The organism is Halomonas campaniensis, assembly GCF_014193375.1.
In the GTDB taxonomy this organism is placed as follows: domain Bacteria; phylum Pseudomonadota; class Gammaproteobacteria; order Pseudomonadales; family Halomonadaceae; genus Halomonas; species Halomonas campaniensis.
The window spans coordinates 109,626-164,198 of the sequence record NZ_JACHZF010000008.1; the positions used below are offsets into that span (position 1 = coordinate 109,626).

General features: G+C 69.4%; 56 protein-coding genes (2 of these 56 running past the window's edge). 20 read left to right on the forward strand and 36 right to left on the reverse strand.

From position 1 onward, the window contains the following. The 5 genes from BDK63_RS06920 to BDK63_RS06940 all read right to left on the reverse strand — a co-directional run. Positions 1-511, reverse strand: partial view of a peptide chain release factor 3 gene (locus BDK63_RS06920; RefSeq protein ID WP_183330635.1) — the 5' portion only. 1,079 nt of this gene lie to the left of the window's left edge; 511 of the gene's 1,590 nt are visible here — the first part of the coding sequence; it begins with the start codon at positions 509-511; its stop codon lies off the left edge, out of view. A 105-nt stretch (positions 512-616) separates the two neighbouring features. Further along, positions 617-1,258 (reverse strand): condensin complex protein MksE, encoded by a 642-nt coding sequence (locus tag BDK63_RS06925; protein WP_183330636.1) that lies wholly within the window; start codon positions 1,256-1,258, stop codon positions 617-619. After that, positions 1,255-2,655, reverse strand: a complete 1,401-nt coding sequence (locus tag BDK63_RS06930) for a hypothetical protein (protein WP_183330637.1) — start codon at positions 2,653-2,655, stop codon at positions 1,255-1,257. The genes BDK63_RS06925 and BDK63_RS06930 overlap by 4 nt, the downstream gene beginning before the upstream one ends. Further along, the gene (locus BDK63_RS06935) at positions 2,648-5,575 is read right to left on the reverse strand and encodes a coiled-coil domain-containing protein (RefSeq protein ID WP_183330638.1); all 2,928 of its coding nucleotides are present in this window, start codon (positions 5,573-5,575) and stop codon (positions 2,648-2,650) included. Before BDK63_RS06935 ends, BDK63_RS06930 begins: the two co-directional genes overlap by 8 nt. After that, positions 5,568-6,365, reverse strand: coding sequence for a hypothetical protein (locus BDK63_RS06940; RefSeq protein ID WP_183330639.1), 798 nt, complete (start codon positions 6,363-6,365; stop codon positions 5,568-5,570). The genes BDK63_RS06935 and BDK63_RS06940 overlap by 8 nt, the downstream gene beginning before the upstream one ends. 126 nt (positions 6,366-6,491) lie before the next feature. Between BDK63_RS06940 and BDK63_RS06945 the strand changes: the two genes are divergently transcribed. Next, positions 6,492-7,766, forward strand: a complete 1,275-nt coding sequence (locus BDK63_RS06945; RefSeq protein WP_183330640.1) for an ATP-binding protein — start codon at positions 6,492-6,494, stop codon at positions 7,764-7,766. 37 nt (positions 7,767-7,803) lie between these two features. Then, positions 7,804-8,349 (forward strand): response regulator transcription factor, encoded by a 546-nt coding sequence (locus BDK63_RS06950; protein ID WP_183330641.1) that lies wholly within the window; start codon positions 7,804-7,806, stop codon positions 8,347-8,349. Between the two features lie 134 nt (positions 8,350-8,483). On the opposite strand, the gene BDK63_RS06955 is transcribed toward BDK63_RS06950, so the two are convergent. Further along, a complete protein-coding gene (locus BDK63_RS06955; RefSeq protein ID WP_183330642.1) occupies positions 8,484-9,257 on the reverse strand; it encodes a 3-hydroxybutyrate dehydrogenase in 774 nt (257 codons plus the stop codon). A gap of 95 nt (positions 9,258-9,352) precedes the next feature. After that, positions 9,353-9,793 carry a [NiFe]-hydrogenase assembly chaperone HybE gene (gene hybE, locus BDK63_RS06960; protein WP_183330643.1) on the reverse strand — a complete coding sequence of 147 codons (441 nt, stop codon included), beginning with the start codon at positions 9,791-9,793 and terminating at the stop codon, positions 9,353-9,355. Positions 9,794-9,906: 113 nt separating this feature from the next. Here hybE and BDK63_RS06965 point away from each other — a divergent pair, with 113 nt between their 5' ends. The 5 genes from BDK63_RS06965 to BDK63_RS06985 all read left to right on the forward strand — a co-directional run bounded on the left by BDK63_RS06965 (position 9,907) and on the right by BDK63_RS06985 (position 14,342). Next, positions 9,907-10,740 carry an inositol monophosphatase family protein gene (locus BDK63_RS06965; RefSeq protein ID WP_183330644.1) on the forward strand — a complete coding sequence of 278 codons (834 nt, stop codon included), beginning with the start codon at positions 9,907-9,909 and terminating at the stop codon, positions 10,738-10,740. Positions 10,741-10,992: 252 nt separating this feature from the next. Further along, positions 10,993-11,268: a GrxA family glutaredoxin gene (locus BDK63_RS06970; protein ID WP_183330645.1), complete on the forward strand. Its 276-nt coding sequence runs from the start codon at positions 10,993-10,995 to the stop codon at positions 11,266-11,268. Between the two features lie 110 nt (positions 11,269-11,378). Continuing rightward, positions 11,379-12,353 (forward strand): bifunctional enoyl-CoA hydratase/phosphate acetyltransferase, encoded by a 975-nt coding sequence (locus BDK63_RS06975; protein WP_246385900.1) that lies wholly within the window; start codon positions 11,379-11,381, stop codon positions 12,351-12,353. After that, positions 12,350-13,513, forward strand: coding sequence for an acetate/propionate family kinase (locus BDK63_RS06980; protein ID WP_183330647.1), 1,164 nt, complete (start codon positions 12,350-12,352; stop codon positions 13,511-13,513). Before BDK63_RS06975 ends, BDK63_RS06980 begins: the two co-directional genes overlap by 4 nt. A 61-nt stretch (positions 13,514-13,574) precedes the next feature. Then, positions 13,575-14,342, forward strand: coding sequence for a VOC family protein (locus BDK63_RS06985; RefSeq protein ID WP_183330648.1), 768 nt, complete (start codon positions 13,575-13,577; stop codon positions 14,340-14,342). 204 nt (positions 14,343-14,546) lie between these two features. Here the strand turns inward: BDK63_RS06985 and BDK63_RS06990 are convergent, their stop codons facing one another. After that, on the reverse strand, positions 14,547-15,209 hold the full coding sequence (locus BDK63_RS06990; protein WP_183330649.1) for a CoA transferase subunit B: 663 nt from the start codon (positions 15,207-15,209) through the stop codon (positions 14,547-14,549). Between the two features lie 57 nt (positions 15,210-15,266). Beyond that, positions 15,267-15,968, reverse strand: coding sequence for a CoA transferase subunit A (locus tag BDK63_RS06995; protein ID WP_183330650.1), 702 nt, complete (start codon positions 15,966-15,968; stop codon positions 15,267-15,269). A gap of 165 nt (positions 15,969-16,133) precedes the next feature. Between BDK63_RS06995 and BDK63_RS07000 the strand changes: the two genes are divergently transcribed. The 6 genes from BDK63_RS07000 to BDK63_RS07025 all read left to right on the forward strand — a co-directional run bounded on the left by BDK63_RS07000 (position 16,134) and on the right by BDK63_RS07025 (position 21,332). Next, positions 16,134-17,033, forward strand: a complete 900-nt coding sequence (locus BDK63_RS07000; protein WP_183330695.1) for a LysR family transcriptional regulator — start codon at positions 16,134-16,136, stop codon at positions 17,031-17,033. Between the two features lie 92 nt (positions 17,034-17,125). Then, positions 17,126-17,995, forward strand: a complete 870-nt coding sequence (locus BDK63_RS07005) for an acyltransferase (RefSeq protein WP_183330651.1) — start codon at positions 17,126-17,128, stop codon at positions 17,993-17,995. After that, a complete protein-coding gene (locus tag BDK63_RS07010) occupies positions 17,941-18,882 on the forward strand; it encodes a LysM peptidoglycan-binding domain-containing protein (protein ID WP_183330652.1) in 942 nt (313 codons plus the stop codon). The genes BDK63_RS07005 and BDK63_RS07010 overlap by 55 nt, the downstream gene beginning before the upstream one ends. A 116-nt stretch (positions 18,883-18,998) precedes the next feature. Then, on the forward strand, positions 18,999-20,159 hold the full coding sequence (locus BDK63_RS07015) for a glycosyltransferase family 4 protein (RefSeq protein ID WP_183330653.1): 1,161 nt from the start codon (positions 18,999-19,001) through the stop codon (positions 20,157-20,159). Further along, entirely contained in the window at positions 20,131-20,673 is a 543-nt protein-coding gene (locus tag BDK63_RS07020) for a phosphatase PAP2 family protein (protein WP_183330654.1), read from the forward strand. The genes BDK63_RS07015 and BDK63_RS07020 overlap by 29 nt, the downstream gene beginning before the upstream one ends. 38 nt (positions 20,674-20,711) lie before the next feature. Continuing rightward, on the forward strand, positions 20,712-21,332 hold the full coding sequence (locus BDK63_RS07025) for an alpha-ketoglutarate-dependent dioxygenase AlkB family protein (RefSeq protein ID WP_183330655.1): 621 nt from the start codon (positions 20,712-20,714) through the stop codon (positions 21,330-21,332). Positions 21,333-21,468: 136 nt separating this feature from the next. Here the strand turns inward: BDK63_RS07025 and gcvT are convergent, their stop codons facing one another. Further along, positions 21,469-22,581 (reverse strand): glycine cleavage system aminomethyltransferase GcvT, encoded by a 1,113-nt coding sequence (gene gcvT / locus BDK63_RS07030; RefSeq protein ID WP_183330656.1) that lies wholly within the window; start codon positions 22,579-22,581, stop codon positions 21,469-21,471. 87 nt (positions 22,582-22,668) lie between these two features. Beyond that, positions 22,669-24,075, reverse strand: coding sequence for an amino acid carrier protein (locus tag BDK63_RS07035; protein WP_183330657.1), 1,407 nt, complete (start codon positions 24,073-24,075; stop codon positions 22,669-22,671). 519 nt (positions 24,076-24,594) lie between these two features. Here BDK63_RS07035 and gcvH point away from each other — a divergent pair. Both gcvH and gcvP read left to right on the forward strand, forming a co-directional pair. Continuing rightward, on the forward strand, positions 24,595-24,987 hold the full coding sequence (gene gcvH, locus BDK63_RS07040; RefSeq protein ID WP_183330658.1) for a glycine cleavage system protein GcvH: 393 nt from the start codon (positions 24,595-24,597) through the stop codon (positions 24,985-24,987). A 101-nt stretch (positions 24,988-25,088) separates the two neighbouring features. Next, positions 25,089-27,983 (forward strand): aminomethyl-transferring glycine dehydrogenase, encoded by a 2,895-nt coding sequence (gene gcvP, locus BDK63_RS07045; protein ID WP_183330659.1) that lies wholly within the window; start codon positions 25,089-25,091, stop codon positions 27,981-27,983. A 113-nt stretch (positions 27,984-28,096) separates the two neighbouring features. Here gcvP and BDK63_RS07050 read toward each other — a convergent pair whose 3' ends face one another. Beyond that, positions 28,097-29,011 carry a LysR family transcriptional regulator gene (locus BDK63_RS07050; protein ID WP_183330660.1) on the reverse strand — a complete coding sequence of 305 codons (915 nt, stop codon included), beginning with the start codon at positions 29,009-29,011 and terminating at the stop codon, positions 28,097-28,099. 98 nt (positions 29,012-29,109) lie between these two features. On the opposite strand from BDK63_RS07050, the gene ppnN reads away from it, so the two are divergent. Next, positions 29,110-30,471 (forward strand): nucleotide 5'-monophosphate nucleosidase PpnN, encoded by a 1,362-nt coding sequence (ppnN, locus tag BDK63_RS07055; RefSeq protein ID WP_221202542.1) that lies wholly within the window; start codon positions 29,110-29,112, stop codon positions 30,469-30,471. A gap of 184 nt (positions 30,472-30,655) precedes the next feature. Here the strand turns inward: ppnN and BDK63_RS07060 are convergent, their stop codons facing one another. Next, the gene (locus BDK63_RS07060) at positions 30,656-31,024 is read right to left on the reverse strand and encodes a hypothetical protein (RefSeq protein WP_183330661.1); all 369 of its coding nucleotides are present in this window, start codon (positions 31,022-31,024) and stop codon (positions 30,656-30,658) included. 1 nt (position 31,025) lies between these two features. Further along, the gene (locus tag BDK63_RS07065) at positions 31,026-31,490 is read right to left on the reverse strand and encodes a flavodoxin (RefSeq protein WP_183330662.1); all 465 of its coding nucleotides are present in this window, start codon (positions 31,488-31,490) and stop codon (positions 31,026-31,028) included. 167 nt (positions 31,491-31,657) lie between these two features. Between BDK63_RS07065 and BDK63_RS07070 the strand changes: the two genes are divergently transcribed. After that, complete coding sequence (locus tag BDK63_RS07070; protein WP_183330663.1) at positions 31,658-31,867, forward strand: DUF2788 domain-containing protein; 210 nt, start codon at positions 31,658-31,660, stop codon at positions 31,865-31,867. 86 nt (positions 31,868-31,953) lie between these two features. Here the strand turns inward: BDK63_RS07070 and ihfA are convergent, their stop codons facing one another. From ihfA to cysQ, 10 genes are all read right to left on the reverse strand, one after another. Next, positions 31,954-32,256 carry an integration host factor subunit alpha gene (gene ihfA, locus BDK63_RS07075; protein WP_183330664.1) on the reverse strand — a complete coding sequence of 101 codons (303 nt, stop codon included), beginning with the start codon at positions 32,254-32,256 and terminating at the stop codon, positions 31,954-31,956. A gap of 72 nt (positions 32,257-32,328) precedes the next feature. After that, entirely contained in the window at positions 32,329-34,710 is a 2,382-nt protein-coding gene (gene pheT, locus BDK63_RS07080; RefSeq protein ID WP_183330665.1) for a phenylalanine--tRNA ligase subunit beta, read from the reverse strand. A gap of 34 nt (positions 34,711-34,744) precedes the next feature. Then, positions 34,745-35,764 carry a phenylalanine--tRNA ligase subunit alpha gene (gene pheS / locus BDK63_RS07085; RefSeq protein ID WP_183330666.1) on the reverse strand — a complete coding sequence of 340 codons (1,020 nt, stop codon included), beginning with the start codon at positions 35,762-35,764 and terminating at the stop codon, positions 34,745-34,747. Positions 35,765-35,886: 122 nt separating this feature from the next. Further along, on the reverse strand, positions 35,887-36,240 hold the full coding sequence (gene rplT / locus BDK63_RS07090; RefSeq protein WP_183330667.1) for a 50S ribosomal protein L20: 354 nt from the start codon (positions 36,238-36,240) through the stop codon (positions 35,887-35,889). 35 nt (positions 36,241-36,275) lie between these two features. Beyond that, positions 36,276-36,470: a 50S ribosomal protein L35 gene (rpmI, locus tag BDK63_RS07095; protein WP_023006837.1), complete on the reverse strand. Its 195-nt coding sequence runs from the start codon at positions 36,468-36,470 to the stop codon at positions 36,276-36,278. Positions 36,471-36,557: 87 nt separating this feature from the next. After that, positions 36,558-37,097 carry a translation initiation factor IF-3 gene (infC, locus tag BDK63_RS07100; protein WP_343065287.1) on the reverse strand — a complete coding sequence of 180 codons (540 nt, stop codon included), beginning with the start codon at positions 37,095-37,097 and terminating at the stop codon, positions 36,558-36,560. A gap of 33 nt (positions 37,098-37,130) precedes the next feature. Beyond that, complete coding sequence (thrS, locus tag BDK63_RS07105) at positions 37,131-39,029, reverse strand: threonine--tRNA ligase (RefSeq protein WP_183330669.1); 1,899 nt, start codon at positions 39,027-39,029, stop codon at positions 37,131-37,133. Positions 39,030-39,297: 268 nt separating this feature from the next. Then, entirely contained in the window at positions 39,298-39,954 is a 657-nt protein-coding gene (locus BDK63_RS07110; RefSeq protein WP_183330670.1) for an OmpA family protein, read from the reverse strand. 252 nt (positions 39,955-40,206) lie between these two features. After that, complete coding sequence (locus BDK63_RS07115) at positions 40,207-40,674, reverse strand: DUF2489 domain-containing protein (RefSeq protein ID WP_183330671.1); 468 nt, start codon at positions 40,672-40,674, stop codon at positions 40,207-40,209. A gap of 79 nt (positions 40,675-40,753) precedes the next feature. Next, positions 40,754-41,542 carry a 3'(2'),5'-bisphosphate nucleotidase CysQ gene (cysQ, locus tag BDK63_RS07120; RefSeq protein WP_183330672.1) on the reverse strand — a complete coding sequence of 263 codons (789 nt, stop codon included), beginning with the start codon at positions 41,540-41,542 and terminating at the stop codon, positions 40,754-40,756. A gap of 213 nt (positions 41,543-41,755) precedes the next feature. Between cysQ and BDK63_RS07125 the strand changes: the two genes are divergently transcribed. Next, the gene (locus BDK63_RS07125) at positions 41,756-43,213 is read left to right on the forward strand and encodes an SLC13 family permease (RefSeq protein ID WP_183330673.1); all 1,458 of its coding nucleotides are present in this window, start codon (positions 41,756-41,758) and stop codon (positions 43,211-43,213) included. A 75-nt stretch (positions 43,214-43,288) separates the two neighbouring features. On the opposite strand, the gene cyoE is transcribed toward BDK63_RS07125, so the two are convergent. From cyoE to BDK63_RS07145, 4 genes are read right to left on the reverse strand one after another with little or no spacing between them, the layout of a single operon-like run. Continuing rightward, the gene (gene cyoE / locus BDK63_RS07130) at positions 43,289-44,221 is read right to left on the reverse strand and encodes a heme o synthase (RefSeq protein WP_183330674.1); all 933 of its coding nucleotides are present in this window, start codon (positions 44,219-44,221) and stop codon (positions 43,289-43,291) included. Next, a complete protein-coding gene (locus tag BDK63_RS07135) occupies positions 44,214-45,272 on the reverse strand; it encodes a COX15/CtaA family protein (protein ID WP_183330697.1) in 1,059 nt (352 codons plus the stop codon). Before BDK63_RS07135 ends, cyoE begins: the two co-directional genes overlap by 8 nt. A gap of 25 nt (positions 45,273-45,297) precedes the next feature. Next, a complete protein-coding gene (locus BDK63_RS07140) occupies positions 45,298-45,846 on the reverse strand; it encodes a hypothetical protein (protein ID WP_183330675.1) in 549 nt (182 codons plus the stop codon). Continuing rightward, positions 45,843-46,580, reverse strand: coding sequence for an SURF1 family protein (locus BDK63_RS07145; protein ID WP_246385904.1), 738 nt, complete (start codon positions 46,578-46,580; stop codon positions 45,843-45,845). Before BDK63_RS07145 ends, BDK63_RS07140 begins: the two co-directional genes overlap by 4 nt. 10 nt (positions 46,581-46,590) lie before the next feature. On the opposite strand from BDK63_RS07145, the gene BDK63_RS07150 reads away from it, so the two are divergent. Beyond that, a complete protein-coding gene (locus BDK63_RS07150; RefSeq protein WP_183330677.1) occupies positions 46,591-46,785 on the forward strand; it encodes a DUF2909 family protein in 195 nt (64 codons plus the stop codon). A 28-nt stretch (positions 46,786-46,813) separates the two neighbouring features. On the opposite strand, the gene BDK63_RS07155 is transcribed toward BDK63_RS07150, so the two are convergent. From BDK63_RS07155 to BDK63_RS07175, 5 genes are all read right to left on the reverse strand, one after another. Next, a complete protein-coding gene (locus BDK63_RS07155) occupies positions 46,814-47,674 on the reverse strand; it encodes a cytochrome c oxidase subunit 3 (RefSeq protein WP_183330678.1) in 861 nt (286 codons plus the stop codon). Then, a complete protein-coding gene (locus BDK63_RS07160) occupies positions 47,671-48,270 on the reverse strand; it encodes a cytochrome c oxidase assembly protein (protein WP_183330679.1) in 600 nt (199 codons plus the stop codon). The genes BDK63_RS07155 and BDK63_RS07160 overlap by 4 nt, the downstream gene beginning before the upstream one ends. Positions 48,271-48,301: 31 nt before the next feature. Then, the gene (gene ctaD, locus BDK63_RS07165; protein ID WP_183330680.1) at positions 48,302-49,936 is read right to left on the reverse strand and encodes a cytochrome c oxidase subunit I; all 1,635 of its coding nucleotides are present in this window, start codon (positions 49,934-49,936) and stop codon (positions 48,302-48,304) included. Between the two features lie 69 nt (positions 49,937-50,005). Beyond that, the gene (coxB, locus tag BDK63_RS07170) at positions 50,006-51,124 is read right to left on the reverse strand and encodes a cytochrome c oxidase subunit II (protein WP_183330681.1); all 1,119 of its coding nucleotides are present in this window, start codon (positions 51,122-51,124) and stop codon (positions 50,006-50,008) included. A gap of 192 nt (positions 51,125-51,316) precedes the next feature. Beyond that, positions 51,317-51,490: a DUF2970 domain-containing protein gene (locus BDK63_RS07175; protein WP_183330682.1), complete on the reverse strand. Its 174-nt coding sequence runs from the start codon at positions 51,488-51,490 to the stop codon at positions 51,317-51,319. Positions 51,491-51,655: 165 nt separating this feature from the next. Here BDK63_RS07175 and BDK63_RS07180 point away from each other — a divergent pair, with 165 nt between their 5' ends. Next, complete coding sequence (locus BDK63_RS07180; RefSeq protein ID WP_183330683.1) at positions 51,656-52,009, forward strand: hypothetical protein; 354 nt, start codon at positions 51,656-51,658, stop codon at positions 52,007-52,009. A 64-nt stretch (positions 52,010-52,073) separates the two neighbouring features. On the opposite strand, the gene BDK63_RS07185 is transcribed toward BDK63_RS07180, so the two are convergent. The 3 genes from BDK63_RS07185 to BDK63_RS07195 form a co-directional block, all read right to left on the reverse strand. Continuing rightward, positions 52,074-52,805: an LrgB family protein gene (locus tag BDK63_RS07185; RefSeq protein ID WP_183330684.1), complete on the reverse strand. Its 732-nt coding sequence runs from the start codon at positions 52,803-52,805 to the stop codon at positions 52,074-52,076. Further along, on the reverse strand, positions 52,802-53,161 hold the full coding sequence (locus BDK63_RS07190; RefSeq protein ID WP_183330685.1) for a CidA/LrgA family protein: 360 nt from the start codon (positions 53,159-53,161) through the stop codon (positions 52,802-52,804). The genes BDK63_RS07185 and BDK63_RS07190 overlap by 4 nt, the downstream gene beginning before the upstream one ends. Positions 53,162-53,229: 68 nt before the next feature. Next, positions 53,230-54,573, reverse strand: the 3' portion of a protein-coding gene (locus tag BDK63_RS07195) for a BCCT family transporter (protein ID WP_183330686.1). It continues 285 nt past the right edge of the window; the window shows 1,344 of its 1,629 coding nt (coding positions 286-1,629); the start codon falls outside the window, past its right edge; its stop codon occupies positions 53,230-53,232.

Sequence of the window (54,573 nt, forward strand, 5' to 3'; positions counted from 1 at the left end):
AGGTCATCGGCGCGCACTGGATGTTAAGCACCGTCTCCACCTCGTCCATCACCTCGATGGGATCGCGGATGTCGCGGTCCATCTTGTTGACGAAGGTGAGGATCGGCGTGGTACGCAGGCGACACACCTCCATCAGCTTGATGGTACGCGCCTCGACGCCCTTGGCGCCGTCGATCACCATCAGCGCCGAGTCCACCGCGGTGAGGGTGCGGTAGGTGTCCTCGGAGAAGTCCTCGTGGCCCGGGGTGTCGAGCAGGTTGACGATGCGTCCGCCGTAGGGGAACTGCATCACCGAGGTGGTCACCGAGATGCCCCGCTCCTGCTCCATCTTCATCCAGTCGGAGGTGGCGTGGCGGTCGGCGCGCTTGCTCTTCACGGAACCGGCCATCTGGATGGCGTTCCCGAACAGCAGCATCTTCTCGGTGATGGTGGTCTTGCCCGCGTCGGGGTGAGAGATGATCGCGAAGGTCCTGCGCAGCCCGACTTCCCGGGCCAGAGTGGCATCTGACATCGATTTCGAATTCGTCTCGAGGCACCGGGGGCCGGTGCGTGGATTGGCATGGCCGGCATTCTACGCCCTCGAGCCAATGAAATGTAGGGCGGCGCCGGCGCCCGCTCAGCCCGCCTCGTCGTCCTCACCTTGCGCCGCCTCGCGCCAGCCCTGTTCGCTGGCCTGGTATTCGCGCACCAGCTGGTGCAGGAAGGCCATCCCGGCGGAGCTCAGGAAGTAGCGCTCGGCGCCACTGCGGAACAGGAAGTGGCGCCGGGCCAGGTACTCCATGGCCTCGGGCCAGCCCTTGTCGATACGCGCCGTGCGCAGGATATCCAGGTACTCCTCCTCGGCGCCCATGGCCTCGAGGTCGGCCTCGCGCAGCCCGGCATCGGGACGACCGAGGAACTCCAGGTCGCGGCCGCTGCGGGCGAAGTAGCGGCCGATCAGCAGCAGGATCACCTGCACCCGGAGGGCGTGCTCGTCGTGCTCGTCATCCTCCTCGTCGACCTGCTCGCGCAGGTAGAAGAAGCCGCCCGACTCGTGGAAGGCGAGTTCATAGCCCAGGTGCTCGTAGAGCCGCCGGAAGTGCCCCAGGTGGTTGTAGACCACGTTGTAGAGCGGATTGTCGACCAGCTCGGCGCGGTTCAGGTCCCACACCTGGCGCAGCAGCACCCGCCCCTGGGAGAACTCGCGGTAGATGGCCGCGCTGTGGGCCGGCAGCACCTCGTCGAAGCTGTCGGCGGTGCGAGCGATGGCATCGGTCATGGGGAAGGCTCCTCTTCCAGCCGGCGACGGCGGTAGACGTAGACGTCGCCGTCCTCGCCCTCGAGCAGGCGAAAGCGGTTGGTGGTGCGGATGGCCAGTCCCTCGGGGCCGGCGTGGGCCAGGCGGTTGAGCACCGCCAGCAGGTCCGGGAAGCGATAGCCGTCGATGAAGGCATCCAGGCGACCATGGAGCTCGCGCACCAGATCCTCGGTGGGCCGCAGCTCCAGGCCGTCGATCCAGCGGAACAGCGTCTCGATACGCCGGGCGTCGGTGCGGGCCTCCCCCAGCGAGGCCGTCAGGTCGGGCAGCGCCGGCGCCTCGGCGCGGCGGCGCAGGTCGGCCAGGCGCAGCTCGATCTCCGAGAAGAGCAGCCGATGGTAGCTGGCGGACCCTCCGAAGGCATAGGCGCGCGGCCGCAGGAAGCCCTTGAGCCCGGGGACGAAGGCGTTGCCGCGCACGAAGTCCCGGCCGCTGAGCCGGGTGACCCGCAGGTCGCGGCCGCGGGTGCGCTCGTGGAGCGCCTGCAGCCGCGCGAAGTGGTGCTCCATGGCGTTGTACTGGAGCATGCCGCGGCGGGTCTTGCGCAGGAAGTTGTCGACCTCCCGGGCCACGACCTGGATCGGCTTGTGCATGGCGTTGAGGCTCAGCGCCACGCGGAACACCTGGTCGGCCCGGGACTGCTTGCCGTGGCGCTCGAAGAGTCGGGTGAGCCCCTCCAGGGTGGCGAAGAGGTTGGCCCCGTCGGCCAGACGGGTATCCGGGTTGAGGAACGCCAGGGTCGGCTTGATATGGCGCTCGTAGAGGTGCGCGATGCGCTCGAGCATCGAGCGACGATAGGCGGCGAAGCGCTCCGGCGCCCGGCTCGCCTCGCCGGAGATGTCGGCAAGGTCGCTGCTGACCCCCTGCATGCGCACCACGTTCTGGCGCAGCAGGCCGATCAGCTGGCTGAGCTGGGCATTGAGCTCGTCGGCGAGCTCCGTGAAGTCCGGGTCGGCCTCGCTGAAGCTCGCCCCCTCGAGGCGCCCGTGCAGGTCGCGCAGGGAGACCAGGCGAGTGCGCAGCCGGGCATCGGTGAGCTCGCGGTAGAGCGACAGGTCGCAGAGGCGCAGCAGCTCCAGCAGCGACTCGTCGAAGACCAGCCGCTTCTCCCCCTCGACCTTGTCGATGTCGCTGACCAGGTTGGCATGGAAGAGATTGTCGCTGCTGAAGGCGCGCTGCAGGCGACGCCGCTCCTGGGCGCTGAGGTGGCGGCCGTGGTCCATCACCGCCTGCTGCAGGTCCAGCTCGCGCACGTGGCGCACCCCCTCGCAGTCCATGCGCTGGACCAGCCCCAGCAGGATGCCGGCATGCTCCAGCAGGATCCGGGTGGTCTCGAGGGTATTGAACCGCTTACTCATCGTCCACCTCGAGCAGCGAGGCCTGCTCCTGCCCCAGCCAGGCGGTCACCTCCCCCTCCCCGGCGAAGCCCTCCGGCCCGCCCCAGTAGACCAGGCTCCGGCGCGGCGAATAGGGCCGGGCGGTGCGCATCTGGCCCACCTCCAGGTGGCGGCCGACCTGGTAGATCAGCTCGGGGCTGGCGCTGTGGGTGGCCGCGGCGAACAGGTTGAACCCCTGCCGGCCGAGGCGCTCGAGCAGCGACGGCACCTGGCTGACATCCACGCTGGCCAGCTCGTCCAGCACCATCGGGAAGGCCAGGCCCACGCCGGGATAGAGGATGCGCCGCAGCAGGCGCTGGACAAGCTCCAGGTTGATCAGCGCGGTGGTCGAGGTGGACTGCCCCTTGGCATCGAGGCGGGTCTCGCTCTGCTTGCGGGTGCGGTAGCTGATGCCGGTGATCACCCGGTCCATGGTCAGCCGGTGGCCGCCCTGCCCCGGCGTCTCGCCGAAGAACTCGGCCACGAAGCCCTGCAGCCGCTCGTAGAAGGCGTCGGAAAGCAGCTGCCCCGAATAGGGATCGATCGCCTCGGACTCCTCGACCAGGTTGCGGAACTTGGGGTGGCAGTGGATCTCCACCCGGATCTCGGCCAGGTCATTGATGGTGACGCCCTCGAGTTCGTCGTTGAGCCGCCGCTCGAAGCGCTGGATATGCTCGGCGTTGGCGCGCAGCGCCTGGCGGTAGCTGGCCACCGTCTCGTTGTGGCTGGCGACCTGCTCCTGGAGCAGTTCGCGATGGCGGGGCAGCTCCCGGTAGAGCAGCCCGAGCTGCTCGCAGGCGCCGCGGATCACCGCGGCACCGGGACTCTCGTGCTGCAGCTGGCCCTCGTCGTCGGGCAGCACCCCGGCGCGCACGAAGTCCTTGAGCAGGTCGAGCACCTTGAGGCGCTGCAGGTCCAGCTCGTGGAGCGCCGCCTCGATGGTCTGCCAGCGCGCCTCGGTCAGCGACTCGGCGGCGAGGGCCTCGGCCGCCTCGATGCCGGCCAGCTGGGGACTGCGCGCCTGCAGGGCGCTGACCGACGCGCGCAGCCGCTGCAGCTCGGCCTGGCGTTCATCGATCCTGGCCAGGGCGTCGCGGGCCCGCGCCAGCGAGCCCTGCAGCGCATCGGCATCGCGACCGGTCTCGGCCAGCGCCTCGCGGTGCCCCTCCAGCAGGCCCTCCTGCTCGGCGATCTCCCGGTCGGCATCCTCGAGCCGCGTCTCCGCCCCGGCGAAACGCTTGAGGGCCCGGGCCTCCTCGCGGGCGGCCTCGAGCTCGCGCCGGGCCTCCTCGATGCGCCGCGGCCGGTCGATCCCGGCATCGTCATCGGCCAGCTCGGCCAGCTGGCGTTCACAGCGGCGGCGCTCCTCCTGCAGGTGACGGCGACTCTCCAGCAGGTCCTCGGGGCTCGAGTGGCGGGCGGAAAAGCGGGTATCGAACCAGCGAAACGCCTTCGATTCGCCCTCGAACAGCCTGGCGAAGGCGACGATCGTCGCCCGCGTGGCCTCGTCCAGCGCCTCCCCGGGGCTGGCCTGGACCAGCCGCGGATCGACGGCCATCAGCGGGGCCACCACCGCCTCCGGCAGCTGGCGGGCCAGCTGCCACTGCTCCCCGGCGATGCGCCGCGCCAGGGTCTCGAGCCGGACATCGACGTCCTGGAGCTGGGCGGCGAGGCGGGCCCGCTGCCCCTCGGCCTGGGCGGCGTCCTGCAGCGCCGCCAGCTGCTGCGCCTGCCCCTCGATCGCCTCCTCGAGCATGGCGCGGATCTCCGCCTGGGAGCAGCCCGGGTAGCGCGACACCAGCAGCTCGCCGCGACGCCGATCCTCCTCGGCCTGTTCGCGCTGCCGCCGGGCCGCCTTGAGGGCGCCCCGGGCCTCGCCGCTGGCCTGCTCGAGTTCCTTGACGCGCTGGCGGACGCGTTTCAGCGCGCCGTCCTCCCGCTCCACCGCCTCGGCGGCGTCGACCCGCTCGCGCACCAGGCTGGCCAGGCACTCCTCGAGGCCCTCGCGGAAGGCGGCGAATTCGCCCCGCACCTCTCCGCCATGGCGGTAGGCCGCATAGGCCCGGGTCAGGCGGTCGAAGCGCGGCTGCTCACGTTCGACGCGTTTCAGCTCGAGGTCGCGGGCCTTCAGCTCCTCGTGGCGGCGCAGGAACTGGTCGATGTCGAAGTCGAGCTCGTCGCTGGCGAACTTCTTGTCCGCCTCGACGATGCTGGCCACCGCCGCCGCCATGGCGCGATCGTCGGTGCTCATCTCGAACAGCAGCAGGATGAGGGTACGCAGCGACTCCACCTTGCGGGCATCGGCATCGGCCAGCGGGAAGACGCTGTAGCGCGAGGCGTCGGGCGACATCAGGTCGCTGGCGTAGAGCAGCCGCCTGAGCCGCGCCGTGTCGCTGGTCACCAGGCTGTCCCGGGAGGCCCGCCGGGCGGCATCGATCACCCGCTCGGCGGAGAGCTCCGGCACGCGCCCGCCGATGCCGTCCGGGTCGTCGTCGACCCGCCAGAACAGCCCGCGCAGGGCCTCGTAGGGCAGCGGCACGAAGAGCCGGTCGTACTCCAGGTCCCCGCGGCCGCGATAGAGCACCTGGCAGTGCACCCCGTGGGGGTTGCTCACCTCCATCACCAGGAAGCTGAAGCGACTGGGGAAGTAGTGCTGGAAGCTCTCCTCGTTGGCGTAGAAGCCCCCCGCCCGGGCATTGCGGAAGGCGAACTTGAGCCGGCTCTTGCGGAAGTTGTTCTCCGGCAGCAGGAAGAGGCGCAGCGCGTTGAGCAGGCTGGACTTGCCCAGGTTGCCGGGCCCCAGCAGCAGCGCATGGCGATCCACCGGGATCTCCACGTAGCCGAAGCCGGCGGAGTCGACCAGCACCAGGCGGCGGATCTCGAATCGAAAGGCGTCAGTCATCCATCGGCTCCAGCAGAATCTCCTGTTCCATGAAGTGCCCCGTCTCCCGGAAGGCCCGGGCCAGGCCGTGAAGCCCCAGTTGCTCGGCCAGCGCCACCGCCGCCAGGGCCCGCCCGGTATCGCCGGGGTGTCGCCGGAAGCGGTCATGCCACGCCGGCCATGCCGGCGGCTGCAGCAGGCTCGCGCGTTCGCCCAGGGCGTCGCGCAGCGAGGCGAACATCCGCAGCCCGCCGAGATCGTAGTCGAAGGCGCAGAGCACCCGCTCGTAGCCGGAGAGCCAGTCGACGACCGGCCGGCGGTTGATGCGGCTGCCGCCGCCCAGGATCACGTCGGCGTCCTCCGGCCCCAGCGCCAGGCCCGACCACCGGGAGGCCAGCCGGCGCATGGCCCGGGGGCGGGCAAAGTTCTGCTCGTTCTCGACGATCAGCGCGCTGCGCCGTGGCGTGAAGCCCTGCAGGACGCACCGGCCCTGCAGCACCACCACCCCGGGCCGCGCGTCCGGGAGGCCGAGATGGTGCACCAGCAGGTAGGCGGTGTCACCCGCGACGCGATGGGAGTCCCCCTGCCGCGTCGCCTCCAGGCGATCCCGCGGGCGACGCACGCGGGCCTCGAGCGCCTCCAGCTGCGCGGGCTCCCGGCAGGTCACCCGCCAGCGGTCGGTGGCGACCCGCTCGGTGGCGAACAGCTCCCGGTGCCGGGCCTGCCAGGGCGCCGGCAGGCGGCGCACGAAGGCCGCATAGTTGATCGGCTCGTCGCGGCGGATCGCGGCGAGATAGCGCTCGAGGCTCATGGGGCTCCCTCCCGGCCGGCACACCGCCCTAGCCTACCAGAGCCCCGCCCGTGCGTGACCGGGGAGGCCGGCGCCTGCAGGCGCCGGATCGGTTATCATCGGGGCAGAGATCCCGACGGAGTCGCCATGCCCATCACCCAGCCCCTGCCGCTCTCCACGCCGAACCGCAACCTGGTGCGGCTGACCATCGTGCGCGGGATCACCTGGACCGGCTTCCTGGCCGCCATCATCGTCGGCGTGGAGCTGCTCGGCTTCCAGCTGGAGGTGAACGCGGTGATCTCGGTGGTGCTGGCCATGGCGCTGATCAACCTGGCCACCTGGTGGCGGCTGGGTCGCCACTGGGCCGTCACCCATGGCGAGTACCTGGCCCACCTGCTGGCCGACGTGGCGGGCCTGACCCTGCTCTTCTACTTCACCGGCGGCTCGAGCAACCCCTTCATCACCTACTACCTGGTGCCGGTGACCATCGCCGCGGCGACCCTGCCCTGGCGCTTCGCCTGGATCATCGCCGTCACCGCCATGCTCGCCTACACCTTCCTGATGGGCTTCCACCAGCCGGTACCGCAGCTGACCCACGGCCACCGCGCGGCCCAGGCCCTCGACCTGCACGTGCTGGGCATGTGGCTGAACTTCGCCCTCTCCGCCGGCCTGGTGACCTTCTTCATCTACAAGATGGCCCATGCGCTGCGCAGCCGGGAGCAGGCGCTGTCGCGCACCCGCGAGTCGGCGCTGCGCAACGAGCAGGTGCTCGCCGTGGCCACCCAGGCGGCGGGCACCGCCCATGAGCTGGGGACGCCGCTCTCGACCATGGCGGTGCTGCTCGCCGAGATGCGCGACGAGGCCGGGGACAACCCGCTGCTGCAGAAGGACCTGGAACTGCTGCGCCAGCAGGTCGACACCTGCAAGGCACGCCTGCGCCAGCTGGTCGAGAGCGCCGACCGGCGGCGCATGGCAGAGCCGGAGAGCTGCGACGCCGAGCTGTGGCTGGCCGGCGTGGTGCAGCGCTGGCTGGTGCTGCGCCCCGACGTCAGCCATCGCATGGAGGTGGCCGAGCGGCGCGGCCGCCCCTGGCTGTCGGTGGATACCACCCTGGACCAGGCGCTGACCAACCTGCTCAACAACGCCGCCGATGCCAACCCCGACGACATCCTCATCAGCCTCGACTGGAACGACGACGAGGTGGTGATCGACATCCGCGACCATGGCCCCGGGGTCGCGATGGCCATCGCCGACCAGCTCGGCGAGACCTTCGTCTCCACCAAGAGCAAGGGCATGGGCATCGGCCTGTTCCTCACCCATGCCACCATCAACCGCTTCGGCGGTGGCGTCAGCCTCTACAACCACCCCGAGGGCGGGACCCTCACCGAGGTGGTGCTGCCCCGCCACCATCCCGGCAGCTGACCCGGCGCCGCCACCGCCCCGAACCCGCGAGGACACCATGCAAGAGCAAGAGACCCCTGAACGGCTGCTGATCGTCGACGACGACGAGATGTTCTGCCATGTGCTGGATCGCGCCCTGACCCGCCGCGGCTATCGGGTGCTGGTCGCCCACGATGCCGAGCAGGCCCTCGCCCTGGCCCACCAGCATCGCCCCGAGCTCGCCACCCTGGACCTGAAGCTGGAGCACGAGTCCGGGCTCAAGCTGCTGCCGGAGCTGCTGGAGATCGTGCCGGAGTGCCGGGTGGTGGTGCTGACGGGCTATTCGAGCATCGCCACGGCGGTGGAGGCGATCAAGCTCGGCGCGGTGAACTACCTGTGCAAGCCGGCGGATGCCGAGGAGGTGCTGGCGGCCTTCAGCAAGGAGGGAGGCGACCCGGAGACCGAGGTGGCCGAGCAGCCGCCGTCGATCAACCGCATCGCCTGGGAGCATATCCAGAAGGTGCTCCAGGAGCACGACGGCAACATCTCGGCCACCGCCCGCGCCCTGGGAATGCATCGGCGCACCCTGCAGCGCAAGCTGCAGAAGCGGCCGGTGAGGCGGTAGCGCCGAGCGCCGAGCGCCGAGCGCCATAGGATGATGTTTCCTGCCTCTCTGGTATCGAGAGGACTCCTGTCGACCTCGACACTTGCCGCCTGTCACTGGGCGGCTTGGCGCCAGGCGCTTGTCGCTGGGCGCTGTTACTGCGCCGTCCACCCCAGGTCGATGTTCCAGCTCGCGCCGGTGACCGCGCCGGCGGCGTCGGAGGCCAGGTAGGCGACCAGCTCGGCCACCTCCGAGGGTTCGATCAGGCGCTTGACGGCGGCATTCTTGAGCATGATCTTCTCGATCACCTCCTGCTCCTCCATGCCGTGCATCCTGGCCTGGTCGGCGATCTGGTTGTCCACCAGCGGCGTCTTCACGTAGGCGGGGCAGATGGCATTGGCGGTGATGCCCTGATCGCCGCCCTCCAGGGCCGCGGTCTTGGTCAGGCCGATCATGCCGTGCTTGGCGCTGATATAGGCCGACTTGCCCGGCGAGGCCACCTGGGCATGCACCGAGGCGATATTGATGATCCGCCCCCAGCCGTTCTCGCGCATGGAGGGCCAGACGGCCTGGCTGAGCAGGAAGGGCGCGGTCAGCATCAGGTCGATGATCTGCCGCCACTTGGCCTCGGGGAACGTCTCGATGGGCGAGACGTGCTGGATGCCGGCGTTGTTGACCAGGATATCCACCCGACCGAAGCGCTTGATCGCGTCGGCCACCGCCGCCTTGCAGGCCTCGCCGTCGGTGAGGTCGGCCTGGAAGAAGGCCGCCCCGGCGCGCTCGGCGACCTCCTGGCCGGCGGGATTGAAGTCCACCGCCAGTACCTGGTGGCCCTGTTCGCGGAAGTGACGCACCACGGCCTCGCCGATGCCGCTGCTGGTACCGGTGACCAGGGCGACGCGGGGAGTGGAAGTGGCAGACGCTGTCATGGACGACTCCTTGTGGGATGGCAGAGTGGGATGGCTGAACGTAGCGATGGATGGCAACCCGTCCAGCATAAGGGCCCGGCCCGCCGGGCGCTACCTCACCGCGCCTCGTCCGGCGCCATCACCCGCTCCATCAGCTGCTGGGCCAGGCGGCTGGCCGCCTCGCGGCCCGGGAGGTCGGAGAGGTCGTCGAGCAGCACGCAACGCCAGCACCAGTGGTCCGCGTCGACGTGGAAGGCCTCCAGGTCATAGTGCCCGGAGGGCAGCGCGATCCGGAGACGGCTCCCGGCGGCCGGGGCCGGCAGCCCCGCCGACGCCGGCAGCCCCGCCAGCGCCAGCGACAGCGACAGCGGGGTGACCAGGGCGCCGAGCAGCAGCTCGCCGTGCTCGGCGTCCCGCAGGGGCTGGAAGCAGAGGGCATCGGCCACCAGGCGGGGATTGAACTGCGGCAGCGCCTTGGCCGCCTTCAGGTGGTGGTAGGTCCACGCCTCGGCCAGCGCGCGCAGCCGGGCATACTGTTCGGGGCTCAGGGCCTGCATGGGCATCTCCCGTGGGTGGGGGCAGGCAGTATAGCGGAGCGGCACGGCCCGGGCAGCGCCCGCTCCGCCGCGCTGCTAAGCTGAGGGCCTGCCCATGCCACTGAGGGAGCCCCATGACCGACGCCGAACGCCTCGAACTGGCCATCGAGATCGCCCGCGAGGCCGGCGAGATGATCGCCGACGCCCGCCGGAACCAGACCTTCGGCCAGCGCTACAAGTCGGGCCACGAGCTGGTCACCGACGTGGACGTGGCCGTCGACACCCACATCACCGCGCGACTCCGCTCGGCCTGTCCCGACGAGTCGCGGCTCAGCGAGGAGCTCGCGCCGGATCGCAGCGAGCTCGCCAGTGGCCAGCCGCTGTGGGTCGTCGACCCCGTCGACGGCACCGTCAACTTCGCCCACGGCCTGCGCCACGTGGCGGTCTCCATCGCCTGGGCGATCGAGGGGCGGGTCAGGGTGGGGGTGGTGCACGCCCCCTTCCTGGGCGAGACCTTCACCGCGGTGGCCGGCCAGGGTGCCCATTGCAACGGCACGCCAATCCGCGCCAGCCGCCGCCACGACCTGTCCCACGCCCTGGTGGGCACCGGCTTCCCCTATCGCCGGGACAGCCGCCCGCCGCTGATGCGCCGCCTGGCAGGCGTCCTCGACCGCTGCCAGGACGTGCGACGCAACGGCTCCGCCGCCCTGGACCTGTGCGACGTGGCCTGCGGTCGCCTGGATGCCTACTACGAGAGCGTCTCCCCCTGGGACTTCGCCGCGGGCTGGCTGATCGCCCGGGAGGCGGGAGCCACCACCGGGCACCTCTACCCATGCCCCGAGGGGATCCCGGAGGACCTCCATGGCGAGAACCTGCTGGTCTCGAGCCCGGCCCTGCATCGCGAGCTCGGGGAGCTGCTGCGTCGTGCCGACGCCGGCGAGCTGGATGGCTCCTGGGCATCGCCATGACGCCAGGCATCCCCCCCACCGGGTGTCCCCGACGATAGGCGTCCCCGACTGGGCGTCCCCGACTGGGCGTCCCCGACTGGGCGTCCCCGACGATAGGCGCCGCCAATGGCGCGACTCGAGGGCCGCTATTGGCCTTCACCGTCGCCATCGGTCACAATGCGCATCGTTTCACCATCCACCCCCGATTCCGGACCGGCGCCCGCCTCCCGCGGCGGCGCCCCCCGTTCGCCACCAGCGCCCAGGAGCCCGTCCATGCACGTCACCATCTTCGGTCGTCCCGGCTGCCCCTTCTGCGTCTTCGCCAACGAGCTCGCCCAGCAGCTCGAGAGCGCCGGCGCCATCGAAGGCTTCCGCTACGTCGACATCCAGGCCGAGGGCATCACCAAGGCCGACCTCGAGAAGACCATCGGCAGGCCCGTCCATACGGTGCCGCAGATCTTCGTCGACGAGACCCCGATCGGCGGCTTCACCGAGTTCGATCGGTACGTGCGGGACCGGTCGCTGCTGGACACCGCCGCCGCCCGCTGACCCCCTGACGCCGCCCCGGGCGGCGGTTCGCGATGATGCGCCGTGGGGCGCCCCCCGACCGGGTGCGGATGCTACGCTGGGGAGGTTTCCCCCACGTCACGGAGCCGCCCATGGCGCATCCCCCCACGTCACAGGCCGCCGAGGCCCACTGGCACCAGACCGGCGAGCAGCATCGTCGCCTGATCGACAGCACCCGTTCCCTCGAGGCACTCACCACCGCGGTGGTCCACCCCTGTGACGAGCCCTCCCTGGCCGGTGCCCTGGCGGCCTGGCGGGAGGGCATCATCGTCCCGCTGCTGGTCGGCCCCCGCCACCGCATCGAGGCCGCCGCCGAGGCCCTGGGGGAGTCCCTGGACGGCCTGACGCTGATCGACACCCCCCATAGCCACGCCTCCGCCGAGCGGGCGGTCGAACTGGCCGCCCAGGGCGAGGTCGAGGCGCTGATGAAGGGCTCCCTGCATACCGACGAGCTGATGTCCGCCGCGGTGGACCGCCGCACCGGGCTGCGCACCGAACGGCTGATGAGCCATGTCTATGCCCTGGACGTGCCCAGCTACCCCCGGCCCCTGCTGATCTCCGACGCCGCCCTGCATATCACCCCCGACCTGGCGGCCAAGCGCGACATCATCCAGAACGCCATCGACCTTGCCCGGGCGCTGGGCATCTCGCAGCCCCGAGTGGCGCTGCTCTCGGCGGTGGAGACGGTGCGCTCCACCCTGCCCTCCACCATCGAGGCCGCCGCGCTGTGCAAGATGAGCGAGCGCGGCCAGATCCGCGGCGGGGTGCTGGACGGGCCCCTGGCCATCGACAATGCCGTCTCCCTGGCGGCCGCCCGGCAGAAGGGGCTGGGCTCCGAGGTGGCCGGGCAGGCCGACATCCTGATCGCCCCCAACCTGGAGTCGGCCAACATGATCGCCAAGCTGCTGATCCACCTGGCCCGCGCCCAGGCCGCGGGGCTGGTGGTGGGTGCCCGGGTGCCCATCATGCTGACCAGCCGGGCCGACGACGCGGAGACACGCCTCGCCTCGGCGGCCCTGGCCCTGCACCTGGCCCGGGTGACCCCCGCCCCGGACGACGCCCCGTGAGCCGCCTGCTGGTGATCAACGGCGGCTCGGCCACGCTCAAGTTCGGCCTCTACGACGACGGCCGCTGCTCGCTGCGCGGCCTGGTGGAACGGCTCGACGAGGCCCCTCGGCTCCGGCTGCTGCAGGGCAGCCTCGACGATGACGTCTTCCCCGCCAGCGAGGGCGGCCACGCGGCCGTGGCCGAGGCGCTGCTGGCCTGGCTCGACCGCCGGGTCGGGCTGGCCACCCTCGACGGGATCGGCCACCGGGTGGTTCATGGCGGCACCGCGCTCGACGCGCCGGTCGTGCTGGATGACGACCACCTGGCCTACCTGGCCGGCCTGGAGCCCCTCGCGCCGCTGCACCAGCCCCCTGCCCTGGCCATCATCCGCGCGCTGCGCGAGCGCCTGCCGGCCATGCCCCAGGTGGCCTGCTTCGACACCGCCTTCCACCGCACCCAGCCGCGGGTGCACCAGCTGTTTGCCCTGCCCCGCCGCCTGGCCGACGAGGGGGTGCTGCGCTACGGCTTCCACGGGCTCTCCTATGCCCACGTGACACGGCGGTTGCCCGAGCTGCTCGGCGAGCGGGCCCGCGGACGGGTGGTGATCGCCCATCTGGGGCAGGGCTGCAGCCTGTGCGCCCTGAAGGACGGGCGCAGCCTGACCACGTCGATGGGCTTCACCGCCCTGGACGGCATGATGATGGGCAGCCGCTGCGGCAGCCTGGACCCCGGGGTGGTGCTCCACCTCCAGCAGCAGCGCGGCATGGCCGTCGAGGAGGTCGAGCGGCTGCTCTACCGGGAGAGCGGCCTGCTGGGCGTCTCGGGGCTCTCCGCCGACATGCGCGACCTGCTGGCCAGCGACCATCCCCATGCCGAGGAGGCGGTGGCGCTGTTCATCGAGCGGCTGCTGCGCGAGATCGGCGCCCTGGTGGCCCTGCTCGGCGGCCTGGATGCGCTGGTCTTCACCGCCGGCATCGGCGAGCACGCCGCCGAGATCCGCGCCCGCACCGCGCGGCGCCTGGCATGGCTCGGGGCCAGGCTGGACGAGGACGCCAACCGGGAGCATGCGCCACGCTTCGACGCCGGCAGCGGCCCCGCCCTGGTCGTGATGCCCACCGACGAGGAGGCCGAGATCGCCGCCGCCACGCGTCGCTGCCTGGAAGCGTCTTTCCCTCGTTGAAAGGCCCCCGGGGGGCTGTGCCTATACTTCCCGCCAGCATCATGACAAGGGAAGCGTATCGATGCAGAGGGAAGAGTTCGTCCAGCAGCTGTGGCTGGACTATGTCCACCAGCACCCCGAGGTCGGCGGGCTGCGTCTGTGGCCGGTCGATGCCCCGGTCGAGTACCTGGCGCTGCTCACCCTGAACCACGGGCCCTTCGGCATGGATGCCCTGCTGCCGACCCTCGCCCATCTGGGCTATCGTCCGCGCCACCGCCACGCCATGGCCGACCGCGGCCTGCTGGTCAGCCTGCTCTCGCCCCCCGACAACGGCCCCTGGCTGGTCCTCGGCGAGCTGCAGCTGGGCACCCTCTCCCGGTGCCCGAGGGAGCGGCTCGAGGCGTTGGTCTGCCAGGCCCCGCGGGAGGACCAGCGCGGCCAGAACCTGCTGTGCCGCGGCCGTCCCTGGCCCATGCCCGACTGGGAGACCTACCTCGCCCTCTGCCAGGCGCATCCGCTGGCCGGCCTGCTGTCGATCAACGGGCCGCGCATGCACCACGCCGGCTTCGACTGCGGGCGCCTGGGCCAGCCTATCGCGGTGCTCGACGACCAGCTGCGCCAGGCCGGGCTCAGCGGCAGCTCCGATCGGCACCACGGGATCTTCCCGGTCTCGCCGCTCCTCGACTACCGCTTCTACCCCACCTGCTCCCGGCGCCTCGCCTTCGCCCAGGGTGACGAGCATCGCGTGGAACTCGGCGGCCTGGCTCTGGTGCAGAAGGAGGTCTCGGCCAACCAGGAGCGTGCCGTGGAGCTGCTGCTGCCCCACCACACCCGCTGCGAGGTCTCCTGACCCGCCGCCCCCTGTCGCTGCAGTGCCGCAGAGTCATCCACAGAATCTGTGGATAACGCTGTGCAAGAGCCACCGCCATCCCGCCGGACCCCGCGCCCCGGCGGCGCCCGAAGCGAAACGGTCAGTTTTTCGACAGCCCGGACGGCCGCGGCCCGGACACAGGGTCCGGGCCGCGGGGGTCATGCCCTGATCAGGCGTCGCGGGTCAGGCGTCGAAGGTCATCTCCGGGACATGGTCCGGCACGATGAGCTTGCCGGCCGTCTTCTCGACGATCTCCTCCACCGAGACACCCGGGGCGCGCTCCTTGAGGTGGAAGGCGCCGTCCTTGATCTCCAGGTAGGCCAGGTCGGTCAGCACCCGGTTGATGCAGCCGGCGCCGGTCAGCGGCAGGGTGCACTTCTCGAGCAGCTTGGATTCGCCGTGCTTGGAGGCGTGGGTCATGGTGCAGATGATGTTCTCGGCGCCGGCCACCAGGTCCATGGCGCCGCCCATGCCCTTGATCAGCTTGCCGGGGACCATCCAGGAGGCGATGTTGCCCTCCTGATCCACCTCGAAGGCGCCCAGCACCGTGAGGTCGACGTGGCCGCCGCGGATCATGGCGAAGGATTCCGCCGAGTCGAAGATCGCCGCACCCGGGCGGGCCGTGACGGTCTGCTTGCCGGCATTGATCATGTCCGGGTCGACCTCTTCCTCGGTGGGAAAGCGACCCATGCCCAGCAGCCCGTTCTCGGACTGCAGCATGACGTCGATGCCGTCGGGGACATAGTTGGCCACCAGGGTCGGGATGCCGATGCCCAGGTTGACGTAGAAGCCGTCTTCGAGTTCGCGCGCCACGCGCTGCGCCATCTGTTCGCGAGTCAGTGCCATCTTGTTGCCTCTTGTGTTCGGATGAGAAGCCTTGGGGTGTCGTGCAGCGTCGCGCCTTCAGCCTTCGCGGACGGTGCGCTTCTCGATGCGCTTCTCGAAGGTGCCCTGGATGATGCGGTCGACGTAGATGCCGGGGGTGTGGATCTGGTCCGGTGCCAGTTCGCCCGGCTCGACGATCTCCTCGACCTCGACCACGGTGATCTTGCCGCAGGTGGCGGCCAGGGGATTGAAGTTCTGGGCAGTGTCGCGGTAGACGACATTGCCGTAGCGATCCGCCTTCCAGCCCTTGACGATGGCGAAGTCGGCGTGGAACGCCTCCTCGAGGATGTAGTGGCGGCCGTTGAACTGGCGCACCTCCTTGCCCTCGCCGATCGGCGTGCCGTAGCCGGTGGCGGTATAGAAGGCGGGGATGCCGGCACCGCCGGCGCGCATCTTCTCGGCCAGGGTGCCCTGGGGCGTCAGGATCACGTCGATCTCGCCATCCAGCATCTGGCGCTCGAACAGGGCGTTCTCGCCCACGTAGGAGGCATAGATGCGCGAGATCTGCTTGTCCTCCAGCAGCAGGCCCAGGCCGAAGCCGTCGACGCCGCAGTTGTTGGAGAGCACGGTGAGGTCCTTGACGCCGAGGCGCTTGATCTCGGCGATCAGGTTCTCCGGGATGCCGCACAGGCCGAAGCCGCCGGCGGCCACGGTCATGCCGCTCTCGATGCCGGCCATAGCCTCTTCGTAGGAGTACACGCGTTTGTCGAATCCGGACATAGTGGCGCCTCGTGTTGTTGTCGATGGATCTTGCGGGGTGAAAGGATAGCGGGTCACGGGTGACACGATGAGGCCCAGTGTTGTGCCTGGCCATATATTTGTTAAGTTTGTTTTTCTTATCGATTGATTTGATCAGCCTATTAATTGGACCTTGGTAGCATGTCGATGACCGTCAAGCAGCTCCGCGCCTTCCTCGCCGTGGCCCAGACCCTGAGCTTCACCCAGGCCTGCGAGCGGCTGCACCTCTCCCAGCCGGCGCTGAGCCTGGCGATCAAGGGCCTCGAGGAGACCCTCGGGGGGCGGCTGCTGATCCGCAGCACACGCAGCGTGCGTCTCACCCCCGAGGGGGAATCTCTGGTGCCGCTGGCCAAGCGGCTGCTGGCCGAGTGGGACAACACCGAGGAGCTGCTGCGCCAGCGCTTCACCCTGCAGCTCGGCCGGCTGGCGGTGGCCGCCATGCCCTCCTTCGCCAGCAACCTGTTGCCCCCGGCGCTGATGGCCTTTCGGCGCCGCCACCCGCGGGTCAACGTCACGGTCCATGACGTGATCAACGAGCAGGTGATCGACATGGTCCGCAATCGCCAGGTGGAACTCGGCATCGTCTTCGAGCCCGAGGCGACCGGCAGCCTCGGCTTCACGCCGCTGTTCATCGACCGCTTCGTCGCCGTGGTACCGGCCGACTCCCTGCTGGCCGGCCACGAGCGACTCGACTGGGCCACCCTGCTGACCCACGACTTCATCGCCCTGCAGCGTCCCTCCATGGTCAGGCGGCTGCTGGAGCAGCAGCTGCGCCGCCGCGGCATCACCCTGCCCTGCGCCTTCGAGAGCCACCAGCTGGCCACCGTGGGGCGCATGGTGGCCAGCGGCCTGGGCGTCAGCGCCGTGCCCTCGCTCTGCCGCCGCCAGATGGAGGCGCTGGGGGCGCGCTGCCTGCCCCTGGAGGAGCCGGTGATCGAGCGGGCGGTAGGCATGATCACCCACGGCGAGCTGTCGGCGGCGGCGCTGGCCCTGCGCCAGGTGCTGGTCGAGACCATCGCGCCCCCCGAGGGGAGCCGCCCGGCCTGAGCCGCGGCGCTGGGCAGCCGTGCGACGATCCTTTAGCATTACCGCAACCACCCGACCGCGCCACCCCCGGCCCATCCAACAGGGAGAGACGCATGCCGGTCCTCAAGGGGCTCGTCAGCCTCCTGCTGCTGATCCTGACCACCGCCTTCTGGGGCATCCCGCTGATCCTGCTGACCCTGGTCAAGCTGGTCACCCCCGGGCGTCGCCTGCGCCGCCGGGTGCTCCAGGGCCTCAACCGGGTGGCGCTCAACTGGGTCGGCAGCAACCTCTGGTGGATGCGCCGCTGGCTCAAGCCCCGCCTGGCGATGCAGCTGCCCGAGGGGCTGTCTCGGGACCAGTGGTGGCTGGTGCTCTCCAACCATCGCAGCTGGACCGACATCTTCCTGCTGTTCCTGGCGCTGCATCGGCGCATCCCCATGCCGCACTTCTTCGTCAAGCGCCAGCTGATCTGGGTGCCCATCGTCGGCCTGGCCTTCTGGGCCATGGAGTTCCCCATGCTGCGCCGCCTCAGCCGGGAGCAGCGCGAGCGCAACCCCCAGCTGGCACGCCGCGACCGGGAGGCCACCGAGCGCATGTGCCGTCACGCCCGGGAGCGCCCGATCGCCATCTACAACTTCGTCGAGGGCACCCGCTTCACCCCGGCCAAGCACGCCGCCCAGGAGTCTCCCTATACCCACCTGCTGCGCCCCCGGGCCGGCGGCATCGCCCAGGTGCTGAACCTGCTCGGCGACCGGCTCGGTGGTATCCTCGACGTGACGCTCCACTACGACAATCCCGACCCCACCTTCTGGGGCTTCCTGTGCGGCCGGGAGGGGCGCGTGGCCCTGGTGGCCAGGCGCCTCGAGATTCCCGCCTGGATGCTCGACGGCGACTACGACGACCCGGACTACAAGGAATGCTTCCACTCATGGCTCAACGCCCTGTGGCAGGACAAGGACGACGCGCTCTCGCACTCCTCCTGATCGCGCTGCTGCTTGCCGGCTGCGCCTCGCGCCCCGACGGCGCCACCACCCGCGACTCGGCTGCCTCCCCCAGCGCTGGCTGGGTCACCGTGCAGCGCGGCGACACCCTCGGCGAGATCGCCCGGCGCGGCGAGGTCCCGCTGGAGCGCCTGCAGCGCTTCAACCCGGGGGTCGACGCCCGCCGCCTGGCGGTGGGCCAGAGACTGCTGATGCCCACCCAGCAGGAGCGCGCCCCCTCCGGGGGACCCTACCGCTACCAGGTGCGGCCCGGCGACACTTACTCCAGCATCGCCCGGCGCTTCGACACCCGGGCCTCGCGGATCCAGGCCGCCAATCCCGGCATCGAACCCACTGCCCTGCGGGTCGGCCAGGTCATCCAGGTGCCCCTCTCGGGCGGCGCCACGGCGAGCCGCGGCGCATCCCGGGGCGGCTCGACGGGCAGCGGTTCGGGCGGGACCAGCGGGGGCTCGCCCGCTCGCGCCAGCCTGCCGGACCCCGGCGACCTGCCCGCCTCGGCCCGCAACTGGCCCTGGCCGCTGGCGGACTACCGCATCGTGCGCCGCTTCGGCAGCGACGGGCGGGGTACCCTGCAGCCGATGCTGCTGGCCACCAGCCGGGGCGCCCAGGCCCGGGCGGTGGCCGACGGCGACGTGCGCTTCGCCGACAGCATGCGCCAGCTCGGCCAGGTGGTGATCGTCCACCATGCCGACAACCTGCAGAGCGTCTACGCCTTGTGCGAGCGGACGCTGGTGGCCGACGGCGACCGGGTCAGCCGCGGCACCCCGCTCTGCGAGGTGGGCTACAGCAACGCCACCGAGCGCCACGACCTGCTCTTCGACCTGCGCCACGGCGGCAAGCCCATCGACCCGCGCCGCGTCCTCCGCTGACCCCCGGCGCGCTGTCATCGACGGGTCATGGAGACGTCGCCGAGGCGTCATGCCGGCCTGACATCCTCGATACCTGACGGGGCCCCTTTCGGGCCCGCGACAGGACGAGGAACGTCATGCGCATCTGTCTGGTGAGCGAGACATGGACGCCCGACATCAACGGGGTCGCCCACACCCTGGGCCAGCTGAGCGGTGAGCTCTGCTCGCGCGGCCTTCGGCTGCAGCTGATCCGCCCCCGCCCCCTGACTCCCGCCCCGCCACGCAGCGCCGGCATGGAAGCCGAGCTCCGGGTGCGCGGGGTCTCCGTGCCCGGCTACCGGGAGGTCCGCCTGGGCCTGCCCGCCAGCCGCGCGATCCTGCGGCTGTGGCGCGAACAGCGCCCGGACGTGGTCTACCTGGCCACCCAGGGTCCACTGGGCTGGTCCGCCCAGCGGGTGGCGAGGCGCCTGGCCATTCCGACGGTCGCCGGCTGGCACACCAACTTCGACCACTACTGCCGCGACTACGGCCTCCCCTGGCTGGCCCCGCTGGTCATCCGTCGCCTGCGCGCCTTCCACAACCGCTGTGCGGCCACCCTGGTCCCGACCCGCGACCAGGCCCGTGCCCTGGCGGCCCTGGGCTTCGACAACCTGCGCCTCATGGCGCGCGGCATCGACGGCGAACGCTTCTCCCCGGCCCATCGCGACCCCGAGCTGCGCCGCCGCTGGGGCGCCGGCGAGCATCGCCCGGTCGCCCTCCACGTGGGACGCCTGGCCCCCGAGAAGAACCTCGACCTGCTGCGCGACACCTTCCTGGCAATGCAGGACGCCCGGCCGGACCTGCGCCAGGTGATCGTCGGCGACGGGCCCGGAAGGCGCCTGCTGGAACGGGCCCTGCCCGAGGCCAACTTCACCGGCTTCATCGACCCGCAGGCGCTGGTGCGCCACTACGCCAGCGCCGACCTCTTCATCTTCCCCTCGCTCTCCGAGACCTGGGGGAACGTCGTGCTCGAGGCCATGGCCAGCGGGCTCGGCGTGGTGGCCTTCCGCCACGCCGCCGGCGCCGAGCTGATCGACGACGATGTCAACGGCATCACCGCGCCCGCCGACGACCCGACGGCGTTCCGCGAGGCGGCGGTGACCCTCTGCCAGCAGCCGGCACGCACCGCCCGGCTGGGGCGTGCCGCACGCCAGCGGGCCCTGGCCTACACCTGGCCGGCCATCACCGACGACTTTGTCGCCACCCTCGACCTCGCCCGGGAGACACGCCATGGAACCTCGCGCCCACGCCCTGCTTGAACGGCTCGACCTGGTGGAGTGGCGGCTCTGCCAGCGCATCGGCCGGCTCAACCTCTACCGCCCCTGGCTGACCCTGCTGCGCCTGGCCAGCCGGCTCGGCGACTGGCCGGCCTGGGTCGCGCTGATCCTGGCCCAGCCGCTGCTGCATGAGGCCGGCGGCTGGCGAGCCCTGCTGCAGTACACCCTGACGGCCCTGGTGGCTATCGCCGTCTACCGGCTGATCAAGACCCGCCTGTGCCGGGAGCGTCCCTTTATCACCTTCGTCGGCAATGTGCGCTCCCACGAACCGGCCCGGGACCGCTACAGCTTCCCCAGCGGGCATACCATGCACGCGGTGCTGTTCCTGGCGCTGACCGCGAGCCACCTGCCCTGGCTGGCGCCCTGGCTGGGGCCGCTGGTGCTCCTCATCGCCGTCTCGCGGGTCGGCCTCGGCCTGCACTACCTGAGCGACGTGGCCGCCGGTGCCGTGCTCGGCCTGCTGTTTGCCCTGGCGAGCCTGACCCTGGTCGGCTGAGCCTCGTGGGATCGCCGCCGCCATGGCATCCTTGGGTGATGCCGACCGACATCCTGCTGTCCGACCCGCCCCTGTGGCTGACGACTCCCCTACTGGGCGAGCCGCAGGCCAGCGAACTGCTGGCCCGGCTCGACGCCGAGCTGGCGTGGCAACGCCCGACGCTGCGCCTCTATGGCCGGGAGCACCCCATCCCCCGCCGCCAGGTCTGGATGGGCGACCCCGAGGCGCGCTACCGCTACTCCGCTCGGGACTTCCATCCCGATCCCTGGCACCCCGCCGTGGCGGCCCTGCGCGACCGGGTGACCGATGCCCTGGCGGCCTCCGGCACCCCGGCCCGCTTCAACAGCGTGCTGCTCAACCGCTACGCCGACGGCGAGGAGCGCATGGGCTGGCACAGCGACGACGAGCCCGAGCTCGGGTGCGACCCGCTGATCGCCGCCGTGTCGCTGGGGGCCGAGCGCCCGCTGCGCTTCCGCGGGAAACCGGGCGTGGCCCGTCCCGGTGACGCGGGGCCCTTGTCACCCTTCAACGTCTGGCTGCCCCACGACAGCCTGCTGGTGATGGGCCCCGGCGCGCAGGGCGCCCTGCAGCACGCGCTGCTGCCGCGCAAGATTCCCGGGCTGCGCATCAGCCTGACCTTTCGCTGGGTGGTAGGCTGATCGCCTCGATTCCAGGTCAGTGGCGGGCTAACTTTCCGGCAAGGGTGATAACGGTATAAAAATCACACCCCACAACGCACAGCGGCCACCCGAGGGTGGCCGCTGTGCGTTGCCGTGGTCGCCGGGCCGGGCCGGCTCAGCCCCGGTAGTAGCCCGGCGACACGAAGGGCATCCGGCTCACCGTCATCGGCAGGCGCTTGCCGCGCACCTCGGCGTAGACGATGGCGTCCACCGCGGCGTGCTCGGTGGCCAGGTAGCCCATGGCCACCGGCCTGCCCACGCTGGGGCCGAAGCCCCCGGAGGTGACCACGCCGATGCGCTTGCCCTCGGCGTCGAACAGCTCGGCGCCCTCGCGCACCGGGGCGCGCCCCTCGCCCAGCAGGCCGACCCGCTTGCGCCGGTGGTCCTTCGCCTCCACCTGGTGCAGGATCAGGTCGGCGCCCGGGAAGCCGGCGGCCCGCTCGCCGCCGCGCCGCCGCGGCTTGCCGATGGCCCAGACCAGGCCGGCCTCCACCGGGGTGGTCTCGGTGTCGATGTCGTGGCCATAGAGGCAGAGTCCCGCCTCCAGGCGCAGGGAGTCCCGCGCGCCCAGGCCGATCGCTTCGACCTCGGGCTCGGCCAGCAGGCGGCGCGCCAGGGCCTCGCCCTGCCCGGCCGGCACCGAGATCTCGAAGCCATCCTCGCCGGTATAGCCGCTGCGGCTGATCCACACCGGAATGCCATCGATCTCGAAGCGGCCGTGCTGCATGAAGACCATCTCGCAGGCCGCCGGGCAGAGCCGGGCCATCACGTCACTGGCCCGGGGCCCCTGCAGCGCCAGCAGGCCGCGGTCGAGCACCTCGACCTCATGCCCCTCGGGCAACCCCCGCCGCAGATGGGCGATGTCCTGCTCCTGGCAAGCCGCGTTGACCACCAGGTAGAGGTGGTCGCCGGCGTTGACCACCATCAGGTCGTCGAGGATGCCGCCCTCCTCGCCGGTGAACAGCGCATAGCGCTGCATGCCTTCGGGAAGGCCGACGATATCCGCCGGCACCAGGGTCTCCAGCGCCTCGGCCGGGGACGGCCCCCGCAGCAGCAGCTGCCCCATGTGGGAGACATCGAACAGGCCGCAGGCGGCGCGGGTATGCTCGTGCTCCTTCTTCACGCCGAGCGGGTACTGGACCGGCATCTCGTAGCCGGCAAAGGGCACCATCCTGGCGCCCAGTTCCACGTGCAGGTCATACAGGGGCGTACGCTTGAGTTCGCTCATCTCGTCTCCCTCTGGGGTAGCCGGGTGATGGGGCCCGACGGTCGAGAGGTGCCCCGGGGGGCACCTCTCGAGCTCGTCGGCCGTGGATCAGCGCTTGTCGTGGTCAAGCTCCTCGCCCGGCAGGATCTCCTTGCCGTCGAAGTAGTCGCGGGTGAGCTTGAAGACCACCGGCGACAGCAGCGCCAGGGCGATCAGGTTGGGAATCGCCATCATGGCGTTGAAGGTGTCGGCCATCAGCCAGATGAACCCCAGCTGGGCGATGGCCCCCAGCGGGATGGCCAGCACGAACAGCACCCGGTAGAGCATGATCGAGCGGGTGCCGAACAGGAACTGAAAGCACTTCTCGCCATAGAAGGACCATCCCAGGATGGTGGTGAAGGCAAACACCGCCAGGGCCAGCGAGACGATCTGGTTGCCGAAGCCGGGCAGCGCCGCATCGAAGGAGAGCGCCGTCAGCGAGGCGCCGGCCTCGCCCTCGACCCATACCGTGGAGGTCAGGATCACCAGAGCGGTGATGGTGCAGATGACGATGGTATCGATGAAGGTCCCCAGCATGGCGATCAGGCCCTGGCGCACGGGGTTCTTGGTCCTGGCCGCGGCGTGGGCGATGGGCGCACTGCCCAGGCCCGCCTCGTTGGAGAAGATGCCGCGGGCCACGCCGAAGCGGATGGCCGCCATCACCGCAGCACCGGCGAAACCGCCCATGGCCGCATGGGGGTTGAAGGCATAGTAGAAGATCATGCTGAAGGCCTCGCCGATCTGGCCGGCATTGACGATCAGCACCAGGATGCCGGCGATCACGTAGAGGATGCCCATCACCGGGACCAGCTTGCCGGCCACCTTGGCGATGCGCTTGATCCCGCCAAGGATCACCGCACCGGCCAGCACCATGATCACCACGCCGGTGAGCCAGTGCGGGATGCCGAAGGTGGAGTCCAGGGCGTCCGCCACGGAGTTGGACTGCACGGTGTTGCCGATGCCGAAGGCGGCCACGGCACCGAAGAAGGCGAAGGCGCCGCCCAGCCACAGCCACTTCTTGCCGAGGCCGTTCTTGATGTAGAACATCGGGCCGCCGACGTGGTAGCCGGTGCTGTCGGTCTCGCGATAGCGCACGGCCAGCACCGCCTCGGCAAACTTGGTGGCCATGCCCACCAGCGCCGTGATCCACATCCAGAACACCGCTCCCGGGCCGCCCAGGGCGATGGCCGTGGCCACGCCGGCGATGTTGCCGGTGCCGATGGTGGCGGAGAGCGCCGTCATCAGGGCGTTGAAGGGCGAGATCTCGCCATCGTCATCGCCCTTGGCCTTGCCGTCGGGCGTCTTCTTCGGGTCGCGACCCTGCCACATCAGCCTGAAGCCCATGCCGAGCTTGCGGATCGGCATGAGCTTGAGGCCGATCTGCAGGTAGAGGCCCACCCCCAGCAGCAGGATGAGCATCAGCGGCCCCCAGACCACGCCGTTGATGGCACCGAATATACTGTTCAAGGTTTCCACGAGAATCTCCCTAATTCGCTTGTTGTTGTGAACTGCCGTCTCGCGGCGGACTGGACCAGACGAATCTCTCGCCACAGCCGGCACCGATCGAAGGATCAGCAGAACGAACCCGCGTAACATAGCGGATCATGCCGTCTCAGCACCAGCCTCGAGTGCGCCATACCAATCAAGCAGGGCAGAGTCATGTTTCCTATCGGAAACCGACGGCGCCTCGGTGACACCATCGCTTACGCTTCTGCCCGCTGCCGGAGCGGCGCGCAAGCCGGCCCCGCCCGGGCCGGCCTCCAGAAAGCGTAGTGAGCGCATCGCAACGCGTCGACTCGCCGCGCACTGCCCGGCCGACGGCAGCCTGAGGGCGCCCCTCTCCCGCCGCGACTGGACGTCGGCCCCGCGGCGGGCCACCCTGTGGGGGCCGGCGACGCCCCGGGCACGGGACGCCGACACCCGGAGACTCGCCAAACGCCGTCAATGGCGTTAGCATTCGCGACACCAGAAACCTTTTTCGTATAGGAAAACGTGATGAGCTCAATCCCCGCCAACCTGCGCTACGCCGAAAGTCATGAATGGGTGCTGGACAACGGTGACGGCACCGTGACCATCGGCATCACCGACCACGCCCAGGAGGCCCTCGGCGACGTGGTGTTCGTCGAGCTGCCCGAAGTGGGCCGCAGCCTCGACACGAAGGAGGAGTTCGGCGTCATCGAGTCGGTCAAGGCCGCTTCCGACCTCTATGCTCCGGTGGCCGGCGAAGTGATCGCCGTCAACGAGGCCCTCGAGGACGCGCCCGAGACCGTCAACGAGGCGCCCTACGAGGGGGGCTGGATCATGAAGGTGCGCCTCGCCGACGCCGCGCAGCTCGACGACCTGCTGGATGCCGACGGCTACCAGGCCGTGGCCCAGTCCGACGACTGAGGCCGGCTCCCGCCACCGCTTCTCCCCCGGCCCCCGGCCGGGGTTCCGTCTACCGACCCGCGCCGCTGCCGATCGGCGCATCCACACGCACAGGGTGTCCCATGGCTCTCGACAATCGCCGCCTGGCCGAACTGGCCGCTCATGACGACTTCATCCAACGCCACAACGGCCCCAGCCGCGACGACGTCGCCACCATGCTGGCGCGCCTGGACATGGAGAGCCTGGACACCCTGATCGCGCGCACCGTGCCCGCGGACATTCGCCTGGGCCGCGAACTGGAGCTGGACCCGCCGCGCAGCGAGGCCGAGGCGCTTGACTACCTCAAGCGCCTGGCACGCCAGAACCGGGTCTTCAAGAGCTACATCGGCCAGGGCTACCACGGCACCCACCTGCCGCCGGTGATCCAGCGCAACGTGCTGGAGAACCCGGGCTGGTACACCGCCTACACCCCCTACCAGCCGGAGATCGCCCAGGGCCGCCTGGAGGGGCTGCTCAACTTCCAGCAGATGGTCATGGACCTCACCGGCATGGAGCTCGCCAACGCCTCCCTGCTGGACGAGGCCACTGCCGCCGCCGAAGCCATGGCGCTGTGCAAGCGCGCCAACAAGAAGACGAAGAGCGACGCCTTCTTTGTCGCCGATGACGTGCTGCCCCAGACCCTCGACGTGGTGCGCACCCGCGCGGCCTACTTCGGCTTCGAGCTGATCGTCGCCCCGGCCGAGGAGCTGGCCGGGGCCGACGTCTTCGGCGCCCTGCTGCAGTACCCCGGCGAGAGCGGCCGGGTCCACGACCTGGCGCCGCTGCTCGAGGCCGCCCGAGAGCGCAACATCATGACCTGCGTGGCCGCCGACATCATGTCGCTGGTGCTGCTCAAGGAGCCCGGGGCGCTGGGCGCCGACATCGTGGTCGGCAGCAGCCAGCGCTTCGGCGTGCCGATGGGCTTCGGCGGCCCCCACGCCGCCTTCTTCGCCACCACCGACAAGCTCAAGCGCTCGATCCCCGGACGCATCATCGGCGTCTCCCGGGATGTCCGCGGCGGCCAGGCGCTGCGCATGGCGATGCAGACCCGCGAGCAGCACATCCGCCGCGAGAAGGCCACCTCCAACATCTGTACCGCCCAGGCGCTGCTGGCCAATATCGCCGGCTTCTATGCCGTCTACCATGGCGCCGAGGGGCTGCGCACCATCGCCTCGCGCATCCACCGCCTGACGACCCTGCTGGCCCGGGGCCTGCAGGAGAAGGGCGTGGCCCTGGCCCACGACAGCTGGTTCGACACCCTGCGCCTGACCGGCGTGGACGCCGGCAAGCTCCACGGTCGCGCCCTCACCCACGAGATCAACCTGCGCTATTTCGCGGGCGGCGACGTGGGCGTCACCCTGGACGAGACCACCACCGCCCACGACCTGGACGTGCTGTTCGACGTGCTGCTGGGCGAGGAGCATGGCCTGTCGGTCAGCACCCTGGACGAACGCGCCGTGGCGGACGGGCTCGGCGGCATCCCCGCCGCCTGCCGCCGCGAGAGCGACTTCCTGACCCACCCGACCTTCACGCGCTACCGCAGCGAGACCGAGATGCTGCGCTACCTCAAGCGCCTGGAGAACAAGGACCTGTCGCTGACCCACGCGATGATCCCGCTGGGCTCCTGCACCATGAAGCTCAACGCCACCAGCGAGATGATCCCCATCACCTGGCCGGAGTTCGCCAACGTCCACCCCTTCGTGCCCCGCGACCAGGTGGCCGGCTACCGGCAGATGATCGACGAGCTGGCCGCCTTCCTGGTGGAGGTGACCGGCTATGACCATATCTCCATGCAGCCCAACTCCGGCGCCCAGGGCGAGTATGCCGGGCTGGTGGCGATCCGCCGCTACCAGGCGTCCATCGGCGAGGGTCACCGCGACGTCTGCCTGATCCCCAGCTCCGCCCACGGCACCAACCCCGCCTCCGCGGCGATGGTCTCCATGAAGGTGGTGGTGGTGGAGTGCGACGCGCACGGCAACGTGGACCTGGACGACCTGCGGGCCAAGGCCGAGCAGCACAGCGAGCGGCTCTCCGCGATCATGATCACCTACCCCTCCACCCACGGGGTCTTCGAGGAGAGCGTGCGCGAGGTGTGCGAGATCGTGCACGCCCACGGCGGCCAGGTGTACGTGGACGGCGCCAACATGAACGCCCAGGTGGGCCTGACCCGCCCCGGCGACTTCGGCGGCGACGTGAGCCACCTCAACCTGCACAAGACCTTCTGCATTCCCCACGGCGGCGGCGGCCCGGGCATGGGCCCGATCGGCGTCAAGGCGCACCTGGCGCCCTTCGTCTCCAACCACGTGGTCACCCCCATCGAGGGCGTCAACGCCGACTGCGGCGCTGTCTCGGCGGCGGCCTTCGGCAGCGCCCTGATCCTGCCGATCTCCTGGGCCTACATCAAGATGATGGGGGCCCGGGGGCTGCGCGAGGCCACCGAGCTCGCCATCCTCAACGCCAACTACGTCGCCGCCCGTCTCGGCGAGCACTACCCCGTGCTCTACAAGGGACGCAACGGCACCGTGGCCCACGAGTGCATCATCGACATCCGCCCGCTCAAGGCCGCCTCCGGCATCAGCGAGGAGGACATCGCCAAGCGCCTGATGGACTACGGCTTCCACGCCCCGACCATGTCCTTCCCGGTACCGGGCACGCTGATGATCGAGCCCACCGAGTCGGAGTCACGCTACGAGATCGATCGCTTCTGTGACGCCATGATCGCGATCCGCGAGGAGATCAAGCGCGTCGAGGCCGGCGACTGGCCGGCCGACGACAACCCGCTGGTCCACGCCCCGCACACCATGGCCGACCTGATGGACGAGGGCTGGGCACGCCCCTACTCCCGCGAGCTCGGCGCCTTCCCCTCCGAAGCGGTCAAGGCGGCCAAGGTCTGGCCGTCGGTGAACCGGGTCGACAACGTCTTCGGCGACCGTCAGCTGATCTGCTCCTGCCCGAGCATCGACGAGTATCGCGACTGATCGAGGCGACTGACCCGAGCGCCGGTCGCTCGGCCCCGGTCCCTCAACGCAGCAGGCCCCGCCATCGGCGGGGCCTGCTGCGTTGGCTCCCTCGATTCTGACCAGGTGAACTGTCAACCGAAGCCCGGCTGCTCGCTGTAGCCGAAAAGTGCCTGGCGGCGCTGCTCGCGGAAGTCCTCCAGCAAGCGGACATAGCGACGCGGGATCTCCATGCCGCGGCGCCTCACCAGGTGCAGCGTCTCGTGGACCGCCACCGGCAGGTCCAGCTCCTTCACCTGGCGCTGCCACGGCGAGGTCTCCAGCACCAGCCGCGACACCACGGTGAACCCCAGCCCCCGGGCCACCGCGTCCAGCACCATCCCCACCTCGTTGGTGAAGCCCTGGCGGCGGAAGTGACTGATCGAGCGGAACTCCTCCGGGAAGTTGCTGCGCAGCAGGGCGCCGGCGTGGTTGAGGCCGTCGGAGTAGTTGATGAAGCCGATGCCCATGAGGTCGGCCAGGCCACTGCCGGCAAAGTCCGCAGGCACCACCAGGCAGAGCGGCTCGCGGTGCCAGGGCTCGACCTCGAGGTCCGGGTGGCGGACCGGGTCGGTAACGATGCCCAGGTCGTAGCGGCCGGCCTGCACGTCCTGGGTGATCTCGTGGTTGAAGGCGAAGCTGTAGCTCACCGTGAGGCCGGGATGCATCTGCTGCTGGCCCAGCAGGAAGGGATAGAGCATCACCCCGACGCTGCCCGGCGAGGCCAGGCGGCAGTCGCCGGAGTAGAGGGAATCGGCATCCAGCGAATGGCGGAACTGCTCGTGCTCGGCGAACAGCTTCAGGGCATAGTCGTAGGCCCGTCGACCCGCCTCGGTCAGCGTGAAGCGGCGGCCATGGCGCTCGAGCAGCGGCTTGTCGAGGTACTGCTCGAGCTTGCGCACGTGCTGGCTGACGCCCGGCTGGGTCATCTCGAGGCGACGGGCCGTCAGCGTGAAGCTGCCGGTCTCGACCAGGGTGATGAAGGTGCGGAAGTAGAGGGCGTTGAACATGGCGTGGCACGTCGCTGGCGGTGCCCCATTCTAGCACTCCCCCCGCCCCGGGCGTGATAGCATCCCCCTAGCTATCCCCGAACGACAAGGACGCCTGAATGCCCGACACCATTTCCAGCATCATCTCGCCGGAAGGCAGCCTGGAGATCCTCTCCCAGCATGAGGTGGCGCGCCTGCACGACACCTCGAAGCGCGGCCTGCACGACCTGCTGCGCCGCTGTGCCCTGGCCGTGCTCAACTGCGGCTCGCCCACCGATGACAGCGTGGCGCTGATGGAGACCTACGCGGACTTCGACATCGAGGTGGTCCCCCAGGACCGCGGCGTGCGCCTCAAGCTCACCAATGCCCCGGCCGAGGCCTTCGTCGACGGCAAGATGATCCGCGGCATCCGCGAGCACCTCTCGGCCGTGCTGCGCGACATCGTCTACGTCTACAACGAGATCCAGGGGCACCAGCGCTTCGACCTCTCCACCGCCGAGGGGACCACCAACGCGGTGTTCCACATCCTGCGCAAGGCCGGCACCCTGAAGCCGGGGCGGGACCCGAGCCTGGTGGTCTGCTGGGGGGGCCACTCGATCTCGCGGGAGGAGTACGAGTACAGCAAGGACGTGGGCTACCACCTCGGCCTGCGCGAGATGGACATCTGCACCGGCTGCGGTCCCGGGGCCATGAAGGGCCCGATGAAGGGGGCCAACGTGGCCCACGCCAAGCAGCGCCGGCGCGAGGGCCGCTACCTGGGGGTCTCGGAGCCCGGCATCATCGCCGCCGAGGCCCCCAACCCCATCGTCAACGAGCTGGTGGTGATGCCGGACATCGAGAAGCGCCTGGAGGCCTTCGTGCGCCTGGGCCACGGCATCATCGTCTTCCCCGGCGGCGTGGGCACCGCCGAGGAGATCCTCTACCTGCTCGGCATCCTGCTGCATCCCGACAATGCCGACATGGCGCTGCCGGTGATCTTCAGCGGGCCCGCCGACAGCGCCGACTACTTCCAGCGCATCGACGAGTTCCTGGCCTACACCCTCGGCGAGGAGGTCCGCCGCCTCTACCGCATCATCATCGACGACCCCACCGAGGTGGCGCGCACCATGCGCAAGGGCATCGACCAAGTCGGCGACTACCGGCGCGCCCGCCAGGACGCCTTCTACTACAACTGGCGGCTGACCATCGACCGCCACTTCCAGGAGACCTTCGAGCCCACCCACGAGGCCATGGCCGGCCTGGCCCTGCATCGCCAGCAGCCGGTCCACGAGCTGGCCGCCAACCTGCGTCGCGCCTTCTCGGGCATCGTGGCGGGCAACGTCAAGGAGCAGGGCATCCGCGCCATCAAGGCCCACGGCCCCTTCCGGCTCAGCGCCGAACCGGAGCTGATGCGCCGCCTCGACGAGCTGCTCGACTCCTTCGTGGCCCAGGGGCGCATGAAGCTCTCGGGCGACTACGTGCCCTGCTATACGCTGGGGTAAGGCGCCGAGCGCCGAGCGCCGAGCGCCGAGCGCCGAGCGCCGAGCGCCGAGCGCCGCAGGATGATGACGCTGCCAATAATGCTCGCGTCAACGAAGAAACCCCGTCGGGCCAGGCCCGACGGGGTTTCTCTTCATGTATCTTCAGCACCAGCCGCCCGTTGCCTCTTCAGCTGGGCGCCGGGCGCTAGGCGCTCGGCGCTCTAACCCACAGCCACAGCGCGTGGAGCAGCAGCCCCAGGGTGGCGCCGTGGGCGAGCAGCAGCTCCCAGCCGATGAAGTCGGTGAACAGCGCGTGGTAGAGCCCCATGCCTGCCAGGCCGGCCACCAGGCTCACGCCCAGGCGGCCCAGCAGCGAGGGCAGGCGTCGCCTGGCCTCGCCATCCAGCATCCGCCAGTGGACCAGAGCGACGGCCGCCACCACGGCCAGGGCCATCAGGATCAGCGAGAGCCGGGTCTCGTGGCCCCCCGCCAGGTAACGCGGCACCGTGGCCAGCATCAGCAGCACCAGCCCCAGCATCAGGCTGAGGCGCTCGGGGGTCGGCTGGGCCCCCACCTCAGGCCACCTTCAGCTGCTGGGTCTCGATCCACTCCTCGACCCAGGGCAGCGCGGCATCATCGGCCATGAAGGTTTCCATGGCGTCGATCTCCAGTCGTTCGCCCAGGCGCTGGGCGCCCTGGCCCTCGAGCAGCGCGTCGAGCTGGCGGCCGGCGCCGCAGAAGGTCTCGCCGTAGGAGCTGTCGCCCAGGGCGATCAGCCCGTAGCGCAGCGAGGGCAGCCCGGGGCTCTGCTCGTCCAGGGCGCGGGCGAAGGGCAGCAGGTTGCCGGGGATGTCGCCGCTGCCGGTGGTGGAGACGCAGAACAGCGCCAGGTCGGTGCGCGACCCGGTGAGGTCCTCGAGGGAGGGGTTCTCGAAGATGGCGACCTCGTAGCCGGCCTCCTCGAACAGCGGCTTGACCTGCTCGGCGACGTCGAGGGCGCCGCCATACATGGTTCCAACGAAGATCTTCAGCATGGGCATGTCTTGGATTTACCTGAGAATAATACTCGGATACTAACACGACGCATTGCCGGACCGCATCCTTGCCAGACGCGAGGCGGGGCATTTCGTCGCACCCGTTGCCCTGCGGGTCGCGGCAAAGACCCAGTATAATGGTCGGTCATTTCCTTCCCCTGCACGGAGGCGTCATGCAGCAGACCTTCGAGGCCTGGATCACCCCGATCATGATCGGCGGCCTGATCCTGTTCATGGCCTTCATCATCTGGGACCTGGCGAAGAAGTCCAACGCCGGTCGGTTCGGCACCATCATGCTCTTCGTGGTGCTGGGCGCCGGGATGCTGGGCTACGTCTTCAAGGTGGTGATCACCTGGCTACTGGAGAACGGCGGCGGCGTCTGACCTGGCCCCTGATCACGCGAAACGCCACCCCGAGGGGTGGCGTTTCGCGTTGACGGGCTCATGCCGACACAGGGTCACGGTTCGCGTCAGGGCGCCTCCCCACGGTAGCCCTCGACCTGGCTCTTGAGCTTCTGGCCAGGACGGAAGGTCACCACCCGCCGCGCCGAGATCGGGATCTCCTCGCCGGTCTTGGGATTACGACCAGGCCGCTCGCGCTTGTCGCGGAGGTCGAAGTTGCCGAAGCCCGACAGCTTGACCTGCTCGTTCTCGCGCAGGCAGGCGCGGATCTCCTCGAAGAAGGCCTCCACCATGGACTTGGCCTCGCGCTTGGAGAGGCCAAGTTCGGCATGCAGGTGTTCGGCCAGCTCCGCCTTGGTCAGTGCACCCATGTTCACTCCCTCGTAGTGGGGTCCGCCATGCCGACCGACCTCCACCCAGCGGAGAGCCTGGGCGTCCGGCGATCATCCGCGCAGTTCCGCCCCCAGGTGCTGACGGGACTCGGCGACGATGGCATCGACCAACTGATTGATTTCCTCGTCATTCAGCGTGCGCGAAGGATGCTGCCAGGTCAAGCCCAGCGCCACGCTCTTGCGCCCCTCCGGCACGCCCTTGCCCTGGTAGACGTCGAACAGCCGGCACTCCGTCAGCCATTCACTGGCCTGCCCGCGCAGCGTATCCAGCAGCGCCTGAACCGGCAGCTCCTCGTCGACCAGGAACGCCAGGTCGCGACGCACCTCGGGGTAGCGGGAGAGCGGCATGAAGGCCGGCACGCGGCCATGGGTCAGGGCATCGAGGCGCACCTCGAACAGCACGGCATCCACCTTCAGCCCCAGCTCGGCGCGCACGGCCGGGTGCAGGGTGCCGATCCAGCCGGCCTCCTCGCCGCGATGCAGCACCCTGGCACACTGGCCGGGATGCAGCGCCGAGTGCTCGGCCGGCTCGAAGCGCCACGCCTCGGGCTCGCCGCCCATGGCCAGCAGGCTCTCCAGGTCACCCTTGAGGTCGAAGAAGTCGACCGGCGACTTCGCGCCGGCCCAGCCCTCGGGCTCCCGCGAGCCGCAGACCAGGGCCCCGAGCATGGGCGTCTGGTGCAGGGCATCGAGGTCGCCGCGGAAGGTCAGGCCGGTCTCGAACAGCCGCACCCGGGTCTGCTGGCGGTTGAGGTTGTGCTGCAGGGCACGCACCAGCCCCGGGAAGAGGCTGGCCCGCATCACCGACAGGTCGCTGGAGATCGGGTTGGCCAGCACCGGTGAGACCGCCTCGGGCAGCAGGGCCCGCTGCATCTCCGGGGCCACGAAGCTGTAGGTCACCGCCTCCTGGTAGCCCCGGGCGACCATCTGGCGACGCAGCAGCGCCAGGGGCGTGCGTGCCTCCTGGTCGGGGCGCAGCGCCAGCCGGGCCGCCGGGCGACGCACCGGAAGCCGGTTGTAGCCGTGGATACGCGCCACCTCCTCGATCAGGTCCTCCTCGATGGCGATGTCGAAGCGCCAGCTCGGCGCCTGGGCCTGCCACCCCTCGTCGGTGGTCTCGACGGCCATGCCCAGGCGCTCGAGGATCTCGGCCACCTCGTCGACGGGCAGCGACTTGCCCAGCGCCTGCTCGAGGCGGGCGGCCCGCAGGTGCACCTCGCGCTCGCCCGGCAGGTGCTCGGCACTGGCCACCTCGACCAGCGGCCCCGGCTCACCGCCGGTGATCTCGAGCAGCAGCGCCGTGGCGCGCTCGGCCGCCTCGCGGGCCAGCCGCGGGTCCACACCGCGCTCGAAGCGGTGGGAGGCGTCGGTATGCAGGCCATAGGAGCGCGCCTGGCCGGCCACCGCCAGCGGCGAGAAGTAGGCCGACTCCAGGAAGATGTCGCGGGTCTCGCTGTTCACCCCGGAGTGCTCGCCGCCCATCACGCCGGCGATGGCCAGCGGGCCGCGCTCGTCGGCGATCACCAGGGTCGCGTCGTCCAGGGTGATCTCCTTGCCGTCGAGCAGCACCAGCCGCTCGCCCTCGCGGGCCAGGCGAACCACCACGGCCCCGTGCAGGTGGGCGCGATCGAAGGCGTGCAGGGGCTGGCCGAGCTCGAGCATCACGTAGTTGGTGACATCCACCACCGGGTCGATGGCGCGAATGCCGCTGCGACGCAGCCGCTCCACCATCCACAGCGGGGTCTCGGCGCCGACGTCGACGCCCTTGATCAGCCGGCCCAGGTAGCGCGGGCAGCGTTCGGCGTCCTCGACGCGCACCGGGAAGGTCTCGTCGTGGCTGGCCGCCACCGGGGCGATGGCCGGGCCCTGGACCGGCAGGCGGTTGAGCACCCCGACCTCGCGGGCCATGCCCATGAGGCTCAGGCAGTCACCGCGGTTGGGCGTCAGGTCCACCTCGATGGTGTGGTCGTCCAGCCTCAGCCAGTCACGGAACCCCTCGCCTACCGGCGCGGCGGCCGGCAGCTCGAGGATCCCCGGCGAGGTCTCCTCCTCCAGGCCCAGCTCGGAGGCGGAGCAGATCATCCCGCGGGACTCCTGGCCGCGCAGCTTGGCCTTCCTGATCGTGAAGTCGCCGGGCAGCACGGCGCCGACCCGCGCGAAGGGCACCTTCTGCCCCACCGCGACGTTCGGCGCGCCGCAGACCACCTGAACCGGCTCGCCCGAGCCGTCGTCGACCCGGCAGACGTTCAGCTTGTCGGCGTCGGGGTGCTGGGTCTTCTCCAGCACTTCGGCCACCACCACGCCCTCGAAGGCCGCCGCCACGGGCTCCACCGCATCCACCTCGAGGCCGGCCATGGTGATCTGGTCGGCCAGCGCCTGGGTCGCGAGCTGCGGCGAGACCCATTCGCGCAGCCACTGTTCGGAAAATTTCATGACATATCCTGTGTTGTGCGGGTGCGATGGACGATCAGGCGAACTGCCTGAGGAAGCGCAGATCGTTCTCGAAGAACAGCCGCAGGTCGTTGACCCCGTAGCGCAGCATCGCCAGGCGCTCGGCGCCCATGCCGAAGGCGAATCCCTTGTAGCGCTCGGCGTCGATGCCGGAGTGGCGGAACACCTCCGGGTGCACCATGCCGCAGCCCATCACCTCCAGCCAGCCGCTGTGGGAGCAGACCCGGCAGCCGTCGCCCGAGCACATCACGCACTGGATATCGACCTCGGCGGAGGGCTCGGTGAAGGGGAAATAGGATGGGCGGAAGCGGACCGAGAGGTCGTCGCGCTCGAAGAAGGCGTGCAGGAAATCCTCGATGGTGCCCTTGAGGTCGGCGAAGCTGACGTCCTCGTCGACCAGCAGCCCCTCCACCTGGTGGAACATGGGGGTGTGGGTCAGGTCGGAGTCGCTGCGATAGACCCGCCCCGGACAGACCACGCGGATCGGCAGCTTGCCCTCCTTCATGGTCCGCACCTGCACCGGCGAGGTGTGGGTGCGCAGCAGACGGGTGGCATCGAAGTAGAAGGTGTCCGCCATGCCCCGCGCCGGATGGTGGGCGGGGATATTGAGCGCCTCGAAGTTGTGGTAGTCGTCCTCGATCTCCGGGCCCACCGCCACGTCGTAGCCGATGCGCGTGAAGAGCCCTTCGATGCGCTCGAGGGTGCGGGTCACCGGGTGCAGGCCACCGCTCGGCTGGCCGCGGCCCGGCAGGGTTACATCGAGGCGTTCGGCGGCGAGGCGTGCCTCCAGCGCGGCCTTCTCCAGCCCCTGGCGGCGGGCCTCGAGCTCCTCGAAGAGCGCCTGCTTGGCCTCGTTGATCCGTTCGCCGGCCGCCGGGCGCTCGGCGGCCGGCAGCTTGCCGAGGCCCTTGAGCAGTGCGGTGATCTCGCCCTTCTTGCCGAGGTAGCGCACGCGCAGCTCGTCCAGGGCCGGGATGGTGTCGGCGGCCTGGATGGCCCGGCGGGCCTCGGTGACCAGAGTGGGAAGATGGTCCATCCGTTGCGCTCCGAATTCGATGGTCTTGAGCATAAAAAAAACAGGGGAAGAGCGGCTGCTCTTCCCCTGCGACGTCAACCACCGTCCGGCCGCGGCCGGACGGTACTGCCTGACGATGTCACTTACTGGGCAGCCTTGGCCTTCTCGACGATGGCAGCAAAGGCCGCCTTCTCGTTCACGGCCAGGTCCGCCAGGACCTTGCGGTCGATCTCGATACCGGCCTTCTTGAGGCCGCCGACGAAGCGGCTGTAGGAGAGACCGTGCAGACGGGCACCGGCATTGATGCGCTGGATCCACAGGGCGCGGAACTGACGCTTGCGCTGGCGGCGGTCGCGGTACGCATACTGGCCGGCCTTGATGACGGCCTGCTTGGCGACGCGGAACACGCGGCTGCGGGCACCGTAGTAGCCCTTGGCCTGCTTGAGAATCTTCTTGTGACGGCGACGTGCAACGACGCCACGCTTGACACGAGTCATAGCTTACTCCTGACGATGAATGGGTCTACCAAGGGTTACAGGTTGGGCAGCATCCGCTGGATGAGCGCCTTGTCGGCGTCGTGGATCTGCTTCATGCCGCGCAGATGACGCTTCCGCTTGGTGGACTTCTTGGTCAGGATGTGGCTACGGAACGACTGCTTGTGCTTGAAGCCGTTGGCCGTCTTCTTGAAGCGCTTGGCAGCGCCACTGTTGCTCTTGATTTTCGGCATGAGTTTGACTCCGCTCGAGGTTTCTTGAGAAAACCCGGGGCCGACGGAAGGCGAGGACGCCTTCCGCCCGTTGGACTGGCCGTCGGATCACTTCTTCTTGGGGGCAATGATCATGATCATCTGGCGCCCTTCCATCTTCGGGAAGGACTCCACGGTCCCGATCTCCTCGAGATCGGCGGCGATCCGTTCCATCAGCTTGCGGCCGAGGTCCTGATGCGCCATCTCACGACCGCGGAAGCGCAGCGTGACCTTGCCCTTGTCGCCACCTTCGAGGAAGCGGATCAGGTTTTTCAGCTTGACCTGATAATCGCCCTCGTCGGTGCCAGGCCGGAACTTGACTTCCTTGACCTGAATCTGCTTCGTCTTCTTCTTCTGGGCAGCCTTCTGCTTCTTCTGCTCGAAGACGAACTTGCCGTAGTCCATGATCTTGCAGACGATCGGATCGGCGTTGGAAATCTGCACGAGGTCCATTCCCGCGGCTTCGGCACGCTCCAGTGCATCACTGGTGGGCACGATGCCCAGCTGCTCGCCGTCGCTATCGATCAGGCGAACCTGATCCTCGGTAATGCGCTCGTTCATCGGGGGGCGCTTATCCTGGACGCGCCCTCTTGGGTTGCTTCGCTTGATCGCTCAGTCTCCTTAAGACGATTGACGATGTCGTCAGCCGAGTTCGGCGTTCAGACGCTCGATGAGGTCATCGACCCGCATGGTGCCAAGATCCTCGCCGCTGCGTGTCCGCACGGCCACCGAGTCGGCCTCGACTTCCTTATCTCCCACCACGAGGAGATAGGGAACTTTCTGCAACGTATGCTCGCGGATTTTAAAGCCGATCTTCTCGTTCCTCAAGTCCGCCCTGACGCGAAGGCCGATTTTCTGCAGCCGCTGCTCGAGATCGAGGACGTAGTCGCGCTGCGCATCGGTGATATTGAGGATCACCGCCTGCTGAGGCGCCAGCCACAGCGGCATGGCTCCGGCGTAGTGCTCGATCAGGATGCCGAGGAAGCGCTCGAAGGAGCCCAGGATCGCCCGGTGCAGCATGACCGGGGTCTTGCGGGCCCCGTCCTCGTCGACGAACTGGGCGCCGAGGCGACCCGGCAGGTTGAAGTCGAGCTGCAGGGTACCACACTGCCAGACCCGATTGAGACAGTCGCGCAGGGAGAACTCGATCTTGGGCCCGTAGAAGGCGCCCTCGCCCGGCTGCAGCTCCCATTCGAGCCCGGTGGCGTTCAGCGCCGCCTCGAGGCCTGCCTCGGCCCGGTCCCACATCTCGGGCTCGCCGAGGAAGTCATCGGGGCGGGTGGAGAGCTTGAGCTCCACGTCGTCGAAGCCGAGCTCCTGGTAGACCTTGAGGGTCAGGGCGATGAAGGCCTCGGCCTCGGCCTGGATCTGCTTCTCGGTGCAGAAGATATGGGCGTCGTCCTGGGTGAAGGCGCGCACCCGCATCAGGCCGTGCAGCGAGCCGGACGGCTCGTTGCGGTGGCAGCTGCCGAACTCGGCCAGGCGCAGCGGCAGGTCCCGGTAGCTCTTCAGCCCCTGGTTGAACACCTGCACGTGGCAGGGGCAGTTCATGGGCTTGACGGCGTACTCGCGCTTCTCGGACTCGGTGGTGAACATCAGGTCGCTGTAGTGGCCCCAGTGGCCGGACTTCTTCCACAGCGAGAGGTCCACCACCTGGGGCGTCCGGATCTCCTGGTAGCCGTTCTCGACCTGCACCCGGCGCATGTACTGCTCCAGGGCCTGGTACATGGTCCAGCCGTTGGGATGCCAGAACACCATGCCCGGGGCCTCCTCCTGGAGGTGGAAGAGGTCCATCTTCCTGGCCAGCTTGCGGTGGTCGCGCTTCTCGGCCTCCTCGAGGCGCTTGAGGTAGGCCTTGAGCTGCTTCTTGTCGGGCCAGGCAGTGCCGTAGATGCGGGTCAGCATCGGCTTGGTGGCGTCGCCCCGCCAGTAGGCGCCGGCCAGCTTGGTGAGCTTGAAGGCCTTCAGGTGCCGGGTTTTGGGCACATGGGGCCCCCGGCACATGTCGGTGTACTCTTCATGGTGGTAGAGGCGGATGGTCTCGCCTTCCGGGATCTCACGGACGATCTCCTGCTTGTAGGTCTCGTCGCGGTGCAGGAAGGTGAGCATGGCCTTGTCACGATCGACATACTCGCGGACCACATCGTAGTCCTGGTCGATCAGCTGCTTCATGCGCTTCTCGATGGCCTCGAGGTCCTCCGGGGTGACGGAGCGGCCGAAATCGATGTCGTAGTAGAAGCCGTCCTCGATGACCGGGCCGATGGCCATCCTGGCCTCGGGATAGAGCTGCTTGACCGCATGGCCGATGAGGTGGGCGCAGGAGTGGCGAATGACCTCCAGGCCCTCGGGGTCGCGGGCCGTGAGTATCGCCACCTCGGCGTCACGGTCGATGACATCGGCGGCATCCACCGCCACGCCATCGATCTTGCCGGCCACGCAGGCCTTGGCCAGGCCGGGGCCGATGCTCTCGGCGAGCTGCATCACGGTGATCGGTTCGTCGAAGGGTCTCTGGCTGCCGTCGGGCAGGGTCACGATGGGCATGAAGGAGTCCTTGTGCGCAGTGGTGGCCCATACGAAAGACCACATGTCGCGTTGAACGGGAATGAAGGGTGAGGCGCCGCCCGCTGCCGACCTTCACGACCCGGCGCGTCGTGGCGACGGGAGTGAGACGGTGCCGGCCTGGCGCGGCGAGGCAGTACCATACCAGAAGCGCGCGGCCCGGTGCCATCCTGCCCCAACGCAGCAGGGGCGCCCGAAGGCGCCCCTGTGCGCGAGCCGTCAGGCTCGATCGGGTTTCTCGGCGGCCGGCTTACTGGCTGCTGATCTCCACCCGACGGTTCATGGCACGGCCTTCGTCGGTCTCGTTGGTGGCGACCGGACGCTCCTCGCCGTAGCCCACGGTACGCATGCGGCCGTTGGCGACGCCCTGGGAGACCAGGTAGTCACGCACGGAATCCGCACGACGCTGGGACAGGCCCTGGTTGTACTCGTTGGAGCCGACTGAGTCGGTGTGACCGGCAATGATCACGCGAACCTCGGGGTTGTTGCGCAGGGTGTTGGCCACCTGGTTCAGCTCGGCGGCGGCACCGGGGCGCAGCTCGGAGGAATCGAAGGCGAAGGTGACGTCGCTCTGCAGGGTCACCGGCTCGAACGTGGGCACCGGCTCGGGCTCGGGCTCGGGCATCGGCTCGGGCTCGGCCACCGGCTCCGGCGAGCGGTCGGCACACAGCATGGCCCCCAGGGCGGCACCGGCGACGGTACCGGTGGCGGCACCTTCCTCTTCATCGGAGCTGCCGCTGGTGGCATAGCCGATGCTGCCGCCGATCAGGCCACCGGCGATGCCGCACACCACGGGCTGCTGGTACCAGGGACGGTCGGAGGAGGGGTCGGTGTTGGGAGTGGCGCAGCCGGCGAGGCCGACCACCAGGGCAGAACCGAGCAGCAAGCCAGTCGTAGATTTTTTCATTTTTCAAACTCCTTGTTTGACACTGTTCCCGAGGGCGGCGTCACTCCCACCGCCCCGGTGATCCCGAACGATCGGCCGGCGCGGGTCGGCATTCCATGGCCCACGACGACGTGCGGTGGCGACACGACAAAAGCGTTCGAGTGCCAGCCACCCATGGCACGCTGCCAAGCTTGCAGCACCGCGCCATATCTTTCAATCGTCTTCCGTTGAAGTTAGCAGAACGTGAGCCAGGCGACACGGGCGATGGGCGCCTCAGTGCAGGCTGCCCGGCCAGCCGCGGCGGAACTCCAGCGCGGCCCTGGCCGCCTCGAGCACCGCGCCACGCAGCTCGTCCTCCACGGCCAGGCGCTCGCGGTCCTCCTTGAAGCGCTCCTTGGGTGAGAGCGCCATGCGCGCGTCATGGGTATGCAGGTGACGGGTCCGGGCATGCACCTCGCCGAAGGGCCGGAAGGCGTCGCGCTCGAGCAGGCGCGAATCGAGGATCTCCAGCAGCACCTTGCAGCGCCAGGATCCCTCCGTCACGTCGACCTGCTCCTGCAGCAGGGCCGAGGCCACCAGCTCCAGGTTCTCGAGGCAGTTCTCGTGGGCTCGCTGCTCCTCCTCGACACGGAAGGCGCGGCGACGTCGCACCTCCCGCCACAGGGTGAAGGCATAGGCGGCAAGGCCGGCGATGATCGCCAGGGCCACACCGGACAGGATCAGTACAGTAGTCGTCGTCATCGAGGTATCCGGGAAAGGGAAGTGGATATCAACTGAGAACCATTCTACCCTCGCGGCGCGTTGCACCCAAACCCGTCCCTCACGCGGGCGGCAGCCGCGAGACCCAGCGGCCATCCGCGCAGGCGATGAAGTGGCCATTGACCAGGCTGGCGCCCTGGTCGCAGCGCAGCGGCGCGAGCCCCTCGACCGCCAGCACCACCCCGCCGGCGCCCTCCAGCACCGCCTGGCCGGCGGCGGTGTCCCACTGGCAGGTCGGCGAGAAACGCGGGTAGAGGTCGGCCGCCCCCTCGGCGATGCGGCAGAACTTCACCGAGCTGCCGCAGCGTTCCAGCTGTGCCCCGGGAATCGCCGCCACCCACTCGCGGGTCCGGGGATCGAGGTGGGCTCGGCTGGCCAGCACGCGGGGCGGCCAGCGGGGCGCCACCCGGATGGGCTCGCAGCGCCCCCCCGACCAGCGCCAGGCCCCTCGCCCGGCACCGCCCGCCCAGCTGATCCCGGCGGCCGGGGCATGCACCACCCCCAGCACGGCACGCCCCGACTCGATGAGCGCCACGTTGACCGTGAAGTCATCGAAGCCGTCGACGAACTCCCGCGTGCCGTCCAGCGGGTCGATCAGCCAGAAACGCGTCCACCGGCGTCGCTCCTGCCAGGGGGTCGCCTCCCCCTCCTCGGAGAGCAGCGGCAGGTCGGAGAGCGTCCGCAGCCCCTCGCTCAGGCAGCGATGGGCGGCCAGGTCCGCCGCGGTGACCGGGCTCTGGTCGGCCTTGAGTTCGACCCGGAAGGCACGCTCGCGGACGGCCAGGATCGTGCGGCCGGCCTCCACGCAGAGTGCTTCCAGGCTGTCGAGGCGGGGAAGGGGCGGGTTCATGGGCGCGGCTTCCATGGCGGTATGGGGGGCGTTGGACGACTCTGACAAAAGATCGGGCCGACCGCCAGCCCGCCCTCGACCGGGGTTCCTCGGCGTCACGAATGGGGCGCCGACATTAGACGAAAGGCTAACTCGGCGGCGCTTTCCACCGGCTACAACTTAAGTAGAATGCGCCGCGTCGCCTGCGACGCCCATCCTGCTGAAGGAGTCACCATGCAGACCCGCGACGACGCTCCCGACAAGGTACCGGGCCCCTCCACCGCCGGACGCATCGGCCTCTGGCTGGGGCCCCTGCTGCTGCTGGCCACCCTGCTGCTGCCCGCCCCCGAGGGGATGAGCGACCCCGCCTGGGCCTGCGTGGGCATGGCGCTGCTGATGGCCACCTGGTGGTCCACCGAGGCCATCCCGATCCCGGTCACCTCGCTGCTCCCGCTGGTGCTGGTGCCGGCGCTGGGCCTCGGCAGCATGGGCGAGGCGGCGGGCAGCTACGCCAACCCGATCATCTACCTGTTCCTGGGCGGCTTCCTGCTGGGGATCGCCATGCAGCGCTGGAACCTGCACCGGCGCCTCGCCCTGCACGTGCTGAAGCTGGTCGGTCCCCAGCCGCGGCGCCAGATCGGCGGCTTCATGATCGCCACCGGCTTCCTCAGCATGTGGGTCTCCAACACCGCCACGGCGATCATGATGCTGCCCATCGGCATGTCGGTGATCGCCCTGCTGGGCGACACCGACCCCGAGGAGCTGAAGCGCTATGCGACCGCCCTGCTGCTGGCCATCGCCTACTCGGCCAGCATCGGCGGCGTCGCCACCCTGATCGGCACGCCGCCCAACGCCCTGCTGGCCGGCTACCTGGCCGAGGACCGCGGCATCGACATCGGCTTCGCCCAGTGGATGGTCATCGGCCTGCCGATCAGCATCGCCATGATGGCCGCCGCCTGGTGGTGGCTGACCCGTCGCGGCTTCTCGCTGGCGAGCGGGGGCGGCAGCGCCGGCATGGTCCACGACGAGCTCGAGCGGATCGGTCCCATGAGCACCGCCGAGACCCGCGTCGGCGTGATCTTCTCGCTCGCCGCGGTGGCCTGGGTGGTGCGACCGCTGCTCAACGACCTCGGGCTCGGCTGGCTCTCGGACACCGGCATCGCCATCGCCGCCGGCATCGCGCTGTTCCTGGTGCCCAGCGGACGCGGGGACGGCGAACGGCTGATGGTCTGGGAGGAGGCCCAGAAGCTGCCCTGGGGCATCCTGCTGCTGTTCGGCGGCGGCCTGGCCCTGGCCGGCACCATCACCCGCACGGGCCTCGCCGAACGGATTGCCGCCCAGCTGGGGGTGTTCGGGACCTTCCCGCTGCTGCTGATGATCGGCATCGTGGTGCTGGTGATCATCTTCCTCACCGAGGTGACCTCCAACACCGCCACCGCGGCCGCCTTCCTGCCGCTGCTCGGTGCCCTGGCCCTGTCGCTGGACATCTCGCCGCTGCTGATCACCGTGCCGGCCGCCATCGCCGCCAGCTGCGCCTTCATGATGCCCGTCGCCACACCGCCCAATGCCATCGTGTTCGGCACCGGCCACATGAAGATCCAGTCGATGATCCGTGCCGGCTTCGCCCTCAACCTGATCAGCACCGTGCTGGTGACCCTGATGGCCTACTTCCTGATCATCACCCTCTGGTGACCCGGGGTCACTCCGCCCGGAAGCAGGAAGCCCGGCAACATGCCGGGCTTCCTGCGTCATGGGGCAGGTCGCGCGTCACAGCGTCCAGGCCAGCGCGTAGTGGTCGAGCAGCAGCACCCCGAAGACGCCGAGGATGTAGCGAATCGAGAACCAGAAGGCGGCCAGCGGCGCGCGGGGGTCCTGGCCGCGCCAGACCTGCCAGTTCCAGAACATGAAGCGGGCGTTGAGCACCGCGATCCCCACCAGGTAGACAGCGCCGCTCATGCCGATGGCGAAGGGCATCAGCGTCACCGCCACGGTGAGCCAGCCGTAGAGCCACACCTGGAGCCGGGTGAAGGCCTCGCCGTGGGTCACCGGCAGCATGGGTACGCCGGCCCGTGCATACTCGTCGCGCTTGTGCAGCGCCAGGGCCCAGAAGTGCGGCGGCGTCCAGGCGAACACGATCAGCATCAGCAGCAGCGGCTCCGGGCCGAGCTGCCCGGTCACCGCCGTCCAGCCCAGCAGCGGCGGCGCCGCGCCCGCCACCCCGCCGATCACGATGTTCTGCGGCGTGGCATGCTTGAGGAAGGCGGTGTAGACCAGCGCATAGCCGATCAGCGAGCCCAGGGTCAGCCAGGCGGTCAGCGCATTGACCTGCCAGACCAGCAGCCCGATGCCCGCCACCGAGAGCAGCGTGGCCCAGGCCAGCGCCACCGCGCTGGGCATCCGCCGGGCCGCCAGCGGCCGTCGCGAGGTCCTGAGCATCATGGCATCCAGGCGACGATCCACCACGTGGTTGAAGGCCGCCGCCCCACCCGCGGCCAGGCCGATGCCGGCCAGCCCGAAGAACACCACCGCCAGCGAGGGCAGCACCGGCCGCGCCAGCGCCATGCCCACCAGGGCACAGACCAGCATGACCACCACCACCCGGGGCTTGCACAGCGTCACCAGGTCACGCCACCCCCAGTCCGCCGATGCCAGCAGGTCGGCCCGCTCCAGTTCCGCTCGAGATGTCACAGCCTCAGACATGGGCCCACTCCTTCTCTACCGTTTGTTGTTTGGCGGCCTGCGGGGCCGACTCGCGCCAGCCCCAGACGGCCAGTGCCATCATCACCACCAGGGCCACCGCCCCGGCGGTGTGCAGCAGGGCCAGCCAGAGCGGCAGCCACAGCAGCACGTTGGCGATGCCGAGCCCCAGCTGCACCACGAACACGCCGACCAGGCCGCCCAGCCAGGGGCGCAGCCGGGCCTCGTGCCAGTGGCGCAGCGCCAGCAGCAGCAGGACCAGGCCCAGGGCCAGGGCCCCCAGCCGATGGGCGAACTGGATGGCCGTGCGGGCATCGGCATGCAGCTGGCCGTGCAGGTAGTTGGGCCCCACGCTCTGGGTCAGGTGGAACCCCTCGCTCCAGTCCATGGCCGGCCACCACTGGCCGTTGCAGGTGGGAAAGCCCTGGCAGGCGATCCCCGCATAGTTGCTGGAGACCCAGCCACCCAGCGCCAGCTGCCCCACCAGCAGCAGCATGGCCAGGGCCCACAGCGGGGTCAGCGGGCGGCGCGGCGCTGCCACCCCACCCAGGGTCAGCCTGCCGGCGGCGAAGCGCCGCAGCCGCAGGTGCAGCCAGAGGAACAGCAGCATCACCGAGAGGCCGCCCAGCAGGTGCATGGTGACCACCTGGGGCCACAGCTTGAGGGTCACGGTGAAGGCCCCGAAGGCGCCCTGCAGCAGGATCACCCCGAGCAGCGCCAGGCTGACCCCCCAGGGGTAGTCGGCACGCCGCCGCAGCGGCGCGCCCAGCACGACCAAGGCGATCACCAGCAACCCCAGGGTCGAGGCCACATAGCGGTGGACCATCTCGACCCAGGCCTTGAAGCTCTCCAGCGGCGCATCGGGGCTATGCGCCAGGGCGCGGGTCTCGTCGGGCACCACCAGCCGCCCGTAGCAGCCCGGCCAGTCGGGACAGCCCAGGCCCGCGTCGACCAGGCGGGTCCAGACGCCCACCAGGATCACCCCGATGGTGAACAGCACCCCGACCAGGCTCAGGGTCAACAGCAGGCGCACCCGGCGCCGCGAATCGCTCATCGTCACCTCGCTCTCTCCCTGCAGGTCAACGGCGCGCCAGCTCGCGCTCATCCCGTCTCGTCACCTCGGGATTCATGCGCAGCAGCCGATTGATGTCATCCAGCACGTCGCGGGCGTCGGCATCGGCGCCATAGCCCAGCACCGGCAGTCCCTGGGGGTCGAGCACCCAGAGGCGGTCGGCCTCCCGCCAGCCGGGCGTCACCGCCCAGTGGGCCACGGCTTCGCCAGGCAGTGCCGCGGCGTCGCCGCCGATGCGCAGCCGGCTGACCCGCGGCGCCTCGCGGCCCAGGGCCCGGTGCAGGCGCCACCACTGGTCGGCCAGGGCCTCGCAGCGCTCGCCACAGTCGAAGGCCAGCACCCAGTCGCCGTGAACGTGGTCGGGGACGGACTCGGCCAGCGGCCACTCGGCCAGGGTCGGGATATCGGGCACCAGGTCGCCATGGGCGGTGCGCTCGTCGGGGATGCCGATCCGCCACGACACCATGATCCAGGCCACCAGCAGCGGCAGGGCGAAGAGGGCCATCAGCGCCAGCAGCTTGAGGCGCGGATGGCGGATGGGATGGGGGCGGCTCATGGGCGCGTCTCCTCGGCAGGGGCAGACAGGGAAAGGGAAGAGGACGAACGGTCGCGCCCCAGGCGCCGGCCGCCGATCAGCATCACCAGGAAGGCGGCCAGGGCCAGGCCCCACCACTGCACGGCATAGCCCAGGTGGCGGCTCGGCGGCATCACGCTGGGGGTCCACCAGGGTTCCAGGTGGCCGGGGCCGCGCTCCAGGTGCAGCCAGCCCGCGTGGGCGAAGGGCAGCGACCAGGCCGCCAGCTCGATGCGCTGCAGGCGCTGGCCCTCGCGGTTGGGGCCGAACAGCGGCGCCCCCTCGCCGGCCACCTGCCAGCGACCCTCGAGGGTCACGTGCCCGGCCGGGGTATCCACCGTCGGGGTCTCGCGTCCGGCGCCGCTGGCCAGGAAACCGCGCTGGACCAGCCAGAGGCGCCCGTCATCGCCGCGCAGCGGGGTCAACGGGGCGACGCCGTGGCGCCCGTCGAGGGTGCGGTTGTCGAGGAACAGGGTCTCCTCGGCGAGGTACTCGCCGGACAGCGTCAGGCGGCTGCCGTCGGGCGGCGTCTGGCGGGGGGCCTCCAGGTGCGGGGCCGCCTCGAGCGCCGCGAGGTAGTCGCGCTTCTCGTCGGCGCGCTCCCACTGCCAGCCCCCCAGGAACAGCCCCAGCGCCACGAGGGGCAACCAGAGCCCCCACCAGAGGCGTTGCCGCCACCGCCCGCGGCGGGCATGCTGGACGTCATCTTGCTTCAAGGAGTTTCCCATGCTGCTGAAGGTCCTGATCGCCCTGGTCTTCCTGGGCATGGTGGCCAGCCTGGCCGCCGGTGCCGGCTTCCTGCTGCGCGACGGCAGCGCCTCCCGTCGGCTGCTCGTCTCGCTCAAGGTCAGGGTCGCCCTCGCGGCCACCCTGCTCGCCCTGCTCTTCTACGGCTTCCACCTCGGCAGCCTCGGCGGCTGAGCCGGTGCGGCCGGCGCCCCGCGCCGGCTCAGAACACATAGACGAAGATGAACAGCCCGATCCACACCACGTCCACGAAGTGCCAGTACCAGCAGGCCGCCTCGAACCCGAAGTGGTCATCGCCGGAGAAGTGGCCGCGCTGGATGCGGGCGAACATCACCGCCAGGATGGTGGCGCCGATGATCACGTGCAGCCCGTGGAAACCGGTCAGCAGGAAGAAGGTCGCCCCGTAGATCCCCGCCTGCAGGGTGATGCCGTAGTGGGTATAGGCCTCGTAGTACTCCACGCCCTGGATGACGATGAAGGTGACGCCGAGCAGCAGCGTGCCGAACAGCCAGTTGCGGGTGGTCTCGCGGTGCCCCTCCTTGAGCCCCTCGTGGGCCACGGTGAGGGTGATGCTCGAGGCCACCAGGATCAGGGTGTTGACCAGCGGCAGGTGCCAGGGGCTGAGCACCTCGCGCGGCCCCTCGACCCCCTCGCCGGGCGGGTTCATCAGCGGCCAGCTGGCGGTGAAGTCGGGCCACAGCAGCGCCGCCACCCCCTTGGCCCCCTCGCCGTCCAGCCACGGCAGCGCGAAGGTGCGCACGTAGAAGAGCGCCCCGAAGAAGGCGGCGAAGAACATCACCTCCGAGAAGATGAACCAGCCCATTCCCTGGCGGAAGGAGCGGTCCATCTGGGCATCGTAGAGGCCGGCCCGCGACTCCTTCACCACGTCGCGGAACCACAGCGCCATGACAGTGAGTACCGCGGCGAGCCCGATGGCCATCACCAGGCTGCCGCGGCCATGCACCAGCACCAGGCCGGTGCCGATCATCATCACGCCGAGGGCGAGAGAGCCGAGGATCGGCCACTTGCTGGTCGCGGGTACGTAATAGCTGCCACCACTCATGCCTCATCTCCTTTGCCGGCAGTCGCCCGGGCCTGAAGCGGCGCCTTGTCGCGGGTGACCGGATACAGGGTATAGACCAGGGTCAGGGTATTGACGTCGCTCGGCAGGTCCCTGGCGACCTGGAACACCAGCGGCAGCTCCAGGCGCTCGCCGGCCGTCAGGTGCTGCTCCTCGAAGCAGAAGCAGGTCATCTTGCGCAGGTGCGGGGCGGCACTCGAGGGCGAGACACTGGGCACCGCCCTGCCCCAGCTGCCGCTGTCGCTGCGGTTGTGGAAGGCGAAGTTGACCTCGGCGCTCTGCCCGGGGTGCACGCGGACCTGGCGGGTCTCCACGTCGAGGTTCCAGGGCAGGCCGGACCCGCTGCGGGTAATGAACTGCACGGTGACCATGCGCGACTCGTCGACCTCCTCGTGGATCAGCGCCTGGGCCGAGCCGCGGGTCTTGCCGTTGATGCCCGTGACCTCGCAGAACACGTCGTAGAGCGGCACCAGCGCGAAGGCGAAGGCGAACATCCCCACCAGCGCGGCCACCGTCCTCACCACGGTGCGCCGCACGCCGGGATAGCGCTGTGAGTCTTCCCGTGTGGAATCGCTCATGCTGGCGTCTCCTCTTGCCGTCGGGCCACGCTCAGTGCTCATGCCGCTGGAAGGTCGGCGGCGTCTCGAAGGTATGCAGCGGGGCCGGGCTCGGCACGCTCCACTCGAGGTCCTCGGCCCCCTCCCAGGCCTTGGCCGGCGCCTTCTCGCCGCCGCGCACGCAGAGGATCACCACCGCCACGAACACCAGCTGCGAGGCGCCGAACATGAAGGCGCCCAGGCTCGACACCAGGTTGAAGTCGGCGAACTGCAGGGCGTAGTCGGGGATGCGGCGCGGCATCCCGGCGAGCCCGGAGAAGTGCATGGGGAAGAAGGTCAGGTTGACCCCGATCACCGACAGCCAGAAGTGCCACTGGGCCAGCTTCACGTTGGGGTAGTGGCCGGTCCACTTGGGCAGCCAGTAGTAGACCCCGGCCATGATGGCGAAGACCGCCCCCGGCACCAGCACGTAGTGGAAGTGCGCCACCACGAAGTAGGTGTCGTGGTACTGGAAGTCGGCCGGGGCGATGGCCAGCATCAGCCCGGAGAAGCCGCCGATGGTGAACAGCACCACGAAGGCCAGCGCGAAGAGCATCGGCGGCTCGAAGGTGATCGAGCCACGGAACAGGGTGGTGATCCAGTTGAACACCTTCACCCCGGTGGGCACCGCGATCAGCATGGTGGTGTACATGAAGAACAGCTCGGCCACCAGCGGCAGTCCCACCACGAACATGTGATGTGCCCAGACCAGGAACGAGAGGATCGCGATGGAGGCCGTGGCATAGACCATGGAGGCATAGCCGAACAGCCGCTTGCGGGCGAAGGTCGGGATGATCGCCGAGACGATACCGAACGCCGGCAGGATCATGATGTAGACCTCGGGGTGCCCGAAGAACCAGAACAGGTGCTGGAAGAGCACCGGGTCGCCGCCGCCGGCGGCATTGAAGAAGCTGGTGCCGAAGTTGATGTCCATCAGCATCATGGTGATCACCCCGGCCAGCACGGGCATCACCGCGATCAGCAGGAAGGCGGTGATCAGCCAGGTCCAGACGAACAGCGGCATGTCCATCATCCGCATCCCGGGCGCCCGCATGTTGAGGATGGTGGCGACGATGTTGATGGCACCGAGGATCGAGCTGATGCCAGCGATATGCAGCGAGAGGATGAAGAAGGTGGTGGACGGCGGCGCATAGGTGGTGGAGAGCGGCGCGTAGAAGGTCCAGCCGAAGTTGGGCCCCCCGCCCGGCATCAGCAGGGTCGAGAGCAGCAGCAGGAAGGCCACCGGCAGCAGCCAGAAGCTGAAGTTGTTGAGCCGCGGCAGGGCCATGTCCGGCGCGCCGATCTGCAGCGGGATCATCCAGTTGGCCAGCCCCGTGAAGGCCGGCATGACCGCCGCGAAGACCATGATCAGGCCGTGCATGGTGGTCATCTGGTTGAAGAACTCCGGATTGACCAGCTGCAGGCCCGGCTGGAAGAGCTCGGCGCGCACCACCAGCGCGAAGATCCCGCCGATGAAGAACATGATCAGCGAGAAGATCAGGTAGAGGCTGCCGATCTCCTTGTGGTTGGTGGTGAGCAGCCAGCGCAGCAGGCCGCGGGGCGGCGCATGGTGCGCCGATGCCTGGCCGCCGGCAGCGGACGCGGTGCTCTGCTCGACGGGGTGATGCGGAGGCAGCTTGGGCGCCATCGTGAATCTCCCTGATCTGTCGTTGTTCTTGGAGAAAGGGTCGTAGGAGTGTCGAAGCCGGCGGCGGCGCTACTGCGCCAGCCGCTCGGCGACATCCGCGGGTTGGACCGCCTCTCCGGTATCGTTGCCCCAGGCATTGCGGGTCCAGGTCACCACGGCAGCGATCTCGACCGGGTTCAGGGTACTGCGGAAGGCCGGCATCGCCGTTCCCGACACCCCGTTGATCACGGTATCGAGGTGCCACTCGAGGTCGTCGATCAGCCGCTGGTTGCCGGCCAGGGCCGGGAAGGCGGGCGGGCTGCCCTGTCCCTCGGCCTGGTGGCAGGAGGCGCAGATGCTGCCGTAGACGCCCTCGCCGCGCTCCATCAGCTCGGCCAGCTCCCACTCGCGGTCGACCCCCATGGCCTCCTGCTCGGCGGCCTCCTTGCGCTCGGCGAGCCAGGCATCGAAGTCCTCCTCCTCCATGGCGTGCACCACCACAGGCATGAAGCCATGGTCCATGCCGCAGAGTTCGGCGCACTGGCCGCGGTAGATCCCGGGCTCGTTGATGCGCACCCAGTTCTCGTTGACGAAGCCGGGGATGGTGTCCTGCTTGACGGCCAGCTCCGGCACCCACCAGGAGTGGATGACATCGTCGGAGGTCATCAGGAAGCGCACCTTGCGATTGATCGGCAGCACCAGCGGCTCGTCGACCTCCAGCAGGTAGTGCTCGCCGCGGGCCTCCGCCCCGCGGATCTGGTCGCGCGGGGTGCCGAGGTTGGAGGTGAAGGCGACATCCTCGCCGAGGTACTCGTAGCGCCAGCGCCACTGCTGGCCGATGATCATCACGTCCAGCTCGGCATCCGAGGCGTCGTACATCTTCTTGAGGGTGGCGGTGGCGGGCACCGCCATGCCGACCAGGATCAGCAGCGGCACCGCGGTCCAGATCACCTCGACGGTGGTGTTCTCGTGGAAGTGGGCGGACTTGGCCCCCTTGGAACGGCGGAAGCGGAACAGGGAGTAGAACATCACCCCGAAGACCACCACGCCGATGATCACGCAGATCCAGAAGATGGTCATGTGCAGGGAGTGGATCTCGCGACTGACATCGGTGACCCCCACCGGCATGTTCCAGCCATTGGCCATGGCCAGGGGAACCCCCAGGGCGAGCCCCAGGCTACCCGCCATCCACACGAGCAACGTGCGCATCGGCGCCTCCTCTTCACTTGTTGTTGTCGTATCGCGCCACCCGGTGAGGGCCAGGGGAAGACTGCTGCCATCATCACCGGCGAGGTGTCTTGCGCTGTGCGATTAACGCAATATTAGCCACGTCTGACATGGAGTATAGAAGGCACTGGCTGCGACACCCTGCCACACCGCGCTCCGTTGCCAACGCGGGTTTCAACGGGCGGCCTGGATGGCCACCAGCGCCACCACCCCCACCAGCAGCAACGCCATCACGATCCCCACCAGGATGAAGGCCCCGGGGCGTCCCTTCTCGAAATCCTCGCGACGCCGCTCCTCCCTCTGCACCCCGAAGAAGGCGGCCAGTACGGACTTCACCACGCTCCACATCCGGTTCTCTCCTGCTGCGGTCGAGTCGTCGCCTGTGGCTTGACCCCCATCAACCCTGGCACGAATACAGGGGGCAGCGGCCCATGGCTCTCCTATACTCTTTACGGTTTATTGCGATTCCCTGCAACCCGCCTTACCCCTCTCGGGGCAGCGAAGGAGCCGATCATGACGAAGAAACCGTTCGGGATGGACATGGGCATGGCCAGCGCCAATCCGATGCTGGAGTGGTGGCAGCAGCAGTGGATGAAGGGCGGCAACCCCATGGCCCGCATGCAGCTGGCGTGGATGGAGAGCATGGCCGAGGCCATGCAGTTCGAGGCGCAGTTCCTCAAGGCGATCGCCGAGAGCGGGGAGCGCCTGTCGAAGTGCTTCGACGGCGAGGGTCCCACCAGCCCCGAGGAGCTTCAGGAGTGCTACCAGAAGCTGGTCCAGGAGGTCAGCGACGCCCAGATGAAGCGCATGGAACATGCCACCCAGCTTACCCACGACTTCCGCAAGCGGATCTGGGAGGAGATCTGACGACGCCCCAGGCCAATGGACGAGCATTCGGCGCCCCCTCCTCGGGGGCGCCTGCCGTTGTGGCTCAGCTCAAGCCGAACAGGCGCGTCAGCAGCGGCAGCAGGAAGGCAGTGAGCAGGCCGGTCAGACCCATGGCGAGGCCCGAGAAGGCTCCGGCCACCGCCCCGATGCGGGCGAACGCCTGGGCCGTGCCGAAACCATGGGCCGACAGCCCCAGGGCGAAGCCCTGCACGGCGGGGTCGCTGACCCGCAACAGGCGAAAGACCCAGGGCGCCAGGGCGCAGCCGATGGAGCCGGTCAGCAGCACCAGGCCCGCGGCGAGCGACGGGATGCCACCGATCTGCTCGGCGATCCCCATGGCGATGGGCGAGGTCACCGAGCGCGGCGCCAGCGACAGCAGCGTCGCCGGCTGGGCGCCCATCGCCAGGGCCACGCCCAGGGTGGTCACCACCGCGGTGACGATGCCCACCAGGCAGGCGATGAGCAGCGGGCCCAGCAGGCGGCGCACCCGTTCGCGATGGTCATAGAGGGGAATCGCCAGCGCTACGGTGGCCGGGCCCAGCAGGAAATGGATGAACTGTGCCCCCTCGAAGTAGGTGGCGTACTCCATGTCCACCAGCAGCAGCAGGCCGATCAGCATGGCGATGGAGAGGGTCACCGGGTGCAGCAGCGCGGTGCCGCCCAGCGCTCGGTTGATCCACACGGCCAGCGCGAAGACCACCAGCGTCGCCAGCAGCGAGAGCAGCGGGTTGCCGGAGAGGTAGACCCACAGCTGGTCGAGGTCGGCGACGTTCATGCCCGCCCCCTCCCCCGGCGCCGGTTCAGGCGGTCCAGCACCCAGACCGTCGCCACCAGGGTCAGCGCCGTGGAGACCACCAGGGTCACCAGGATCGCCCAGACGTCCATGCCGATCAGCCGGAAGTGGACCATCAGCCCCACCCCCGCCGGCACGAACAGCAGGGTCAGGTAGCGCAGCAGCCCCTCGCCGGTGAGCCGCAGGCTGTCGGGCACCTTGCCGCGGATCATCAGCCCCGCCAGCAGGATCACCATGCCGATCACCGGGCCGGGAATCGGCAGGGTCAGGCCACGCGCCAGCAGCTCACCCAGGAACTGGCAGGCCAGCAGGATACTCATCCCCATGATCAGCGGCATGTCCGCCCTCCTCTCGTCGTATCCGGTCAGGCGGCCGCGACCCGGCCACGCCCGACCGTCGGCCGGCCTCAGTGCAGCTTGTGAGCCTCGTCGTCCGAGACCGGCACCGGCTCGGCACCGGCATCCTCCAGGTCGGCCCAGGGCTCGCGCGGCGCCTCGGTGCGTTCACCGGTCCGCGCGGCGTAGCGCTCGCGGTGCAGAGCCTTGAGCAGGCCGGCGATCATCAGCATGATCACTACCGAGAACGGCAGCGCCGCCATGATCACCGCCGCCTGCAGGGTCTCCAGGCCGCCGGCCATCAGCAGCACCGCGGTCAGCAGCCCCAGCACCACCCCCCACAGGATGCGATGGAAGGTGGGCGGCTCGGGATCGCCCCCCGACAGGATGGTGTTGATCACCAGGGTCCCGGCATTGGCGGAGGTGATCAGGTAGGTGGCGATCAGCACCACCAGCGCCAGCGACACCACCCCACCGGCCGGCCCGAGCTCCATCGCCTCGATGGTGGCAAACAGCGCCGTGGCCACGTCGCGGTCCACCGCCGCGACGATGCCGCCGATCCCGAACAGCTCGTGGTAGAGGGCGGTGCCGCCGAACAGGCCGATCCACACCACGGTGATCACCGTGGGTACCAGCAGCACGCCCATGACGAACTCGCGGAAGGTACGCCCCCGCGAGACCCTTGCGATGAACATGCCCACGAAGGGCGACCAGGCGAGCCACCAGCCCCAGAAGAACACCGTCCACTCCGACTGCCAGCCGTCGTCCCGGGTGGCATTGGTGTGGAAGGCCATGCTCATCAGGTTCTGGATGTAGTCCCCGGCGGACTCGATGGTGATGGCGATCAGGTACTGGGTCGGCCCGAACAGCAGCAGGAACACCACCACCGCGATGCTCAGCCAGAAGTTGGCCTCCGAAAGCAGCCGCACCCCGCGCTTCACGCCGGAGACCACCGAGAAGGTGGCCACTGTCATGATCACCGCGGTCACCACCAGCTGCAGCCATACCGAGCTCTGCCACCCGAACAGCGCCCCCAGGCCGGCATTCATCTGCTGCACGCCGAGCCCCAGGGTGGTGGCGATGCCGAACACCGTGCCGAACACGGCCAGCACGTCCACCGCATCGCCCAGCCCGCCCTCCACGCGCTTGCCGAATATCGGCTGCAGCGCCGAGCGGATGGTCAGCGGCAGTTTCCAGCGATAGGAGAAGTAGGCCAGCACCAGCGCCACGAAGGAGAAGATCGCCCAGCCGTTGAGCCCCCAGTGGAAGTAGGTCAACCGCATCGCCACCCGCGCCGCGTCCGGGGTCATGCCCTCGGCGATGAAGGGGTTCTCCTGGAACTGCAGGATCGGCTGGGCCACCGCCCAGAACAGGATGCCCACCCCGGTGCCGGCGGCGAACAGCATCGACACCCA

What these genes read in the sequence shown, in the direction of transcription:
- ctaD (WP_183330680.1), bottom strand. Translation starts at nt 49,936, where the DNA reads ATGGCGCCCAAGCTGCCTCCGCATCACCCCGTCGAGCAGAGCACCGCG.
- BDK63_RS06970 (WP_183330645.1), top strand. Translation starts at nt 10,993, where the DNA reads ATGCACGTCACCATCTTCGGTCGTCCCGGCTGCCCCTTCTGCGTCTTC.
- BDK63_RS07160 (WP_183330679.1), bottom strand. Translation starts at nt 48,270, where the DNA reads ATGAGCGATTCCACACGGGAAGACTCACAGCGCTATCCCGGCGTGCGG.
- thrS (WP_183330669.1), bottom strand. Translation starts at nt 39,029, where the DNA reads ATGCCCATCGTGACCCTGCCCGACGGCAGCCAGAGACCCTTCGACGAA.
- coxB (WP_183330681.1), bottom strand. Translation starts at nt 51,124, where the DNA reads ATGCGCACGTTGCTCGTGTGGATGGCGGGTAGCCTGGGGCTCGCCCTG.
- BDK63_RS07070 (WP_183330663.1), top strand. Translation starts at nt 31,658, where the DNA reads ATGCAGCAGACCTTCGAGGCCTGGATCACCCCGATCATGATCGGCGGC.
- BDK63_RS06965 (WP_183330644.1), top strand. Translation starts at nt 9,907, where the DNA reads ATGACCGACGCCGAACGCCTCGAACTGGCCATCGAGATCGCCCGCGAG.
- cyoE (WP_183330674.1), bottom strand. Translation starts at nt 44,221, where the DNA reads ATGTCTGAGGCTGTGACATCTCGAGCGGAACTGGAGCGGGCCGACCTG.
- BDK63_RS07125 (WP_183330673.1), top strand. Translation starts at nt 41,756, where the DNA reads ATGCAGACCCGCGACGACGCTCCCGACAAGGTACCGGGCCCCTCCACC.
- BDK63_RS07180 (WP_183330683.1), top strand. Translation starts at nt 51,656, where the DNA reads ATGACGAAGAAACCGTTCGGGATGGACATGGGCATGGCCAGCGCCAAT.
- BDK63_RS06935 (WP_183330638.1), bottom strand. Translation starts at nt 5,575, where the DNA reads ATGACTGACGCCTTTCGATTCGAGATCCGCCGCCTGGTGCTGGTCGAC.
- BDK63_RS07140 (WP_183330675.1), bottom strand. Translation starts at nt 45,846, where the DNA reads ATGAGCCGCCCCCATCCCATCCGCCATCCGCGCCTCAAGCTGCTGGCG.
- BDK63_RS06925 (WP_183330636.1), bottom strand. Translation starts at nt 1,258, where the DNA reads ATGACCGATGCCATCGCTCGCACCGCCGACAGCTTCGACGAGGTGCTG.
- BDK63_RS07015 (WP_183330653.1), top strand. Translation starts at nt 18,999, where the DNA reads ATGCGCATCTGTCTGGTGAGCGAGACATGGACGCCCGACATCAACGGG.
- BDK63_RS07025 (WP_183330655.1), top strand. Translation starts at nt 20,712, where the DNA reads ATGCCGACCGACATCCTGCTGTCCGACCCGCCCCTGTGGCTGACGACT.
- BDK63_RS07065 (WP_183330662.1), bottom strand. Translation starts at nt 31,490, where the DNA reads ATGCCCATGCTGAAGATCTTCGTTGGAACCATGTATGGCGGCGCCCTC.
- pheT (WP_183330665.1), bottom strand. Translation starts at nt 34,710, where the DNA reads ATGAAATTTTCCGAACAGTGGCTGCGCGAATGGGTCTCGCCGCAGCTC.
- BDK63_RS06955 (WP_183330642.1), bottom strand. Translation starts at nt 9,257, where the DNA reads ATGACAGCGTCTGCCACTTCCACTCCCCGCGTCGCCCTGGTCACCGGT.
- BDK63_RS07155 (WP_183330678.1), bottom strand. Translation starts at nt 47,674, where the DNA reads ATGAGTGGTGGCAGCTATTACGTACCCGCGACCAGCAAGTGGCCGATC.
- BDK63_RS07020 (WP_183330654.1), top strand. Translation starts at nt 20,131, where the DNA reads ATGGAACCTCGCGCCCACGCCCTGCTTGAACGGCTCGACCTGGTGGAG.
- BDK63_RS06990 (WP_183330649.1), bottom strand. Translation starts at nt 15,209, where the DNA reads ATGGCACTGACTCGCGAACAGATGGCGCAGCGCGTGGCGCGCGAACTC.
- BDK63_RS06950 (WP_183330641.1), top strand. Translation starts at nt 7,804, where the DNA reads ATGCAAGAGCAAGAGACCCCTGAACGGCTGCTGATCGTCGACGACGAC.
- ihfA (WP_183330664.1), bottom strand. Translation starts at nt 32,256, where the DNA reads ATGGGTGCACTGACCAAGGCGGAGCTGGCCGAACACCTGCATGCCGAA.
- BDK63_RS06995 (WP_183330650.1), bottom strand. Translation starts at nt 15,968, where the DNA reads ATGTCCGGATTCGACAAACGCGTGTACTCCTACGAAGAGGCTATGGCC.
- ppnN (WP_221202542.1), top strand. Translation starts at nt 29,110, where the DNA reads ATGCCCGACACCATTTCCAGCATCATCTCGCCGGAAGGCAGCCTGGAG.
- BDK63_RS06985 (WP_183330648.1), top strand. Translation starts at nt 13,575, where the DNA reads ATGCAGAGGGAAGAGTTCGTCCAGCAGCTGTGGCTGGACTATGTCCAC.
- rpmI (WP_023006837.1), bottom strand. Translation starts at nt 36,470, where the DNA reads ATGCCGAAAATCAAGAGCAACAGTGGCGCTGCCAAGCGCTTCAAGAAG.
- BDK63_RS07000 (WP_183330695.1), top strand. Translation starts at nt 16,134, where the DNA reads ATGACCGTCAAGCAGCTCCGCGCCTTCCTCGCCGTGGCCCAGACCCTG.
- BDK63_RS06940 (WP_183330639.1), bottom strand. Translation starts at nt 6,365, where the DNA reads ATGAGCCTCGAGCGCTATCTCGCCGCGATCCGCCGCGACGAGCCGATC.
- gcvH (WP_183330658.1), top strand. Translation starts at nt 24,595, where the DNA reads ATGAGCTCAATCCCCGCCAACCTGCGCTACGCCGAAAGTCATGAATGG.
- BDK63_RS07115 (WP_183330671.1), bottom strand. Translation starts at nt 40,674, where the DNA reads ATGACGACGACTACTGTACTGATCCTGTCCGGTGTGGCCCTGGCGATC.
- BDK63_RS06975 (WP_246385900.1), top strand. Translation starts at nt 11,379, where the DNA reads ATGGCGCATCCCCCCACGTCACAGGCCGCCGAGGCCCACTGGCACCAG.
- cysQ (WP_183330672.1), bottom strand. Translation starts at nt 41,542, where the DNA reads ATGAACCCGCCCCTTCCCCGCCTCGACAGCCTGGAAGCACTCTGCGTG.
- BDK63_RS07190 (WP_183330685.1), bottom strand. Translation starts at nt 53,161, where the DNA reads ATGCCGCTGATCATGGGGATGAGTATCCTGCTGGCCTGCCAGTTCCTG.
- BDK63_RS07150 (WP_183330677.1), top strand. Translation starts at nt 46,591, where the DNA reads ATGCTGCTGAAGGTCCTGATCGCCCTGGTCTTCCTGGGCATGGTGGCC.
- pheS (WP_183330666.1), bottom strand. Translation starts at nt 35,764, where the DNA reads ATGGACCATCTTCCCACTCTGGTCACCGAGGCCCGCCGGGCCATCCAG.
- BDK63_RS06945 (WP_183330640.1), top strand. Translation starts at nt 6,492, where the DNA reads ATGCCCATCACCCAGCCCCTGCCGCTCTCCACGCCGAACCGCAACCTG.
- BDK63_RS06930 (WP_183330637.1), bottom strand. Translation starts at nt 2,655, where the DNA reads ATGAGTAAGCGGTTCAATACCCTCGAGACCACCCGGATCCTGCTGGAG.
- BDK63_RS07050 (WP_183330660.1), bottom strand. Translation starts at nt 29,011, where the DNA reads ATGTTCAACGCCCTCTACTTCCGCACCTTCATCACCCTGGTCGAGACC.
- gcvP (WP_183330659.1), top strand. Translation starts at nt 25,089, where the DNA reads ATGGCTCTCGACAATCGCCGCCTGGCCGAACTGGCCGCTCATGACGAC.
- gcvT (WP_183330656.1), bottom strand. Translation starts at nt 22,581, where the DNA reads ATGAGCGAACTCAAGCGTACGCCCCTGTATGACCTGCACGTGGAACTG.
- BDK63_RS07110 (WP_183330670.1), bottom strand. Translation starts at nt 39,954, where the DNA reads ATGAAAAAATCTACGACTGGCTTGCTGCTCGGTTCTGCCCTGGTGGTC.
- BDK63_RS07010 (WP_183330652.1), top strand. Translation starts at nt 17,941, where the DNA reads ATGGCTCAACGCCCTGTGGCAGGACAAGGACGACGCGCTCTCGCACTC.
- BDK63_RS07005 (WP_183330651.1), top strand. Translation starts at nt 17,126, where the DNA reads ATGCCGGTCCTCAAGGGGCTCGTCAGCCTCCTGCTGCTGATCCTGACC.
- BDK63_RS07135 (WP_183330697.1), bottom strand. Translation starts at nt 45,272, where the DNA reads ATGAGCGATTCGCGGCGCCGGGTGCGCCTGCTGTTGACCCTGAGCCTG.
- hybE (WP_183330643.1), bottom strand. Translation starts at nt 9,793, where the DNA reads ATGCAGGCCCTGAGCCCCGAACAGTATGCCCGGCTGCGCGCGCTGGCC.
- BDK63_RS07185 (WP_183330684.1), bottom strand. Translation starts at nt 52,805, where the DNA reads ATGAACGTCGCCGACCTCGACCAGCTGTGGGTCTACCTCTCCGGCAAC.
- rplT (WP_183330667.1), bottom strand. Translation starts at nt 36,240, where the DNA reads ATGACTCGTGTCAAGCGTGGCGTCGTTGCACGTCGCCGTCACAAGAAG.
- BDK63_RS07175 (WP_183330682.1), bottom strand. Translation starts at nt 51,490, where the DNA reads ATGTGGAGCGTGGTGAAGTCCGTACTGGCCGCCTTCTTCGGGGTGCAG.